This is a genomic window from Streptomyces sp. NPDC056061 (assembly GCF_042266885.1).
In the GTDB taxonomy this organism is placed as follows: Bacteria; Actinomycetota; Actinomycetes; order Streptomycetales; family Streptomycetaceae; genus Streptomyces.
Genome location: NZ_JBHJWQ010000006.1, coordinates 171,186 through 228,856 on the forward strand (window position 1 = coordinate 171,186; position 57,671 = coordinate 228,856).

Annotated in this window: 47 protein-coding genes, 1 tRNA gene and 1 pseudogene (2 of these 49 cut by a window edge); 22 read left to right on the forward strand and 27 right to left on the reverse strand. The window is 70.6% G+C overall.

The window, feature by feature from the left end:
- The 6 genes from ACFC79_RS12380 to ACFC79_RS12405 all read left to right on the forward strand — a co-directional run.
- On the forward strand, positions 1-1,694 hold the 3' portion of the coding sequence (locus ACFC79_RS12380) for a non-ribosomal peptide synthetase (protein ID WP_376238644.1). Its footprint begins 157 nt before the window's first position; 1,694 of the gene's 1,851 nt are visible here — the last part of the coding sequence; its start codon lies beyond the left edge, outside the window; the stop codon is at positions 1,692-1,694.
- 20 nt (positions 1,695-1,714) lie between these two features.
- Complete coding sequence (locus ACFC79_RS12385; protein WP_376238647.1) at positions 1,715-7,843, forward strand: amino acid adenylation domain-containing protein; 6,129 nt, start codon at positions 1,715-1,717, stop codon at positions 7,841-7,843.
- A 57-nt stretch (positions 7,844-7,900) separates the two neighbouring features.
- Positions 7,901-8,758, forward strand: a complete 858-nt coding sequence (locus ACFC79_RS12390; protein ID WP_376238649.1) for an alpha/beta fold hydrolase — start codon at positions 7,901-7,903, stop codon at positions 8,756-8,758.
- A 105-nt stretch (positions 8,759-8,863) separates the two neighbouring features.
- Positions 8,864-10,033, forward strand: coding sequence for an MFS transporter (locus ACFC79_RS12395; RefSeq protein WP_376238651.1), 1,170 nt, complete (start codon positions 8,864-8,866; stop codon positions 10,031-10,033).
- Between the two features lie 4 nt (positions 10,034-10,037).
- Positions 10,038-10,460 carry a RidA family protein gene (locus ACFC79_RS12400; protein ID WP_376238654.1) on the forward strand — a complete coding sequence of 141 codons (423 nt, stop codon included), beginning with the start codon at positions 10,038-10,040 and terminating at the stop codon, positions 10,458-10,460.
- A gap of 1,076 nt (positions 10,461-11,536) precedes the next feature.
- Positions 11,537-11,609: transfer RNA gene (locus ACFC79_RS12405), tRNA-Arg, on the forward strand.
- A gap of 162 nt (positions 11,610-11,771) precedes the next feature.
- On the opposite strand, the gene ACFC79_RS12410 is transcribed toward ACFC79_RS12405, so the two are convergent.
- On the reverse strand, positions 11,772-12,005 hold the full coding sequence (locus ACFC79_RS12410) for a hypothetical protein (RefSeq protein ID WP_376238657.1): 234 nt from the start codon (positions 12,003-12,005) through the stop codon (positions 11,772-11,774).
- Positions 12,006-12,078: 73 nt separating this feature from the next.
- Here ACFC79_RS12410 and ACFC79_RS12415 point away from each other — a divergent pair, with 73 nt between their 5' ends.
- Together ACFC79_RS12415 and ACFC79_RS12420 are read left to right on the forward strand one after the other, a co-directional pair.
- Positions 12,079-12,348 (forward strand): hypothetical protein, encoded by a 270-nt coding sequence (locus tag ACFC79_RS12415; protein ID WP_376238660.1) that lies wholly within the window; start codon positions 12,079-12,081, stop codon positions 12,346-12,348.
- Complete coding sequence (locus ACFC79_RS12420; protein ID WP_376238663.1) at positions 12,341-12,952, forward strand: DUF6879 family protein; 612 nt, start codon at positions 12,341-12,343, stop codon at positions 12,950-12,952. Before ACFC79_RS12415 ends, ACFC79_RS12420 begins: the two co-directional genes overlap by 8 nt.
- A 22-nt stretch (positions 12,953-12,974) precedes the next feature.
- On the opposite strand, the gene ACFC79_RS12425 is transcribed toward ACFC79_RS12420, so the two are convergent.
- Positions 12,975-13,166, reverse strand: coding sequence for a hypothetical protein (locus ACFC79_RS12425; RefSeq protein WP_376238665.1), 192 nt, complete (start codon positions 13,164-13,166; stop codon positions 12,975-12,977).
- A gap of 6 nt (positions 13,167-13,172) precedes the next feature.
- On the opposite strand from ACFC79_RS12425, the gene ACFC79_RS12430 reads away from it, so the two are divergent.
- Complete coding sequence (locus ACFC79_RS12430; protein ID WP_376238668.1) at positions 13,173-15,311, forward strand: hypothetical protein; 2,139 nt, start codon at positions 13,173-13,175, stop codon at positions 15,309-15,311.
- Between the two features lie 2 nt (positions 15,312-15,313).
- Here ACFC79_RS12430 and ACFC79_RS12435 read toward each other — a convergent pair whose 3' ends face one another.
- A complete protein-coding gene (locus tag ACFC79_RS12435) occupies positions 15,314-16,153 on the reverse strand; it encodes a methionyl-tRNA formyltransferase (RefSeq protein WP_376238670.1) in 840 nt (279 codons plus the stop codon).
- Positions 16,154-16,495: 342 nt separating this feature from the next.
- Between ACFC79_RS12435 and ACFC79_RS12440 the strand changes: the two genes are divergently transcribed.
- On the forward strand, positions 16,496-16,933 hold the full coding sequence (locus ACFC79_RS12440; RefSeq protein ID WP_376238672.1) for a hypothetical protein: 438 nt from the start codon (positions 16,496-16,498) through the stop codon (positions 16,931-16,933).
- A 265-nt stretch (positions 16,934-17,198) separates the two neighbouring features.
- Here the strand turns inward: ACFC79_RS12440 and ACFC79_RS12445 are convergent, their stop codons facing one another.
- The 4 genes from ACFC79_RS12445 to ACFC79_RS12460 all read right to left on the reverse strand — a co-directional run bounded on the left by ACFC79_RS12445 (position 17,199) and on the right by ACFC79_RS12460 (position 21,907).
- Positions 17,199-19,124 (reverse strand): sacsin N-terminal ATP-binding-like domain-containing protein, encoded by a 1,926-nt coding sequence (locus ACFC79_RS12445; protein ID WP_376238674.1) that lies wholly within the window; start codon positions 19,122-19,124, stop codon positions 17,199-17,201.
- On the reverse strand, positions 19,121-20,062 hold the full coding sequence (locus tag ACFC79_RS12450) for a hypothetical protein (RefSeq protein ID WP_376238677.1): 942 nt from the start codon (positions 20,060-20,062) through the stop codon (positions 19,121-19,123). The genes ACFC79_RS12445 and ACFC79_RS12450 overlap by 4 nt, the downstream gene beginning before the upstream one ends.
- A 163-nt stretch (positions 20,063-20,225) precedes the next feature.
- Entirely contained in the window at positions 20,226-21,266 is a 1,041-nt protein-coding gene (locus tag ACFC79_RS12455; protein WP_376238679.1) for a PaaX family transcriptional regulator C-terminal domain-containing protein, read from the reverse strand.
- Positions 21,263-21,907 (reverse strand): GNAT family N-acetyltransferase, encoded by a 645-nt coding sequence (locus tag ACFC79_RS12460; protein ID WP_376238682.1) that lies wholly within the window; start codon positions 21,905-21,907, stop codon positions 21,263-21,265. Before ACFC79_RS12460 ends, ACFC79_RS12455 begins: the two co-directional genes overlap by 4 nt.
- Before the next feature lie 183 nt (positions 21,908-22,090).
- Between ACFC79_RS12460 and ACFC79_RS12465 the strand changes: the two genes are divergently transcribed.
- Complete coding sequence (locus ACFC79_RS12465; protein ID WP_376238684.1) at positions 22,091-22,588, forward strand: alpha/beta hydrolase family protein; 498 nt, start codon at positions 22,091-22,093, stop codon at positions 22,586-22,588.
- A gap of 247 nt (positions 22,589-22,835) precedes the next feature.
- Positions 22,836-23,198, forward strand: a complete 363-nt coding sequence (locus ACFC79_RS12470; protein ID WP_376238687.1) for a hypothetical protein — start codon at positions 22,836-22,838, stop codon at positions 23,196-23,198.
- Positions 23,199-23,388: 190 nt separating this feature from the next.
- On the opposite strand, the gene ACFC79_RS12475 is transcribed toward ACFC79_RS12470, so the two are convergent.
- Together ACFC79_RS12475 and ACFC79_RS12480 are read right to left on the reverse strand one after the other, a co-directional pair.
- The gene (locus tag ACFC79_RS12475; protein ID WP_376238690.1) at positions 23,389-25,230 is read right to left on the reverse strand and encodes an MFS transporter; all 1,842 of its coding nucleotides are present in this window, start codon (positions 25,228-25,230) and stop codon (positions 23,389-23,391) included.
- A gap of 179 nt (positions 25,231-25,409) precedes the next feature.
- Positions 25,410-27,995 carry a D-alanyl-D-alanine carboxypeptidase gene (locus ACFC79_RS12480; protein ID WP_376238692.1) on the reverse strand — a complete coding sequence of 862 codons (2,586 nt, stop codon included), beginning with the start codon at positions 27,993-27,995 and terminating at the stop codon, positions 25,410-25,412.
- Between the two features lie 145 nt (positions 27,996-28,140).
- Here ACFC79_RS12480 and ACFC79_RS12485 point away from each other — a divergent pair, with 145 nt between their 5' ends.
- The 3 genes from ACFC79_RS12485 to ACFC79_RS12495 all read left to right on the forward strand — a co-directional run bounded on the left by ACFC79_RS12485 (position 28,141) and on the right by ACFC79_RS12495 (position 30,499).
- Positions 28,141-28,860 (forward strand): GPP34 family phosphoprotein, encoded by a 720-nt coding sequence (locus tag ACFC79_RS12485; protein ID WP_376238694.1) that lies wholly within the window; start codon positions 28,141-28,143, stop codon positions 28,858-28,860.
- Between the two features lie 296 nt (positions 28,861-29,156).
- Complete coding sequence (locus ACFC79_RS12490) at positions 29,157-30,026, forward strand: helix-turn-helix domain-containing protein (protein WP_376238696.1); 870 nt, start codon at positions 29,157-29,159, stop codon at positions 30,024-30,026.
- A gap of 266 nt (positions 30,027-30,292) precedes the next feature.
- Positions 30,293-30,499 (forward strand): DUF397 domain-containing protein, encoded by a 207-nt coding sequence (locus ACFC79_RS12495; protein ID WP_376238698.1) that lies wholly within the window; start codon positions 30,293-30,295, stop codon positions 30,497-30,499.
- Positions 30,500-30,747: 248 nt separating this feature from the next.
- Here the strand turns inward: ACFC79_RS12495 and ACFC79_RS12500 are convergent, their stop codons facing one another.
- Positions 30,748-31,587: a hypothetical protein gene (locus ACFC79_RS12500; RefSeq protein WP_376238701.1), complete on the reverse strand. Its 840-nt coding sequence runs from the start codon at positions 31,585-31,587 to the stop codon at positions 30,748-30,750.
- A gap of 79 nt (positions 31,588-31,666) precedes the next feature.
- On the opposite strand from ACFC79_RS12500, the gene ACFC79_RS12505 reads away from it, so the two are divergent.
- Complete coding sequence (locus tag ACFC79_RS12505) at positions 31,667-32,449, forward strand: SDR family oxidoreductase (RefSeq protein ID WP_376238704.1); 783 nt, start codon at positions 31,667-31,669, stop codon at positions 32,447-32,449.
- Positions 32,450-32,580: 131 nt separating this feature from the next.
- Here ACFC79_RS12505 and ACFC79_RS12510 read toward each other — a convergent pair whose 3' ends face one another.
- Together ACFC79_RS12510 and ACFC79_RS12515 are read right to left on the reverse strand one after the other, a co-directional pair.
- Positions 32,581-33,696 (reverse strand): ADP-ribosylglycohydrolase family protein, encoded by a 1,116-nt coding sequence (locus ACFC79_RS12510; RefSeq protein WP_376238706.1) that lies wholly within the window; start codon positions 33,694-33,696, stop codon positions 32,581-32,583.
- 231 nt (positions 33,697-33,927) lie between these two features.
- On the reverse strand, positions 33,928-36,510 hold the full coding sequence (locus tag ACFC79_RS12515; RefSeq protein WP_376238708.1) for a bifunctional FO biosynthesis protein CofGH: 2,583 nt from the start codon (positions 36,508-36,510) through the stop codon (positions 33,928-33,930).
- Positions 36,511-37,520: 1,010 nt separating this feature from the next.
- Here ACFC79_RS12515 and ACFC79_RS12520 point away from each other — a divergent pair.
- Complete coding sequence (locus ACFC79_RS12520) at positions 37,521-37,859, forward strand: RNHCP domain-containing protein (RefSeq protein WP_376238944.1); 339 nt, start codon at positions 37,521-37,523, stop codon at positions 37,857-37,859.
- Positions 37,860-37,898: 39 nt separating this feature from the next.
- Positions 37,899-38,315: an RNHCP domain-containing protein gene (locus ACFC79_RS12525; RefSeq protein WP_376238710.1), complete on the forward strand. Its 417-nt coding sequence runs from the start codon at positions 37,899-37,901 to the stop codon at positions 38,313-38,315.
- Positions 38,316-38,579: 264 nt separating this feature from the next.
- Here the strand turns inward: ACFC79_RS12525 and ACFC79_RS12530 are convergent, their stop codons facing one another.
- The 3 genes and pseudogenes from ACFC79_RS12530 to speB all read right to left on the reverse strand — a co-directional run bounded on the left by ACFC79_RS12530 (position 38,580) and on the right by speB (position 40,929).
- Positions 38,580-39,434 (reverse strand): NmrA/HSCARG family protein, encoded by an 855-nt coding sequence (locus ACFC79_RS12530; protein ID WP_376238945.1) that lies wholly within the window; start codon positions 39,432-39,434, stop codon positions 38,580-38,582.
- Positions 39,435-39,608: 174 nt separating this feature from the next.
- A pseudogene (locus ACFC79_RS12535) lies at positions 39,609-39,866 on the reverse strand (zinc-binding dehydrogenase); the annotation flags it as partial.
- Between the two features lie 85 nt (positions 39,867-39,951).
- Positions 39,952-40,929, reverse strand: a complete 978-nt coding sequence (gene speB, locus ACFC79_RS12540) for an agmatinase (protein WP_376238712.1) — start codon at positions 40,927-40,929, stop codon at positions 39,952-39,954.
- 433 nt (positions 40,930-41,362) lie between these two features.
- On the opposite strand from speB, the gene ACFC79_RS12545 reads away from it, so the two are divergent.
- A complete protein-coding gene (locus ACFC79_RS12545; protein ID WP_376238715.1) occupies positions 41,363-42,997 on the forward strand; it encodes a PucR family transcriptional regulator in 1,635 nt (544 codons plus the stop codon).
- 114 nt (positions 42,998-43,111) lie between these two features.
- On the opposite strand, the gene ACFC79_RS12550 is transcribed toward ACFC79_RS12545, so the two are convergent.
- Entirely contained in the window at positions 43,112-43,957 is an 846-nt protein-coding gene (locus ACFC79_RS12550; RefSeq protein WP_376238718.1) for an LLM class F420-dependent oxidoreductase, read from the reverse strand.
- Positions 43,958-44,407: 450 nt separating this feature from the next.
- Between ACFC79_RS12550 and ACFC79_RS12555 the strand changes: the two genes are divergently transcribed.
- The gene (locus ACFC79_RS12555) at positions 44,408-45,097 is read left to right on the forward strand and encodes a DNA polymerase ligase N-terminal domain-containing protein (protein WP_376238720.1); all 690 of its coding nucleotides are present in this window, start codon (positions 44,408-44,410) and stop codon (positions 45,095-45,097) included.
- Complete coding sequence (locus ACFC79_RS12560; RefSeq protein WP_376238723.1) at positions 45,094-45,837, forward strand: endonuclease; 744 nt, start codon at positions 45,094-45,096, stop codon at positions 45,835-45,837. The genes ACFC79_RS12555 and ACFC79_RS12560 overlap by 4 nt, the downstream gene beginning before the upstream one ends.
- 29 nt (positions 45,838-45,866) lie before the next feature.
- Here ACFC79_RS12560 and ACFC79_RS12565 read toward each other — a convergent pair whose 3' ends face one another.
- The 11 genes from ACFC79_RS12565 to ACFC79_RS12615 form a co-directional block, all read right to left on the reverse strand.
- On the reverse strand, positions 45,867-47,432 hold the full coding sequence (locus ACFC79_RS12565) for an APC family permease (protein ID WP_376238726.1): 1,566 nt from the start codon (positions 47,430-47,432) through the stop codon (positions 45,867-45,869).
- A 270-nt stretch (positions 47,433-47,702) separates the two neighbouring features.
- Positions 47,703-49,256: an aldehyde dehydrogenase family protein gene (locus tag ACFC79_RS12570; protein ID WP_376238729.1), complete on the reverse strand. Its 1,554-nt coding sequence runs from the start codon at positions 49,254-49,256 to the stop codon at positions 47,703-47,705.
- Positions 49,253-50,992, reverse strand: coding sequence for an amidohydrolase family protein (locus ACFC79_RS12575; protein ID WP_376238731.1), 1,740 nt, complete (start codon positions 50,990-50,992; stop codon positions 49,253-49,255). The genes ACFC79_RS12570 and ACFC79_RS12575 overlap by 4 nt, the downstream gene beginning before the upstream one ends.
- A 479-nt stretch (positions 50,993-51,471) precedes the next feature.
- Positions 51,472-52,602 (reverse strand): LLM class flavin-dependent oxidoreductase, encoded by a 1,131-nt coding sequence (locus tag ACFC79_RS12580; protein WP_376238734.1) that lies wholly within the window; start codon positions 52,600-52,602, stop codon positions 51,472-51,474.
- 125 nt (positions 52,603-52,727) lie between these two features.
- Positions 52,728-53,525 carry an SDR family NAD(P)-dependent oxidoreductase gene (locus tag ACFC79_RS12585; protein WP_376238737.1) on the reverse strand — a complete coding sequence of 266 codons (798 nt, stop codon included), beginning with the start codon at positions 53,523-53,525 and terminating at the stop codon, positions 52,728-52,730.
- A 12-nt stretch (positions 53,526-53,537) separates the two neighbouring features.
- Complete coding sequence (locus tag ACFC79_RS12590; protein WP_376238739.1) at positions 53,538-54,482, reverse strand: LLM class F420-dependent oxidoreductase; 945 nt, start codon at positions 54,480-54,482, stop codon at positions 53,538-53,540.
- Positions 54,483-54,780: 298 nt separating this feature from the next.
- Positions 54,781-55,284, reverse strand: coding sequence for a hypothetical protein (locus ACFC79_RS12595; protein ID WP_376238742.1), 504 nt, complete (start codon positions 55,282-55,284; stop codon positions 54,781-54,783).
- A gap of 58 nt (positions 55,285-55,342) precedes the next feature.
- Positions 55,343-55,681, reverse strand: a complete 339-nt coding sequence (locus tag ACFC79_RS12600) for a hypothetical protein (RefSeq protein ID WP_376238745.1) — start codon at positions 55,679-55,681, stop codon at positions 55,343-55,345.
- Between the two features lie 272 nt (positions 55,682-55,953).
- Positions 55,954-56,139 (reverse strand): hypothetical protein, encoded by a 186-nt coding sequence (locus ACFC79_RS12605; protein ID WP_376238747.1) that lies wholly within the window; start codon positions 56,137-56,139, stop codon positions 55,954-55,956.
- A gap of 106 nt (positions 56,140-56,245) precedes the next feature.
- Positions 56,246-56,464, reverse strand: coding sequence for a DUF397 domain-containing protein (locus tag ACFC79_RS12610; protein WP_376238750.1), 219 nt, complete (start codon positions 56,462-56,464; stop codon positions 56,246-56,248).
- Entirely contained in the window at positions 56,461-57,315 is an 855-nt protein-coding gene (locus tag ACFC79_RS12615) for a helix-turn-helix domain-containing protein (RefSeq protein ID WP_376238753.1), read from the reverse strand. The genes ACFC79_RS12610 and ACFC79_RS12615 overlap by 4 nt, the downstream gene beginning before the upstream one ends.
- Before the next feature lie 193 nt (positions 57,316-57,508).
- On the opposite strand from ACFC79_RS12615, the gene ACFC79_RS12620 reads away from it, so the two are divergent.
- Positions 57,509-57,671, forward strand: partial view of an ATP-binding protein gene (locus tag ACFC79_RS12620; protein WP_376238755.1) — the start only. It continues 254 nt past the right edge of the window; only the first 163 of its 417 coding nucleotides appear in the window; it begins with the start codon at positions 57,509-57,511; the stop codon falls past the right edge of the window.

The window sequence follows — 57,671 nt, forward strand, 5'->3', positions numbered from 1 at the left end:
AGCGTTCCGGGCGGCTGGCGCATGCTCTGCGTTCTGCCGGTGTGCGCATTGGTGACACGGTGGCTGTCGACCTTCCGCGTTCTGCGGACCTGATCGTCGCATTCCTTGGAGTTGTGCGATCGGGTGCGGCGTACCTGCCTTTCGACATTCATGCTCCGATCCGTCGACTGGACGGAATCCTCGAGGAATCCGGGACCAAGCTTGTCGTCGGACGACCGGGGGCACGCACATGGGCATCGTCCGGGATCCGGACCCTCTCGGTCACGGCCGACCTCGCGGCACAAGCCGAGACTCGGTCACTCGCGGATGCGGTGGTCGGGCCGGAAGATCCGGTCTACGTCACCTACACATCTGGGTCGACCGGGCGGCCCAAGGGCGTCGTCATCCCGCATCGTGCCGTCAAGCGGCTGGTGACCACGCCGAACTACTGTGTTGTGGAACCCGGAGACCGCGTAGCCAACACCTGCAATCCGGCGTTCGACGTCACCGCTTCCGAGGTCTGGGGAACGTTGGCCTCCGGCGCTGCGGTCGTGCCGTTCCCCGCACTGACCGAATACGGAATGGCCGAGTGGACGCGACTGGTGCGCAGCGAGCGCATCGCGACCATGTTCCTGCCGACATCGGTCTTCCACACCATCGCCCGCGAGCACCCGGATGCTTTCGCCGACCTTCGCGACCTCGTCGTCGGTGGCGAGCAGCTGGATCTCGACACGGTGCGGCGTGTCTTGAACGCCGGACCGCCGCGCCGGCTGGTGAACGGATACGGCCCCACCGAGGGGACCTCCTTCGCGACCTATTTCGAGTGCACTCAGGAGGGCCTGGCCCATGCGGAGCGAGTGCCCATCGGTTTCCCGCTGCAGGGCACGGACCTGTACGTACTCGATGACGAGCTGGGGCGCGTCGCGCCGGGCGAGGTGGGGGAGCTGTGCCTGGGAGGCCCGGGAGTGGCGAACGGGTACCTGCACCGGCCGGATCTGACGGCAGAGCGATTCGTCCGCGACCCTGCCACTGGGGAACGCGTGTACCGGACCGGCGACATGGTCCGAGAGCTTCCGTCGGGCGCCCTGGAAATGTTGGGCAGGCGTGACCGCCAGATCAAGCTGCGCGGCTTCCGTATCGAACTGGAAGAAGTGGAACGCAGCACGATCGCCACCGGTATCCCGGAGGCCGCCTTCGTGGAGAAGGTCGGGGAAGGAGCATCGGCGGCGCTCGTCGGTTTCGTTCTTCCGGGAAAACCCCACTTGGACCCCGATGCGCGGAAGCAGTGGGTGAGTGAACTGAATGCGACACTCCTGGAGCGCGTACCGGATTACATGGTGCCCAGCCGGTGGGTCGTACTCGAAACAGTTCCGCTGGGGCCGACCGGAAAGGCCGACCGGAAAGCGATGATCGCTTCACTGCCCACCCGCGAGGCAGAAGGAGACGGTCACACCAAATCGGCACTCGACAGCGAATCGGAGTGCAAAACCCTTCCCATGGTGCGGACGGCAATATCACAAGTGATCGATGGCGTGGCCGTACCCGGAATCAGCTTTGTCGAATCTGGGGGAAACTCCATCCTGGCCGTGCGCGTAGTGGACCGGCTGAATCGAATCATCGGTACTCCGGTATCCGCAGCGGATCTGCTGATCGCGGAGACACTCGAGGATTTCTCGGCGCAAGTCTGCACGGAATCCTGCCACCGAGCCGCGTGACGAGCGAAAGGAATATCCACATGCACAACGTCCCGCACACGTACGCGCAGGAAAGCCTTTGGCTGGCGGACCGGATCACCCGCAAGGACGGTCCCGCATACAACGAGCCGCTCGCATTCCGCCTCACTGGCGCCCTGGTCCCGGAAGCACTCGACACCGCACTGCGCGGGATCGTCGAACGGCACGAGGCGCTGCGCACCGCCTGGCACGAATCCCCGTCCGGGCTGGTAGCACGCCCTGTCGGGACCCCGCACCGGATACTCTCCATCAGCGATCTCCGCAGTCTGGACCCGGCGGAAGCGGCCGACAAGGCCGACGAGTTAGTGCGCGCCGACTACCGGCGGCCCTTCGATCTCACGGCCGACATCCTGCTTCGCGTGCTTCTGGTCCAGCTGCCGGGCGAGGTGAATATCCTGGCCATGACGCTGCATCACCTGGCCTACGACGGATGGAGCCGAAACGTCCTCACCGAGGAACTCGGCCGCGGATACGCGCAGGCCCTCCGCGGCGGCGACCACACCCAGCCGCCCGTTCCTTTCGCGGACCACGCCAGGACGGAGCGGACCCGTTTCGAAGGCGGCGAGCACACCGACCGCATCGCGCGCTGGAAGCAGGCGCTGGAGGATGGCCCCGAACTGCTGCGGCTCCCCACCGACCGGCCGCGTCCCGCCGCCGAGACCTTCAACGGCACCAGCGTGACCGTCACCCTGCCGCGCACCCAGGTGGCCGGCCTCCTCGACTCGTGCCGGGCGACGCTGCGCAGCACGGACTTCGCCGTCTACCTCGCCGCCTACGCGGTGTTCCTCAACCGCTACACCGGCCAGGACACCGTGACGGTCGGCACGACCGTACTCAACCGGGGCGAGGACCATCTGGACTCAATCGGCTACTACGCGAACACCGCCGCGCTTCCGATCGACGTGAATCGTGAGGAGAGCTTCGAGGCGCTGGTTCGGCGCACTTCCCGGGATTCCGCGAGGCGGTTGCTGGACGATGCGCAGGTTCCCTACGCGAAGATCGTGGAAGGGCTCGACATCCCGCGGTCGCCGAGTCACAACCCCGTCTTCCAGACGATGCTGACGTACCTCGGGCCGCAGAGCTCTCCCGACCTGGGCGAGGAAATCGGCGTCCGGTCCTACCCCGTCACGCGGGCGGCGGCCAAGTTCGAGTTCCTGCTCTACGTGTCCGAGGACAGCGAACATATCGATCTGACCGCTGAGTTCAACACGGACCTCTTCGACGAGGCGACCGTGGTGCGCATGCTCACCCACTACGGGGAACTGCTGCGGAACTTGGCGGACGACCTCAAGGCCCCGGTGGGCGGCGTCTCCATGCTTCCGGAGGCCGAACGCACCCTGATCCTCGACCAGTGGAACGACACGAGCGAGCCGTACCCGCACAGCACGGTCGTCGATGCCATTGAGGAGCAGGTGCGGCGTACCCCGGACGCGGTCGCCGTCGAGTTCGAGGGACGCTCACTCACCTACGCCGAGCTGAATGTGGCGGCCAATCGGGCCGCGCGCCTGATCCAACAGGAACTCGGCGACCACGGCGGGCCCTTCGTCGGTGTCTACATGGAACGGTCGCTGGACATGGTCGTCGCGCTGCTCGCGGTGACCAAGGCCGGGTGCGCCTACGTGCCGATCGACCCGGACTACCCCGCCGACCGCGTGGCGTTCATGATCGAGGACGCCGAGCTGCCGCTGGTGCTCACCCAGGCCCACCACGCCTCCGAGCTGTCCACGGCGGCAAGGCCGTTCGTGCTCTCCACCGAGGCCCTCGGCACCGGCGACGGCGGCGACCTGCCCCGGGACCTGGAGTCCTCGTCACCGGTATACATGATCTACACCTCCGGCTCGACGGGACGCCCCAAGGGGGTCGTCAACCGCCACGATGCACTGTTCAACAGGCTGTACTGGATGCAGAGCGCCTTTGGCCTGACCGCCGATGACCGGGTGTTGCAGAAGACCCCCTTCAGTTTCGACGTCTCGGTCTGGGAGTTCTTCTGGCCGTTGATGACAGGTGCGCGCATCGTGGTGGCACGACCCGGTGGGCACCGTGACCCGGATTACCTGACGGAGGTCATCGCCGGACGTGGCGTGACCACCCTCCACTTCGTGCCGTCCATGCTGAACGTCTTCCTGGAGCACGAGAATCTGCGGGAGCGCTGCTCCTCCCTGCGCCGCGTCATCTGCAGCGGGGAGGCACTGCCCCACACATCGGTGCGCAAGTTCAGTGCGGCACTGGGGTGCGAGCTGCACAACCTCTACGGGCCCACCGAGGCCGCGATCGACGTCTCGCACTGGCCCTGCACCGCGGACTACCCCGGATCCGTCGTGCCGATCGGCCGGCCCATCGCGAACCTCAGGCTGTACGTCGTGGACGAACACCTGCGGCTGCTTCCCGTGGGTGTGCCAGGTGAACTCTGCATCGGCGGAGTCGGGGTGGCCACGGGCTACCACCGTCGCGAGGAGCTGAACCGCCATTCCTTCGTCCAGGACCCGTACGCCGGCGTCCCGGACGGAAGGCTCTACCGGACCGGTGACCTGGCCCGTTTCCTGCCGGACGGCCAGCTCCAGTACCTGGGGCGGATCGACGGCCAGGTCAAGCTGCGCGGTCTGCGCATCGAAACCGACGAAGTCGCCGCCGCACTGCGCAAGCTGGCAGGGGTGAAGGACGCCGCGGTGATCGTCCACGAGGTCGGCGACTCCGCGATGCTGGCCGGGTACGTCGCCGCGGACGAGCCGCTGGACGAGGCTGCTTGCCGCGAAGAGCTGGGGCAGTGGCTGCCCGCGTTCATGGTTCCCCAGTTGCTGGTACGGCTGGACGAGATCCCCACGACCCCCAACGGCAAGCTGGACCGCCGCCGGCTTCCCGCACCCACAACCGCACCTGCCCCGGCCACCGAGGACGAGCAGGCGGCGACCGTCGAGGAGAAGGTGGTCGCGGAGGTCTGGGCGGCTGTGCTCGGCATCGAACGGGTCGTCGTGACCGACCACTTCTTCCGGCGCGGCGGGGACTCCCTCCTCGCGGTCCGGGTGGCGGCGAAGCTGCGCGGGCTGGGCTACGGGATCGAGGTGCAGGACATCTTCACGCACCCCACGCCCCGCGACCTCGCCGCGGTGCTCAGCGCCACGGCCGAGGGGCAGAAGATCACGGCGGTGCCGCCGTTCGCCCTGCTGGAGCCCGAGGACCGGGTGCTCCTGCCGGCGGACGCAGTGGATGCCTGGCCACTCACCCGTCTGCAGTCCGGAATGATCTACCACGCCATGCTGCACCCCCGGTCGGCGGTGTATCACGACATCTTCACCTACGAGTTCTCTGGTGAGATACGGCAGGAAGTGGCCCGGGAGGCGCTGCGCGCACTGGTCGCCCGCCATCCTCAGCTGCGTTCCACCATCGACCTGGAGAGCTGCGACACCGCCGTCCAGATCGTCCTCCGGGACCTCGACATACCGGTGGAGGTCGCCGACCTCACCGGGCTCGACCGGCGACAGCAGGACGAAACGGTACGCCGGTGGGAGGAGAAGGAGAAACAACAGCCGTTCGACCTCGAAGGCCCACTGTTCCGCGCCCAGGTACACCTGCGCGGCCCGGACTCCATGGCCCTGACGATCTCCTTCCACCACGTGGTCATGGACGGCTGGAGCGTCGCGCTGCTGCTCGAGGAGTTCCGCGGGTTGTATCTCGGCTTGTTGGAGGGACGGGTTCCCGGGGAAGCAGCGGAACAGATCCCGTACAGCACCTATGTCGCGCTGGAGGACGAAGCGGCACGGGACGAGGCCGCCGCGGAGTTCTGGTCCGGCCTGGTCGCGGGAGCGGCCCCGACGCGGCTCGCCGTGGCGGAGTCCGCCGAACCGGACCCCGCCGTGCTCGACCGCATGGTGCCCGGCCAGCTGGAGGAAGAGATCCGTAAACTGGCGGCCGACCTCGGCATGTCGGCCAAGAGCCTCTTCCTCACCGCGCATCTACGTGCACTCGGCACGCTGACCCAGCAGAGGTCCGTGGTGACCGGGCTGGTCTCGCACGGGCGCCCGGAAGTGCCCGGGGGCGACGAACTCGTCGGTCTGTTCCTGAACACCCTGCCGTTCCCGGCGGACCTGAGCGGCTTCGCCCCGAGCACACCGACCGCGCTGGTGGAGCAGGTCTTCGACCTGGAACGGCGCCTGATGGCCCACCGACGATACCCGTACACGGCCCTCCAGACAGGCGGCGAGAATGGGACACCGTTCGACACGGCGTTCAACTACACGGACTTCTACGTGTACGCCGCCAACCGCGACAAGCGTCTGGACATCACCGGTGCGCGGTACTTCGAACTGACCAACTTCCCGGTGGTGGTGCACGCCCACCGTGACCACTTCGCCGACCGGTTCCGGCTCATGGTCCATTTCGATCGCGGGCGAGTGAGCGAGGACACCGTGACGCGGTATCTCGACGCTCATCTCACGGCTCTGCGCGAGCTGTTGGGCGATGCTGCGGCCACGGAGAACGGCGCCGGGGAAACGGCTGAGCTCGAGCGGCGGATCACCGCCATCGTGAACAAGGTCACGAACACGACAGGGCTCGGTCCGCAGGACAACTACCTCGACCACGGCGTGGACTCGATCACCGCGATACGCATCGCGGCGAAAATCCGCCGGATCAACCCGGAGCTGGGTCTCGCCGATGTCATCAACTCGCGAACGGTCCGGGAACTGGCCCGCAGGGCCGCGGCGCACACCCCCGCTGCCGCCCAGCCCGACGAGCCACGTCCCGTGCATGCCTCCGCACAGCTCGGCCCGGACGTACCCCTGCCCGACGGGGTGGTCGACGCCTACCCGGCCACCGCACTCCAGCTGGCCATGATCCGTGCCACGGACGCCGACCCCGCCCAAGCCGCGTATCACGACATCTTCCGCTACCGCATCGCACGCCCGCTGGACCTGCCGCTGCTCCGAGACATCCTCACCCGGTTCACCGACGCACACGACACATTGCGCACGTCGTTCCAGTTGGACGGACCCATCCCGATGCAGTTCGTGCACCGTACGGCGCGGCCACGCCTGGAACTGCTGCGATTCGACAGCGAGGACGGGAACGCGCTCGCCCAGTGGGCGGTCCAAGAGCGCGGCAGGACCTTCGACTGGGGCGGAGCCGGACTCGTCCGCTACTACGCCCACCGCGACGCCGACGACGCCTTCACTCTCGTCCTCAGCTTCCACCACTCGATCATCGACGGCTGGAGCCTGTCGCTTCTCATGCGTGACGTACTCGCCTCGTACGAGGAGGGACTGGCAGGCCGGCCACTGCCGGAACCCATGCTGCCGCGACTCCGGTACCGCGACTACGTACAGGCCGAGCTCGCATCCCGCGACTCCCGGGCGGACTCCGACTTCTGGGCGGAGCGGCTTCGCGGGCACTCCGGCAACCCGCTGCCGTGGACGACACCGGCCGACGATGTTGTCTCGCGTTGGAGCGAGACCCGCACTGTCCTCGCGCCCGGTCTGCAACACCGGCTGGAGACAGTCGCCCGAGACGCAGGCGTGACACTCAAGCACTCGCTGCTCGCCGCTCACCTGCGTATCCTGGGTCTGCTCTCGGACCGGACGGACATTGTCTCCGGGGTCTTCACTCATGGACGCCTGGAGGAAGAGGGCGGCGACCAGGTCCTCGGCCTGTTCCTCAACTTCCTTCCCCATCGCCAGGAACTGAGGGACAAGACCTGGCTCGGACTCGTCCAGGCGGTACGGGACGCCGACGGCGCAGGGCTCGCCCACCGCCGCCACCCCCTGATCGGCACCGGCCCCGACGCCCGGCCGGGCAGCGCCTACGCCGCGCTGTTCAATTACACGGAGTTCAGCGCCTACGGCGAACTGTCCGGCACACCGGACCGCCCGGGGCCGCTGCTCGGCATCGACTGGTTCGAGCACGTCGACACTCCCCTGCTCGTCAACGCCGGACGCGACGTCGAGCAGGAGCGAGTGGTGCTCACTCTCAACGCCGACGGTCGGCTGATCGCCCAGCCAGAACTCGAATCCCTGGCGCACCTGTGGACGTCCGTCCTCGAAGACATCGTCGCCGCGCCGGAAGCCTCGTCGACCGATGCCAGCCCCGGCACTCTCCGTCTCACCCACGAACTGCGTTCCGCGGCCACGCGACGCACCTGACTTTCCAGACGTCCTTGACGCCCAGCCGCAGACCGGCCACTACCACCGAGGAGCAACATGCCCGCACCTGCCGCATCAGCCGTGGAGACTTTCACCCAGTCCGACGGCTATGTATCGCACTACCGCATCTGGGGACCGTCCACCGGGCGTGACGTCATCGTCGTCCTGCACGGCGGGATGAGCCACTCGAGCTGGCAGCAGCCGCTCGGGGAGGCACTCGTCCCGGACTCCGGTATCACCTTCGTCGCACTCGACCGCCGCGGTTCCGGGCTCAACGCCCAACCCGGGCACCTGGAGAAGGGTGCGCAAGCCATCGAGGACGCCGCCGAGTTCCTGCGTCATCTGAAGACGTCGTTCGAGCGGGTGCACCTCGCCGGATGGTGCTTCGGCGGGCAGGTGGCCACGTCGGTGGCGGCCGGGGTCGCCGATGAGAACGTCATCTCGTCGCTGCTGCTGCTGGCTCCGGGGTTCCACTTCAACGAGCGCTACAGCGACGTTCTCAGGCTGTCGCTGGAGGCCGTGTTCGCCGCGGTGACCGACCTGGGCCTGGAGCCGTCCGCCGACACTCCGTTCATCAAGGTGCCGCTGGAGCCGGGCGACTTCACCACCGACCCCGACTGGCACCGTTTCATCGAAAGCGACGAACTCCGGCTCACGCGCGTCGCGCCCAGCATGACCGATGCCTGGTCGGAGCTGGCCGAACTCGCCGCGAAGGATTTTGCCGACATCCCCGACGTTCCGGTGCTCGCCGTCCTGGCCAAGGCGGACCGGCTGGTCGACAACGCCCGGGTGCGTGCCTTCCTGGAGACTCGTGACGGCATCCGCTTCGAGGAACTGAACACCGGCCACGCCCTGCACTTCGAAGAGCCCGCGAAGCTCGCGGGGATCGTGAAGTCCTTCATACAGACTGTGTGACGATCACCGGTGTACCCGCCCTCTCCTCGGGTGGGTACACCGGTCGTTCCGCTGGCACCGCTCCACCGAATCCGGCCGTCCTGAAGAGGAAGCCCACCGCATCGCATGCTCACGCGCCTCATACCGCTCGTCATCGCCACCTTTGCGGTCGGCACTGACAACTTCGTCATCGCCGGCCTCCTGCCGGGTATCGCCAAGGACCTCGACGTCTCCATATCGGCGGCTGGGCAGCTCGTCACGGTCTTCGCCCTGACGTTCGCGATCTCCGCTTCCGTCCTGGGCGCCCTTACCAGCGGACTCGACCGCCGTCGTGCCCTGATGATCGCGCTGGGTATCTTCGTCGTCGGCAACCTCGCCACCGCCGTGGCGCCGGACTACGCGACCGTGATGGCAGCACGGGTCGTTTCCGCTCTCGGCGCAGGCATGATCACCTCCTCGGCCTCGGCCACCGCGACCGCGCTCGCCCCGCCCGAACGCCGCGGCTGGGTCATGTCCATCGTCCTGGGCGGACTCAGCGTCGCCACCGCGCTCGGACTTCCCCTCGGCACCCTGCTGGGGGGAATCGGCTGGCGTTGGACGCTACTCGCCGTGTCCGCTCTCGGACTGGTCGCGCTCATCGGCGTATTCCTGCTGCTGGGCCCCGTCTACCTGCCGGCGGCCGACCTGAGCGCCCGACTGCGTCCGCTGCGCGACCCGGGAATCCTCATGATCCTCGCGACCACGGTTGTCGCGCTGGCCGGGACCTACCTCTTCTACACCTACATCGCAGCCGCCTTCCGGCCCCTCACCCACGGATCGGTCCAGCAACTGACGGTCCTTCTGTTCGCCTACGGCGTCGGGGACGTGATCGGCACGCTGGCCTCCGGAAAGCTCGGCGACCGCTGGGGCCCGCGGCCGGTGGCCCTGGGCTCGCTGGTCGCCTCGGCGCTCGTCCTGGCCGTACAGCCGCTCCTGGTCCGCGACTTCTCCGCCGGCCTCATCTGGGCGCTGACGTGGGGAGTGTGCAGCGCGGCATGTATCGTCCCGCAGCAGCACCGACTGATCGAGAAGGCGCCGGCATCCGCACCGATCCTGCTGGGACTCAGCTCCACAGCGATCTATCTGGGAATCTCCCTGGGCAGTGGCCTCGGAGGTCTCACTTCAGAGTGGATCTCCCCGGACCAGTTCGGCTACCCCGCCGCCGTGCTGACCGCAGCGGCTACCGTGCTGGTTCTCGTCACGAAAGACCGGCAGCGTGTCCCCGTCTTCTCCAGCGCCGACAAGGAAATGACATAACGACATGAAGCATCACATGCGCCCTTCAGGCATGCCCCCGGTCAACGGCTACAGCCACACCGTGGCCACCACCGGGCCACTGATCTTCGTCTCCGGCCAGCTCCCCCTGGACTCCGACGGAAATCTCGTCGGCCAGAACAACGCCCGCAAACAGATCGACCAGGTGTTCTCCAACCTCGCCGCGGCCCTTGAGGCCGCCGGCTCGCACATGGACAGAGTCGTCAAGCTGACGGTGTTCCTGACCGACCTGTCAGACCTGGCGGCATTCCGCGAAGTACGCGACACCTATCTGCGCCTCGACGCTCCGCCGTCCTCCTCCCTGGTCCAGGTGTCCGCCCTGGTCCACCCCGAGGCCCGCGTCGAGATCGAGGCCATCGCGGAAGCCTCGCCCGAACCGCAGGTACTCGATCCGCATCAACTGCGCTGACAACGCCCACCGGAAGCTGCCCGGCGATGCCGTAAGTGAAGGTCGTCAGTTCGAATCCGGCATGGGCTCTGAGTAGCACCGGGTCAGGGGCCCCTCCCGTTCACCGACCGGGAGGGGCCCTGCACGTGGCACACATATGGCACTCACGCGTCCCTGCCCCCGTCGCTACTCACGCCGCTATCGGGCGGCCCTCGACATCAAAGACCGGGCGGAAGGTGGCTCCTCCGCCTTACGAGTTGGTGTCTGGACCTACGGTGGTTCCTGCCCCGGGTTCAGCAGGGGAGGGATGGAGCCACGGCCGTACGGTGTTCACGAGAGGTGTCGTACGGCTGCGGATTCGGCGCCGGAGCCTGTTGATCCTGAATGCCGTCCTGCCCGGCAGCGAGCGTCGCAAGGGCCTGATCGACGTGGTCGAGCGTGAGCCGCGTCGCTGGTGGAGTAGGCGCAGTCGGCGACCACAGCCCGGCAGACGAAACCCGCCTCCTTGTCCTGAACCATAAGAGCAGCGGCGAGCTGGGGTTACCCCCACCTCTTCGCCACGCTCGCCATCGTCTCCGCAGCATCGTGCCTGATCTCACTCCGCGCGACGCCTCCCGCGCCCGAAGCCACGCCACTCCCGCGCATCTGACCAAATAGCCCAGCGCAGACCCGCTGCTGGATACAAATCAGAAGCACCGGTCGATCAACCGCCAGCCCTGGCTCCCGCCCTGCAAGGGCGCCCGCAGACACGTCAGCGCCTCTCAAGATCACACCCATATCGCCTCAAGAGCTCACACACGGTACGGAACGGGAAATTCGCCTTCCCCATCGAATTCCGCCGCCCCTCGACCATCACCCCTGGTACACGGAATCAGCAGGTCAGAGGCATGCCGCATCCACTTTCGCTGAGCTACCCCGACACGGAGGCCCCTCACCGGCACGGATCCGCTACGCTGTCCCTGGTCGGTCGTCGGTACGTCCCACTGTCTGCCCGAGCAAGATCGCAGAGAGCATCGCACCCCGTCCGACCAGTGGGCTTGTACGCCTCGCCGGAGATCCACTCGCTGGGTTTTCCCCGAGGTTTTCTACAAGCCCCCGCCTTCGTAGCTCAGGGGATAGAGCACCGCTCTCCTAAAGCGGGTGTCGCAGGTTCGAATCCTGCCGGGGGCACAGCCAAATACCAGGTCCGAACCTGTTTAGCCATGGGGTGGGCCTTTCGTGGAGATCACGGGGGGCCTTCCTCACGACTGCCGGGAACATGCCCTCAGGTGGCCGGCTCCCCAGGAACATCGCTGGGCACCTCGGGCTCGTCGTCAGCAGTGTCGGGCCTCGTCAGCCGTCTGCGGCTTCCCGGCGCGCGGCACGCGGCACCCGGCACCCGGCACGCGGGTGGACGGGGGCCTCCGCCTCGGCCTTCTCGGACCGCGGCAGGACCGAGGTGGGCGTGGGGTTGCCGTACACCTCGGCGCCGTCCGCGTACGCGGCGAACGCGGCCCATGAACGGTGGGTGGCCGAGGTCCCGCAGCCCTCTCGGCAGCGCCTGCGGCAGATGGCTGATTCCCGCAAGCGCCCGTGGACGGTCCGTCGCCGTATTCGTACGCTGGGTGGACAGTCCGGGCAGAGCACACAGGGGCGGCGCATGGACGGCACGTGGGACGCGGACCCGCAGGCGCGACTCGCCCGGCGCATCGGCCTCTCGCCGGCCGAGTTGGGTACGACTGGGGGCAGGGACGGCTGTCCGGACATCTGGGAACTCGACAACGGCGACTTCGCGGTCATCGGCCGTGACCTCACAGCGGTCCATTCCGGCGGGCTGCCCGATGACGCGGTGATCGGCGGTGGCGAACGCCTCGTGGTCATCCCCCGCATCACCCTGCTGGCCGCCAAGGCACACATTCCGGATGCGTGACCTACTTGGCGTCCCGCCCGGCGAGCGGCTGGGACTGGACGCCTATCGCGAGGACTTCCGCGGCAGGGATTTCGCTGTCGCCGGGTGCGATTCATGGAAGCTGGAACGCCGCCAGCACTTCCGAGAGCCGGGCGACGCGAGCTGGAACGCCTTCGCCCGGGGGGACTGGGAGGGGGCGCTGAGGCTGATCGAGGCCCAGCGCGCAGAGTTGCGTGCCCTGTCTCGTCTGGCTGCACGTCATCGTTGCCGACTGCTGCGTATCCGTGTGGTGGAGCAGCGGCTCACGCCGTATCTGCAGTGGGAGCTGCACCTGCTGCGTGTGCGGGCCCAGTGCGGTGAGCTGATCCGTGTCATCAGCCCGCAGCACATCGCGGCATACGAACGGGATGGAGCCGTACCGGAATTGGTCACGCTGAACGACGACACGGTGTACGAGATTCTTTACGACGAAGAGGGTGTCCTGGAAGGTGCCGTGCGGTATCTCGGTGCGAGAACGAGGGATCGCATCGTGGCGCGAGTCGAGGAACTGTACGTGCTGGGTGAGGACATCGGCACGTTCTTCGACCGTGAAGTGGCCCATCTGATGCCTCCGACGGGTGTATGAGCCGCGCGAGGAAGTCAACTCCTCACTCTCCGGCACCTCCCGTGATGTCGTGCAGGCCCGCGACGTGCAGGGCGGGATACATTTCCACGCTCCGGCGACCGATCGCGTGCGGCCACCGGTTCCGCACCAACTCCCCTTTGCCTGCCAGGGCTTCGTCAACCGACGCGCTGAGCGCGCGGCGCTCGACCGCCTGCTCGACGACGGTCTCGCCCATGCGCGGGTGCTGCTGGTAACCGGCACTGCCGGGGTCGGCAAGACGTCCTTGGTGCTGCACTGGTCGCACGCGGTCCGTGATCGGTTCCCGGACGGCCAGTTGTATGCCGAGCTGCACGGCTACGGCCCGCACGCGCCGGTCAGGTACGAACGGGTCCTGGAGGGCTTCCTGCGGGTGCTCGGCGCTCCTGCGGACGCGGTTCATGCCGAGGGCGAGCACATGGCCGCGGCCTTCCGCTCCTGGCTCGCCGACCGCAGGCTGCTGATCGTGCTCGACAACGCCGCCGGCGCGTCCCAGGTCAGGCCCTTGCTTCCGGCGACTCCGGGATGCCTGGCCATCGTGACCAGCAGGCACCGGCTGCCCGGCCTGACGATCCGGGAGGCAGCGCGGCGCCTCACGCTGGATGTGCTCGACCAGGACGGCTCGGTCGCCCTGCTGCACAGCGTCACCCAGGGCTACCGGTGCGAGGACGATCCCGCTCAGGTGGCGGAGCTCGCCTCGCTGTGCGCGCGCCTGCCGTTGGCGCTCAGGATCGCTGCCGAGCGCGCGGCGGGGCGGCCGTTGATGCACCTGGCGGATTTGATCGGCGAGCTGCGTGACGAGTCCGGTCGGTGGGAAGTTCTGTCGGCAGACGGCGACGAGGAGTCCGAAGCGGTGCGTCCCGTGTTCACGTGGTCCTACCGGGCGTTGCCCCCAGATGCCTCCCGGCTGTTCCGGTTGCTCGGACTGCACCCCGGGCCGGACTTCAGCGACACGGCTGCGGCGGCCCTCGCAGGAGTCGACGTCCGTACCACGCGACGCCTGCTCGATGTCGTCGCTGCCGCACATATGGTCGATCAGACCGCGCCCGATCGCTTCCGCCTACACGACCTGCTGCATGCCTATGCCGCCGATCGGGCACGGCTGGAACAGACCCCGCAGGAGTGCCACAACGCGCTGCGCACGTTGCTGACCTGGTACCTGCACACTGCGGACGCGGTCCGGGCCCGCCTCGCACCGCGGGAGCCCCGCGTGGAGCTGGTACCCGCCGAGGCAGGACTGCCTGAGATGTGGTTCGCCGACGAGGCAAGGGCGATGCAGTGGTACGAGGCGGAACGCGACAACCTCGTGGCTGCCGTACGCACAGCCGCGAGTGGTGGGCTGGACCGGATCGCCTGGCAGCTGGCGGTGGTCCTGCGGGCCATCTACATGACCAACAACCCGTTCCAGGACTGGCTCGCCACCTCGCGGATCGGTCTGGAGGCCGCCCGGCGCGACGGCGATCGAGGCGCCGAAGCCGAACTGGAGGAGAGCCTCGGCATGGCGTACGCCCAATCCCAGTGCCTGGCCGCCGCCGCCGAGCACTACGGGGCGGCGCTGGCCCTGCGCCGGGACCTGCGCGACGCCTTCGGTGAGGCACTGACGCTCAACGGCCTTGGCCTCCTCGAACTACGCCGCCGCAACCTCGCACAGGCGCAAGCGGCGTTCGAGGACAGCAGGGCTCTGTTCGCGGCGCTCGACGATGCCTTCTGGGAACCTCGCGTGGCGGTCAACCTCGCGCAGGTGGAACTGGAGCTCGGGCACCCGGCCCGCGCCCTCGGTCCGCTGTTCCGGGGAATCGAGGTATTCCGGACCCACGGCGACCGCCACGCCGAGGGCAATGCCCTCCGACTGCTCGCCGCGGCGGAGTTGGACAGCGGAGACACGGATGCCGCGTTGACACATGCCGAGCAGGCTGTAGCCATCGCCACGGAGATCCGCAGCGCGGCCGCGGAAGGCTACTGGCTGCTTGCCCTGGGCGATGCTCAACGCACCATCGGGCGTCCCGCCCGGGCGCTGGCCTCCTACCGTCGCGCCCCCGTACTCCAGGAACAGCTGGGCGACCGCGCCCGCCGAGCCGCTGCCTGGGACGGCCTCGGGCAAACACATCTGCGGCTCGGCAGCGTCCGGGAAGCCGTGGAATGCCACCGCCGGGCAGTGGCCGCCTACCGCGACCTCGATCAGACATGGGAGACAGCACGAACGCTGGTGCACCTGGCGGATGCCCTGGACCGTGCCGACACACCGCAGGAGGCCACCGACGCACGAGCTGAGGCATGCGACCTGCTCAGGGCGTTCACCGATCCGCGCGCCGTACGGCTACGGGAGAGCATCGTCCAGCAGTGACCTCACGACGAGGCCAGCCAACGATCACGAGCCGGAACCGGCACCGATTCGGTGACCCACAGCGGCCCGTCCCCGCACCGCTTCCTCACTCCGCTCGCCTCGACCGCGCTGGTCCGCAGCACGCTGACCCACTTGCCCCGAACGACCGCCAGCGGCCCCGGCACGGCGAACAGGCCGAAACGGTAGGCCCGCACCAGGTTGTGGATCTCCCGGGCCGGTCGGCTCCAGTCGATGAACGCGCTCCCGGGACCCATGAAACCTTCGTACGACGCCAGCGACTCGTCCTGTGGCGTGCCCGCGAATCCGCCTTCCGCCAGGGCCAGTGCCTCCGGTACCAGAGTCCGGATCGTGGCCCGGACCTGCGTGAAGACCGCGTCGCCCGACAGATCGTCCGGCAGGGGAATGCCGCCGCGCCGAGCCACGACCGGGCCACTGTCGAACGCCTCGTCCATCCAGTGAACCGTCACCCCGGTCTCCTCGTCGCCGTGCCGCACGGCCCAGTGCACCGGCATCGGCCCCCGGTGCCGCGGAAGCAGCGACGGGTGGACGTTCAACACCCCAAGCCTCGGTACGCGCAGCACGGACGTGGGCAGTCGCCACGGAATCCCGTAGCACACGACAATGTCGGGTTCGTATCCGGCGAGGCCGAGCGCGAGGCCCTGCGGGCTGCGAGGGACCAGCAGATCGGGACCCGGCGGCATCGCCGCCAGAACCTCATCCGCAACTGCCCCGCCCTTCGGGGCAGCGCACACGTACGCGACGGGGACGTGGCCGGCTGTCTCGCACGCCGCTTGCAAGTCCTCGAAGCCCTCAGCCGCGTACGACATCAGCACTACGCGCATCCGTCAGCCACCTTCCACACGAGGGGCGAAGCCCAACCACGAAGGTGCGTGATCGTCTCATGGATCCGGTGATGACATCCGTGCTCCTGCTCAGCTCCCAGCCCCTCGTCACGGCGATCCTCACCGACGGCCGGACAGCGGTACCTCCGCCGCTTCCCCCACCACGACGCGTCGCCGGCCACCTGCGCCGGTCTTCCACGAGCGGCCGGGCCCGCCGTCCACGGCCTCGCGCGGCCTCACGCGGCCCTCGCGGTGCGGAGGGTGCGGAGGGTGCGGTCCATGGCCGTGCAGGCGGCGTGATCCGATCTTGTGAGCGAGGTTTCCGCCCGCGATCATGAACACATGGCGGACGAACGGTGTGTGCACGATCTCGTGGTGGGGCAGTGCACCGAGTGCGCTCCCGTGCCCAGAGGGCTGACGGCCCGGGTGTTCACCACCCGGGGCGGATCGGTCTTCCACCGCACGACGGACTGCGAAGCCCTGCACGACGGGCAGCGGAAGGCCCGACGGTTCGGGCGGGACACGCACGAGCCGCAGAATGTCGCACTTTCCGTGGCGCAGGCGGAGGGACGCGGGGCCTGCATCCCGTGTTTTCCCGAATTCCGGCCCTCGGCCGACGCGAAACCGTGCCATGTGCGCATCGGGGGCACCTGGGTGCCGGGACTGCTCACCCAGTGGCGCCAGGGCGCCGATCGCCGGTGGTCGGGCGTGGTGACGTACGTCGTCGACGGCGAGCAGATGACCGGCGTCAAGGACCAGGCGGAACTCCGGTCGGCGTAGGCCGTGTTCGACGGGTGAGGGGTTTCGAAGGAACTCCGCCCGATACAGGCTCCGTTCGATGGGATTGCCCTGAACTCCGGCCGCCCCGGGGTGCATTCGACAGGTTCGGGGAGATACGCCGGACCCGTGCCGTGTCCCGGAGCGGGCCGACCGGTGAGCGGTGCCGGGAGGAGCCCGGTGTCGTTCGTGTGAGCGGTGTCTGCAGCGCCGGGGCGGGGGCCGCGGGACCAGGTTGTCCCGTTCGGCCTCCGCCCGGCGAGCGATGTCACCCGTCGGCGACAGTCTCGGCGAACCGCGACCAGTCGGTGAACTCCCAGTCCCAGCGCCGGCAGACCCGCTCCCTGGGAAGGTCGTCCCGGGAGGGATCGAGCAGCATGAGCCGGGCGTGACGGCCGTCGCCGACCACGATGGCGAGAAGGTAGCCGCCCGGTTCCGTCAGCATGAGGGACATCTCGTTGTTGGTCATGGCGAACCGCGCGTCGGGCCGGTCCACCTTCTTGACCTCGATCCGGACGGACTTGCCCCGCGGGTCCGTTCCTTCGAGGTCGTAGCCGACGTTCTGCGCGCTGACGTCGCGAAGCGTCCAGCCGAGTTGGTTGAGGTACTCCTTCGCGGCGAGCTCCGCAGCCCTCCACCGCTTGAGCACGGACGCCAGGGAGCCGTCGGGGCGGGGTGCCGCCTTCGTCATCCGGATTTCCCCGGCCGGGTCCGGGGCCGCGCGGGTCCGCTCCGGCGGGGCGGCCTCCTGCACGAGCCTGCGCTCCGCCTCGGTGAGCTTCCGGCCGTGGGTACGGGCGAGTTCCCCGAAGTACGCGCCGAGCCGCGAGCGCAGCGCCTCGGAGAGCGCGGCGGGGTCCACCTCGGCCAGGGCGGTCCCGAAGTCGATGCTGCGCAGGCCCAGGACCGCCTTGAGCGCCCGGGCGGCGGCCTGGTGGCGCGGCTCGTAGAGCGCCGCAGGGGCACCGCCGGGAAAGATGACGGCCACGTCCTGCGGCTCCAGCGGGAGCGGCGAATGGGCGAACGTCGGCCGCCGCCCGGTCATCTCGTCCCTCAGGGACGTCACCAGCAGCTTGCCTGCGGATGCGGTGGCCGAGACCATCACGCTGCGCAGGTCCTCGCCGTCCAGGGCCAACTGCCACAGCCGCTCGGACACCGGGTCGCCGGGCGAGCGCAGCCGTTCCGCGATCGCCCGGGCCGCGTCGGCGAGGACCCGGCGGGTCGACTCGTCCGCCGTCACCGCGTGGGTGCGGGACGGGTCGGTGAGGATGTCGCCCGAGACGACGACCGGAAGTCCCACCTCGTCCTGGAGCGGCAGGAAGCAGGCGAGGCGGCCGCGTACGCCGGTCATGGCGAGTGCGCGTGCGTCGAGCGGCACCGCGACCGTCGCCGAACCGTGCCGCAACAGGGCGAACGCCGCTTCGTCCGCGCCGAGGCGCAGCACCACCCGCGACGCGTCCCGTTCGACGCGGATGTCCTGATGCGCGGACATGGACGGGGTCACGGGCGCCATCCCGGGCAGGGAAGCGGACGCGGAAGCGGAAGCGGACGGCGACGGCGACGAGGCCGTGTACGAAGACGAGGCCGTGGTCGGCGTCCCGATCCGTATCCGCGTCACGTTCCGCAGGAAGAGGGCGCTGAGCGGGTCGATCGCGCCCCGCGCTCCTGCGGCGTCGGGCCGGCATGTGACGGTGAAGGCCACGCCGTCGGCCGGAGCGTCCGGGTGTACCTCGGCGGGTATCCGGATCAGCGGCACCGCGTTCTCGTCCGGCTCACCGAGCAGCGCCGCCGCGGCCGACCTGTCGAAGGCGAAGCGCACGCCCGACGAGCGGACGTCGATCCGGGAGGCGATCGCCGCGAGCGACTTGAATCCGATGCCCCGGTATCCGATCGAGTCCCCGCCGCGCGACTTGGTGGAGTTGGCGCTGCGGCACAGTGCCTCCACGTCCGCCGCGTCCAGGGACCGGCCGTCGTTGCTCCAACGGAACCGCCCCTCCCCCAGGTCCTCGACGACCACGGACGTGGATCCGGCGTCGTCGGAGTTCTGGAGCAGTTCGTACGGGACGCGGTCGCGGTAGGTGTCGGCGAGCAACTCCTCCATCCGCGCGATCTCGCGGAAGAGTCCGGGTGCCTGCGCGTGCTCGCGCACGAGGGTGTCCCGCAGGGCGACGACGGCCGCCACCGGGGCGGTCACAGGTCCTCCGCGTCCATCACGCGGGCCACGATGCGGGAGGGCTCGCCGGACAGGTCGTCCAGGTCGAGCGAGCACTGGGCGACCCAGCGCGGCTGACGCGACGGCAGCGCGACCCCTTCCTCCACGCGGACCCTCCCGTAGAGCGACACCTCCCGCTTGTCGAGCAGGAAGTCGGTTCCGTCCAGCACCTCGACGCAGATTCCGGGCATCGGGACCTCGAAGGGGCACTCGGCCTCGATGTCGTCGTCCCGCAGGTCGTCGGTCCGCAGGCCGTCGCCGCGCCAGGGTTCCATGGCGATGCAGTCGGCCAGCAGTTCGCCGGCCGATCCGAACTCCGCGAAGCCGCCGAGACGTATCTGCAACGAGCCGTCGCGCCGCTTTCCGACGAGCGTCGCGTCGCAGACGGTGGGCTTCAGCCGCACGGCCTCGTGAACCGTCTCGTCGACAAGCTCGACGGGCAGCGGCTTCGTCCGTGACCCGGGCCAGACCAGGCCGATGTCGGTCTCGCTCAGGTCGAAGGAGGTCACCTGGAGGCGGATCTCCTCGGGCCCCACGCGCCTGGAGCACTCCCAGGTGCTGCTGGACTCGGAGAACCGTACCGGCCGCTTGCCCGCCTTCTTGATCGTCTCCAGCACGGCATGCGTGTAGCTGACCAACTCCGGCCGGTCCACCGGGCTCAGCCCCAGCAGGAGGGTGGGCGGGTAGTCGTCGTCCTCGCCGCTCGTGAACCGGTCGGTCCAGTCCTCGCGCAGGAACCGCGCAGTGCCCGATACGACGATCTCCTGGAAATGGGTGTCGTCGAAGCTCTCCGTGACGAGCCTCGCCCGCACGTTCTCGACCTGCCATCCGACGAGCGACAGCGACAACTCGTCGATCTCCACATCGAGTTCCTCGATCTTCTTGCCCACCGACGACTCGCCCTCCCACGTGGTCCTCATGAATCGCCCCGGATACGCGGGCGACGTGCAGACGATAGCCCCTTTTCTTCACATATTCGTCACGGTGCTTTCCGTCCTTCGTCCTTCGCTCCCGTGCCTCGCCTCCATCCTCCGCTCCCGCACCTCGCCTCCGTCCACCGCTCTTCGCTCGCCGCCTTCGTGCTCATTGATCCACCTGGATCCGACCGGCTGCGTCGCGTCCCCCGATCCCGACGCCTTCGGGATCCGGCCCGTCCTGCTCCAGCACGTCCCCGTACAGGCGGAACAGGCGCGGCAGTTGCGCGGAGTCGCCGCGCCCGGTCCGGGGCTCCAGCAGGCGGCCCCAGCAGGCGGCGGTGAGTTCCCTGGCCCGTCGGCCGGGCCAGGGGTGGGGCAGCAGTTCGGGCGGCAGCAGCGGATCGGGCTCCATGGCCCTGGTGAACTCGGCGGCGAGCTCGACGGCCATGGTCAGCCGCTCGGCGTCCGGGAGCGGCTCTCCACCGCCCCGGACCGACGCCCCGCCACCGCCCCGGGCCACCATCCCCTCGCCGCCCCAGGCCGCGCCGATCGGCTCCTCGCCCTGCCGTTCCGCGCCGCGGTCGATCTCGGTGAGGCAGGACTCGGCGAGATCGGCGAGGCGGTCGTAGCGTTCCGTGATCTCGGCGAGCGGCCACAGGGACGCCGCCAGATCGGCCGGTCGGCCCACGGTGCCGATGCGCAGATCGGTGCTGGTGAGAAAGGTGACGGCGGGCAGGACGTCGAGCGTCCGGGCCTCGGCCTCGACGTACGGCTCGATGGGGTTGGCGCTCGCGTAGAAACCGCCCTGGACGGGGGCCGCGCCCAGGCGCAGGAGGCTGTCGCGGAGCGCGTCGCGGGCGGCCCGCCTGGCCTCGGGCACGGCAAAGGCGAACAGGTGCCAGACGCCGTCCCACGGGGCGCGGCCCCGGTCCTGACGGTAGGCATGGCGCACGAAGTCGGCGTCCGGGGCGAGGGAGCCGGTGGCGTCCGCGGTGGCCCGGAGCACGGCCTTGCGCCCGCGGCCCTCGTGGTCGAACCGGCCCTCGGCGACGAGGCGTTTGACGCACAGCCGCACCTGCTGGTCGGTCATACCGAGGATGCCTGCGACGGCATAGAGCTCTCCGGCGTCCACCGTGCCGTCCTCGCGCACCAGGGAGTGCACCAGCAGACGGGTCGGAACCTCCACCCTGCTTCTTCCGCCGTTCATCGCGCCTCCTCGTGGTCCGCCGCCGCGACCGGACGGTACATGGTGGTGACCGCCGAGAATCCCATCAGGTGGCGCAGGTAGGGCGTGCGCTCGGTGCGCGCCGCGGTGAATCCGTGCCGTTCGTACAGGGCGCGGGCCCGCGGATTGACGTCGATGACGTCCAGCCTGATGCGCCGGCAGTCGTGGTCGGCGGCCAGCGCCACGATCTCCTTCAGCAGCAGGCTGCCGATCCCGTGACCTCGGCAAACCGGGCTCACGGCGATGCCATCCATCACGAGCTCGCGGGCCGCCGGGGTGCGCGAGAGCACGGAGAGGAGCACCAGGCGCGGCAGCCCGCGCAGCGTCCCGTACGTCGCGAGCACGTCCCGCGCCCCGCCGCCGGTCAGCGCGCGCCCACCGAGCTGGTATCCGGCCACACCGACCACTTCGCCGTCCAGGAGGGCGGCGATCCCGCGGTCGTGGTGGAGGTGGTGGGCGATGAACGCCCGTGCGGTGTCGGGCGGATCGAGGGCCGGGCCGAGCTTGCGGCCGAACGCCTCCCAGTAGAGCTCCGCGACACGCGCCTCGGCGCCTCGTGGAATCGACCGGCGCACCTCCACCGGCCCGCCGCGCCGCCCGCGTCCGGCCTCCGGACCCGTCATCGCTGCTCCAATCCGTCTTCTCCCACTGCCTCTGCGCGCCGGCCGCTACCCGTTTCCGGGCATCCGCTCCCGGCGGGCCGGACCGGCGACAGCCGCCACCCCTCACTCGTTTGAACATAATATGTACGCTCACTTCGAAAACGAGCGTTTTATCAGCGATAGAAATGAACGGAGTGGGGAACGGTGACCGATGGGGAGGCTGAGGCCGACGGCGGAACCGCATCGTCCGAGGGACGCGCCGGAACGAGGAGGCGACGCAGGTGGCGGGTGGTGCTGGGGACGCTGATCGCGCTCGTGCTGCTCGCCGCGTCGGCGGTCGTGGTGGTGCTCCGGCAGAACGATTACGACCTGCGCGAGGAGCGCGTCACCCGGCGCCACGCCGGAGCGACGCTCGACGGGGTGCCGGCCCTGCCCCGGACCGGCGACGGACCGTACGGGCTCGCCTTCTTCGTGCACGGGGACGGGCGCCGGTGGACGCCACGCACGAGACGTTCTACCGCCCGATCTGGGAGTCCTTCGCCCGCGTCGGCTACCTCGCTGTCCTTCAGCAAGCCCGGTGTGGCGGGCTCGGAGGGCAATTGGCTCGATCAGAGCATGGCGGACCGGGCCGACGAGAGCCTGGCCGCCGTGGCCTGGGCCCGCGCGCGGCCGGACATCGACGGTCGGCGCATCGGCCTGTGAGGGGCCGGCCAGGTAGCACCGGCCATCGACTGGCAGTGGCAGGGGCGGTACAACCTCCTCGCGGAACTCCGCCGGGACGGTGCGTCCGACGCGGAACGGGAGGCCGCCCCGCGCCGCCGGGAGACCGCACTCCGCCTGCTGCGCGAGAACGCCTCCTTCGACACGTACCGCGAGACGGTCACGGCCGACGTGGGCGCGGACGGTGGCGGCACGGACGGCGGGGCACGGACGGCGGGGCACGGAGGACATGACGGCCGATCGCCGGCGGTTCATCGCCAGGAACTACACCGCGAACGCCACCGCGGACCTGCGGGCGATGCGCGGCACCCCGATCGTGCTGGTCCTGGGCGGTCACGACATCAACGTGGACGTCGCCGACACGGAGAAGACGTGTCGCGCACTCCTCCCCCACAACACCCTTCAGGTGCGGCGCGTCCCCGACGCCACGCACTCCCTGCTGAAGCACGACACCAAGGACTCCGAGATCCGGCTCACCCCGACCGCGCTGTTCGCGCCCCGGGCCCTGTTCGCCGACGGCGCCCTCGACGGTCAGCGCCATTTCCTGGAACGCCTGGGCTCGGGGACGGGCCGGGGGCCGGAATCGTCATGACGCCGGGCGCGATCCGGGGGCCGGGATCGTCATGACTCCGGGCGCGGGCCGACAGCCCCCGTGTTCTGCCACGACACCCGGAACCCGCGGCCCGGAACCCGCGGCCCGTTCGGCCGACTCAGTCGGCTCGGCCCGTTCAGTGGGCTCGGCCCGTTCAGTCGGCTCGGCCCGTTCGGTGGGCTCGGCCCGTTCAGCGCAGTTCCTCCGGGCACGGCGTACCCGGTGACAGCTGGTAGGGCGCGGTCAGGCGGTACAGGCCCGGACGCGGCGCGAGCAATTCCGTCCACTCGTCGCCGTCCAGGTCCTCCTCGGCCTTGATCAGGCAGCCGTTGGTGTTGACGAAGGTCCGCGGGGTGTTCTCGTCCGTACGCCGCTTGGACTCCTCGGTCTCCTGCGGGCGTTCGACGCTCTTGCCCTTGTCGTCGACGAGCGCGAGCCAGCGCGAGTACGGAATGCGGATCAGGATCCGTCCGGGGGTCTTCACGTGGATGGTCAGCTCACCCGCGTCGGCCCGCTCGACCGAGGCCGGCGGATCGGCCAACGGCACCGGGTCCTCGACCGCGAAGAGCTGCCAGTTGGCGTTCGACCACACCCGCTTCAGGTACGGCTGACCGGACGCGACGAGCTCCGCCTCCTGCACCGCGCCGTTGGCGTCCGGTTCGCCCTTGGGCAGCACCACGTAGTGCACGGCCCAGCGGTCGAGCCACTGCCGGTAGTTGTCGCTGTTCAGGGTGTCGTCGTAGAAGAGCGGGTTGCGCTCCATGTCCGCCTGCCGGTTCCAGCCGCGGGCGAGATTGACGTACGGGGAGAGCGCGGACGCCTCACGGTGGCTGCGCGCGGGCACGACCTCCACCCTGCCGCGCTCGGCGCCGACCTTCTGGAGCTGGTGGACCAGCGGGGCCACCTCGCGTGCCCAGGACGCGGCGGGCGCGGTCCGGACAATGTCGTCGACGCTCTTGAATCCGATCCAGAAGTTCATGCCGACGAACGCGAGCACCAGGGCGTACCAGCGACGGGAGCGCGGCTGCGTGTACGGCAGCGCGGCGAGCAGCACCACACCGCCGTACAGCATCGCCATGCGGGTGACGTTCGACCCGATCTGCGAGTCGATCACGTAGGTCAGCACCGTTCCGACGCCGTACACGGCGGCCGCGGTCCGGACCGTCTTCCACTCACGGGGTACGAGGAGGAAGACGAACAGGGCGAGGAGGAAGGGCAGTGACATGGACCCCAGCGACATCGGCTGCGTGCCGGAGAACGGGAACAGCAGCGCGGACAGTGCCACGACCACGACCGGGGCCAGACCCAGCGCATAGGCACCCGGGCGCCGCTTGTTCAGGAAGAGCGCGGCGGCGACCACGCCCAGGAAGAGGCCGGCCACGGGGCTGCTCGCCGTCGCGAGCCCGGCGAGCGGCGCGGCCACGGCGGCCTTCGCCCAGCGCTTGTAACGCCAGCGGTGCGGCCAGCAGAACACCGCGGCGACTGCGGCGACCGCGAACATCATGCCGAGCCCGAACGTCACACGCCCGGATATCGCGTTGCACAGATACGCGAACAGTCCGGCGAACGAGCAGGCCAGCGGGTTGCGGACGGCCCGCACCCGGACCAGGATCAACGCGGTCAGCGCCGCCGACACCGTCCCGGCGATCATCATCGTCGTGCGGACGCCGAGCAGCGACATCAGGTATGGCGAGACGACGCTGTACGAGACGGGGTGCATGCCCCCGTACCAGGCGAGGTTGTACGCGGTACCGGGGTGTCTGCCGACGAATTCGGCCCAGGCGTCCTGCGCCGCGAGGTCGCCGCCGCTGTTCGCGAAAAGGAAGAACCAGAGCACATGGGTTGCCGCGGCGGCGACCGTCACGGCCGTCACCGGGTGACTCCGCACCCACCGCCGCGCGGCGGCACGCCGGGACGGATCGGTGCCCGCGCCCTCGGCATCCGGGCGCATCGTCGCCGTCCCCGCGCCCGGGTCGATACCGCTCACGCTGTCGGCCGACTCCCGGCCGGGCTGCTGCTCCGCAGTGGTCACTACGGCTCTCCCCGTCTCCGCCGGCCCCGTGTCCCGTGTCCGTGTCCCGTAACTCCCGCGGGCGAGCGCGTACCAGCGCCCTCCCCGCCGCTCCGGGACGCTAACACGTGTACAGACGGGAAGAGGGTGCCGGGATCGGCACCCTCTTCCCGTGACCGGACGATCCAGCCATGGACCGGTCAGCCGATGCGGGTCAGTTTGTCCCCGAACGTCGGCTCCGTCAGCTCGCTCCCCAGCGCGACGGGCACCCTCACCTGGCTGGCTCCCTCGCCGACGGTGAGCGTGCCGACGGGGGTGCCGGCCTTCGCCGAGTGCGGGATGGTCTTCCCGTCGTCGGTCAGTTCGATCTTGACCGTGAGACCGGACCAGCCGACCACCGTCACGTCCTTGGTCACGATCACCGGGGTACTTCCGCCCAGTCCGTCGGAGACGGAGCCGACGACGTCGCCCTTCTTCATGACCTTCGCGTCCTTCAGCAGGTCCTGCGTCGCGATCATGACGTCCTTGCTCACCGCGTTGGCCGTGTCGATGATCGGGTTCTTGTGCTGGCCCAGCACGGCACCGACGATCAGCTGGTCGGTCTTGCCGACCATCTTGTGCGCGGCGAAGAGCAGGTTGCCGCCGGCCTTCGTGGTGGAGCCGGTCTTGATGCCGAGCGAGCCGTTGAACGGAACGAGGTTGTTCCAGTTCCGCCACTCGTGGCCGGAGGGGTCGGTCCACGACGGCAGCACGGTGATCGCCATGAGCGCCGGGATCTCCACCAGCTTCTCGCCGAGCTTCACCTGGTCCTCGGCCGAACTGACCGTGGTCGCGTTGAGGCCGGACGGGTCGGTGTAGGTGGTGTTCTTCATGCCGAGCGACTTGGCGGTGTCGTTCATCTTCTTGACGAACGCCTCCTCGGACCCGGCGTCCCAACGCGCCAGCAGCCGCGCGATGTTGTTGGCGGACGGGATCATGATCGCCGACAGCGCCTGCTTCAGGGTGAGCTTGTCGCCCTTCTTCACGGTGTTGAGCGTCGACTCGTTCACCGCGTCGTACCCGCCCTCCTTCTCCGCCGTGGCGTCGACCTCTATGGACGGGCCCTCCTCACCCTTCTTCAGCGGGTGGCCCTTGAGCACGATGTAGGCGGTCATCGCCTTGGCCACGCTGCCGATCGGCACGGCCTTCTGCTCGCCGAACGAACCCACCGTGCCCAGGCCGGTCGCCGCCATGTAGCCCTGGCCCTCGTCGGGCCACGGCAGGGACGGCTTGCTGCCCTCGAAGGTGTACGTCGACTTCGCCGACATCTGGAGCTCGGGGGCCGGAAGCGGGCGCACCATCTGCACGATCGCAAAGATGATCAGCAGAAGCAGAACCAGCGGGGTCCAGATCTTGACCCGGCGGACGGCGGTGCGGACCGGCGTCTCCGGCGGCGGGGGCGTGTTCGTCAGCTCGGCCAGCAGATCGAGCGGCGGCTTGGGCGGCATCGGCTGCTGCGTGGTCCGCTCGGCGGGCGCGAATACGGGCGTGGGCGCCGGAGCGGAGGCGGAGGCAGCGGAGGCCGGCTTGCCGCCGGGCTTGGACGCCGGTTCCTGCGCCGGGCGCACGTCGTCCCGGCGCAGCGGCACGAAGGTGCTGGTCCGCTCGGCGTCGGATTCGGGCTTCGCGTCCGCGCCCTGGTTCGGCGTCGCCTTCGCGTCCGGCTTGGCGTCCGGGTTCTTCGACGCGGGCGGGATGACCTTCAGCGCGGTCGTCGGCTGGTCGACGGGGGCCGGGGCAGGAGCCCTGAAGATGGCGGTCGGCTGATCGACTCCGGTCTTGCCCTCGCCGCCCTTCTCCTCGCCGCCCGTCCCCGTGTCGGCCGTCTTCTTGTCGGCCGTCTTCTTGTCGGCGTTCCGGCCTTCGCCGTCCGCGCCGTCCGCGCCGTCTGCGGCGTCCTTGGTGGGCTCGCCGTCCTTGGTGGCTGCGGCGTCGTTCTTGCCGCCGGCCGCCTCGGCCGCACCGCCCTTGGTGTCCTCGGCCTTGTTCTTGTCCTCGGCCTCGGTCCGGTCCGCGTCCGTGTCGGCCTCGGTCTCCGTGGTCGCCGCGCTCCGGGACTCGGACTTCGGCCCCGGCTCCTCCACCGGCTCCTCGGCGCCCTCGGCCCCTTCCGTGGCGGCCTCGCTCTTCGTGCCTTCGCCCGCGTCGTCGTCCTTGGCCACCCACGCGGCGACCGCCTCACGCAGCCGTGCGTCGCCCGCCTCCGCAGACGCGGCATCACGGGACGCGGGAGAACTCGCGTCGCCCGTACGGCCGGACCCCTCGGACCCCTCGCCGGAAGACTCCTCGCGAGCGGAGTCCTCGCCGGACGCTGCGGGCCCGGAGCCCTCGGAGTCGGTCGCGGACGCCGCGGGACCCTCGGACGGCGCCGGGGACGCCTCCTCCGGGCTGTCAGAGGCGCTGCCCGCCCCCTCGGGGCCCTCGGGGCCCTCGGAGGCCGCGTCCTTCGGCGCGGGGGCGCGGAAGACGGCCGTCGCGGTGTCCGCCCCGCCGTCCACGGCGTCGCCGCTCTCGCCGCCGCTCTCGCCCGCAACGGACGAACCGGTACGGAAGACGGCCGTCGCGGTGTCCGTGCCGCCGCCCTCCCCGCCCTCGGCGGACCCTTCACGGAAGACGGCGAGCCTCGGATCACTCTCGCTCCGAGCCGTCCCCGACGACTTCTGCTGCTCCGACCTGTCGGGGGACTCGCCCGCCACCGATGCCTCCTCCATGCGGCGCGGGTGGATTCCCCGCGCTGTCCGAACCATCTACCAGTGTCCTGTGTGAACCACCGGCCTCGGCTGCTAGACGAGAACGACATACCTACTGGTTCCCGTACAAAGCCCCCAGGCACTCTCGACAGACCAATGTGAGAGGGGTCACCCTGTCATTCATCCACGCGGGGAGGCATGGATGGGCAGGAGCCGCAGAACAATTCCGGAGGAGCTTCTGCTGCTCGCTCTGGACCCGGCCACGGGTACCACAGCGCAGCCGCAGTCGCTCGACCTCGGCCTCGCCGGAGCTCAGCTAGTGGAGCTGGCTCTGGCAGGACGGATAGCCCCTGACGGGGATCGTATCGCCGTGGTGATGCCACGGCCGACAGGAGATCCGACTCTGGACTCCGCACTGGAACTGCTGCGCCGACGCGGCAGCCCGGTTCGGGCCGTCCATTGGATCGGCGGACCCCGGCTGGGGCTCCGTCAGGTCTACCTCGCTCACCTGGAGCGGTGCGGCATGGTGCATGCCGTGGCCGGCCAGATGTGCGGGGTGCTGCCGACGACTCGCTACCAGGCGACGGACACGGCGATCAGCCGGGACATCAGAGCCAGGCTGGACAGTGCGATCCGCACCGGCGTACCGCCGGACCCGCGGACCGCGGCGCTCGCCGCACTGGCCCACGCGGTCGGACTGGGCAAGCATCTGTATCCCGGGAACGAGGGGCGTTCATCGCGCTCAAGGCTCCGGGACCTCATCAGGCACGACCCGATGGGCGGACTCGTGGCGCACGCCGTGATGGACGTCCAGAACGGCGCGGTCGCACAACCACGCCGCAACCAGGCGGGTGGAATGCCGTTGCAATCGCAAGTCCAATCGCAGTCGCGCCGCGGCAGCATGGCACACACCACGGCCTAGGCCGCCCGAAACCCGGGCAGTCGTCGCACGCGCACCACCACCGCAAGACGCACATCGCACATCGCACGACGCGCATCACCGCATTGACACGCATCACCACATCGATGACAACCGAATACCGCCGCGCCGTCGTCTTGGAAGACCCGGTCCGGGAGCCGCACCGAGCGCGGGGCAGCCGTCAACCACGGCTGCCCCGTGCACTCGTGTGTGTCCATTTCCCAGCGCGACCCGAGTCGGGAGTGGCAATCTGCTCAGCAGTAGATACGCACAGCCACACAGCCGGAGGTGCTGTTTCCGTGCCGTCCAATGTCAATCCCACCGTCAGGCGACGCCGGTTGGGTCAGGAATTGCGCCGACTGCGCGAACTCAAGGGTATGACGGCGGAGGAAGTGGCCGAACGGCTACTGGTCTCCCAGTCGAAGATCAGCCGTCTGGAGAACGGCCGCCGTTCCATCAGCCAGCGGGACGTGCGTGACCTCTGCGGAGTGTACGAGGTCGAGGACCACAGGATCGTCGAATCGCTCATGCAGATGGCCAAGGACTCGCGCCAGCAGGGCTGGTGGCACGCCTTCGGCGACATCCCGTACAGCGTCTACATCGGTCTGGAGACCGACGCCGAGTCGCTGCGCGTGTACGAGCCCCAGGTGGTCCCGGGCCTGCTGCAGACCCGGAGCTACGCCGAAGCGCTGATCAACGGCGCGCTGCCGGAGGCCCCGCCGAACGACATCGAGAAGCGCGTCACCGTCCGGGCCCGCCGTCAGGACCGGATCACCGCGCACGAACAGCCGCTGCGCCTGTGGGCAGTGATCGACGAATCCGCGCTGCGCCGGGTGGTCGGGGGCCGGCAGGTCATGCTCGACCAGTTGGAACAACTCGTCGAACTGTCGCACCTGCCGCATGTGACCGTGCAGGTGCTGCCGTTCGGGATGGGCGCCCACCCCGGCATCAACGGGCAGTACGCCATTCTGGAATTCCCGGACGCAGCGGACTCCAGCGTCGTCTATATCGAAGGCGTTACCAGCGATCTCTATCTGGAGAAACCACACGACGTCCAGAAGTACAGCGTCATGTACGAACACCTTCGCGCACAGGCACTGAATGTGGAACACAGCAGGAATTTCATCGGCGAAATCATGAAGACATACACCGGGCACAACGACGCATGAGCCGCACCGAACCGAGAAGTCCGGTATGCAGGAAATGAGGCGATGTCACGAGGAGAGCGGGGCAAGTTACACCGCTGCCTCCTCGGAGGGGAAGACCTGACTGGTACATACCACTAGGTCGAGTGAACGGCCGCTTCGCTCTCGGAATTTGACGAGTAGCGTCGATCACGCCAGCCGGAACGTTGTTTGAGTTCCTTCGTCAACAGCGTTCTCCGTCGGCGTTCTTCGCACGTCCCCTCACACAACTCTTTTGAACCGGAGTGAACATGGCCATTCGTCAGGGTGCTACGGACAAGTGGACGAAGTCCTCGTATTCCGGGGGCAACGGCGCCTGCGTCGAAGTCAAGTCCCCGCGCACCGCGGCTGTCGACGTACGCGACTCGAAGGCTCCCGAGGGCCCCTCGATCACGTTCGTGCCCGCCGCGTGGAACACCTTCGTGCGCGACCTCGGCAAGGTTGTTCTCGACGTCTGACCGATGGTGCATGACGTTCGCATGACGGTGCCGGCTTCCGGTGCCGCTGGTAGCCCTCTCGACTGGTCCGCCGTCCTGGCCGAGAGGGCTCACCGTTTCGACCGGGGCGACCCCACCCCGCCCGGTCCGACGGCCACCGCGCCGCCCGGCGCAGCCGCACCGCCCGGCGCAGCCGTACCGCCCGGCGCAGCCGTACCGCCCGGCGCAGCCGTACCGAGCAGCACAGCCGCGCCGGGCGGCGCACCGGCTCAGCGCAGCCGGTCGACGTGGAGATCGGTCCCGGGCACGGTCGGTACGAACGGCGCCACCAGCTCGACCCGCCCCAGCCCGGATTCCGCCACCACGCCGTCGAGCCCGGTGAAGTGCGCGTCCCAGCAGTCCCGCGGGTCCGCCTGGAGGAACCACAGCAGGGTAAGACGGGTGTCGACGCCCTCGACCTGCTTCACATAGCTCATCCGGTCGCCCGGCAGGGGCGTCGGCCGGAACACGGTCACCATGGCCGCCGGGGAGTCCTCCAGCCGTCCCGGCAGATGCCGCACGCGCAGCCATTTCAGCAACTCGGCCCGTTTCCCGGCCTCTTCGGCGTCGACGACCTGGAGAACCAGGCCCCGGTAGGGGTGGTCGAGCGCGTGGAAGTCGCGGGGGCCCGCGGCGCCGTCGCGGTAGACCGTCGCCTCATGGTCCTGGAACGACGTGAAGACGTGGGTGCGGTCCCGGTAGACCCGGCCGTCCCGGTTCAGCCGCTTGTTGATCCCGACCGTCCACCGCATGTGGTCGTCGTAGCGCCCGGCCGTCACCCAGTACGTGGACAGATAGCAGCCCGCGCCCACCGGACCGGCGACGGCGGACTTCTCCGGATAGCGCAGTTCCCGCAGGTCACGAGTGGCGACCCAGCGGCGTCCCGCGAATATCCAGGGCATCGCCATCGCACCGGCGTAGTAGTGGTCGTCCTCGTACCAGCGGTTGTACGCGTACTCATGACCCGGGTGCGGTTCGACCAGGGTGATCAGCGCGTGGCCGGGATGGACCCCGTACGGCCCCAGCGCGGCCAGCTCGCTGTAGGTGTCGCTCCGCGTCTCGTCGCTCATGCCGTTTCCCTTCCGTACTCCGCAGCGACGACCTATTCTGACGCTCCGTCAGATCAAGTGCCAGGGCCGGAGGACAACCATGCTGCTCGCGGGGAGGACCGTCGTCGTGTCCGGTGTGGGAGCCGGGCTCGGGCACCGGGTCGCGGCGGCGGTCGTACGGGACGGCGGCAACGCGGTGCTGGGCGCGCGCACCGCCGCGCATCTCGCCGCATCGGCCGCCGAGATCGATCCGTCGGGGCGGCACACCGCGCATCTGACCACCGACATCACGGACGAGGCCCGGTGCCGGGCGCTCGCCGGGCTGGCCCTGGAACGGTTCGGACGGATCGACGCGGTGATCCATGTGGCCGCCCGGGACGACCACTTCGGCGGTGTCGAGGACGCCGACTTCGCCGCCTGGCAGGCGGTCGTCGACGTCAATCTGCTCGGCACGCTGCGGATGACCCGTGCCTGCCTGCCCGGGCTGAAGGAACGGGGTGGCTCGGTGGTCCTCATCGGCACGCAGTCGTCGGTGGCCGCCCCGTCCCAGGTGCGGCAGGCCGCGTACGCCGCGTCCAAGGGGGCGCTCACCTCCGCGATGTACTCCATGGCGCGCGAGTTCGGCCCCTACCGGATCCGGGTGAACACAGTGCTGCCCGGCTGGATGTGGGGCCCTCCGGTCCAGGCGTACGTGCGGCTCACGGCGCGTTCCGAGGGGGTGCCCGAGGCCGAGGTGCGCGGCAGACTCGCCGAACGCATGGCGCTCCCGGATCTCGCCACGGACGGCGATGTGGCCGAGGCCGCCGTGTTCCTGGCCTCGGACCGGGCGCGGGCGATCACCGGGCAGTCGCTGCTGGTCAACGCGGGCGAGCTGATGCGGTAGACGGGGCCGTCGGCCACACACCGGACGCGGCGGCCCCGGAATCACCGGCTCGGCGGCCCGGATACCGGCTCGGCCGCACGCCGAACCGCGCGGCCCGGAATCACCGGCTCGGCGGCCCCGAGAGCACCGGCTCAGCCGCGCGGGTACCGGGTCAGCCAGCCCCGGGCGACGGCCGACGGGCTGTGCAGGGCGGGCCCCTGGGTCATCTCCATGGCAAAGTCGTCGGCGAGCTCCAGCATGGTGGCACGCCCCTCCAGCTCGGCCAGCCAGGCGGGCGGCAGCGCCGTCTCCCCGTGCAACGCGCCCAGCAGCGCCCCGCACAGCGAGCCGGTGGCCGAGGAGGGGCCGCCGTGGTTGACGGCCAGCCGCAGCCCGTGCCGGATGTCCTCACCGACCAGGGCGCAGTACACGGCGACGGCCAGCACCTCCTCGGCGGCGTCCGTCGTGCCCAGCGACTCGATCAGCGCCGGGCCCGGAATGCCCTGGCGCACGGTGCCGAGGGCCTGCTTGAGCGCCTCGGTGACGGGCTCGTGCCCCGCACGTTCCGCGAGCAGGTCCCGTGCGTGCTGGACGGAACCGTCGAGGGTCTCGCCGCGGGCCAGCCCGTGCACGATGACGGCGAGGGCTCCCGAGGAGAGCAGCGCCGCGGTGTGGCCGTGGGTCTGGGCGGCGCATTCGACGGCGAGCTGGAGGACGAGCTGCGGCTCCCAGCCGACGAGCAGCCCGATCGGCGCCGACCGGGTCAGGGCGCCCGCATCGCGCGCGGTGGGGTTCTTGGGCTGGTCCAGGGTGCCCATGGTGATGTCGCCGAGCCCGGTGAGGCAGGCCCGCGCCGGTGCGCGTCGGGCGTACAGCCATTCCTCCTGGGCCAGCCAGCCGTTGTCCTTGCGCCGCTCGTCGGGCCCCCAGTCGCGCTGGGTGGCCGCCCATCGCAGATGGGCCCGGTGCACATCGGTGGGCGGATGCCAGGCGCCCGTGTCGCGCCGCACCTGGGCACGGATCAGGCCGTCGACGGTGAACAGGCTGAGCTGGGTGACGGCGGTGACCAGCCCGCGCCCGCCGTGCGCGGGCACGAAGTCGGTGACGGCCTCGGCGCCGTGCGCGGCCCGGATCTCTTCGAGCGTGAGCCCGTCGACCCCGGCCCCCAGCGCATCGCCGATGGCCGCTCCCAGCAGCGCGCCACGCACCCGGCTGCGGAAGTCCTGCTGCTCGGCACGGCCCCAGACAGCTGTGGTCCCTGTGCTCACCGTGCCCCTCCCCGTCGGGCCGCCCGCCTGCACTGCGCAGCACTGTAATCGAACAGGAACCGTCCGTTGAGGGGGCGGAACCGGGTAAGCGCGGGTATGTGGACGGACGTCCCGCAGGTCGTATTTGACCGGCGGGAGCCGTCCGGGGCGGTCCGTCCGGACGACCCGGAAGGACGCGCCCCGGCCGTCGTCCTGCCGCCCCCGGAGGCGTCGGCCGGTCGCCTGCCCCAGTCAGTCCGGGAGCAGGGGCAGCAGTTCCGGAAGGTGCCCGTCGGACGCCTCCGCCGCCCGCTGCCGCTCCTGGGGCACCTCTCCGTACAGCGTCGTACGCGGCTTCGCCGGCCGCCCGGCGAGTTCGGCGATGGCGATCAGGTCCTGGATCGACCGGTACGAGCCGTAACTCGACCCGGCCATACGGGAGATGGTCTCCTCCATCAACGTGCCGCCGAGGTCGTTGGCGCCGGAGCGGAGCATCTCGGCCGCACCCTCCGCGCCGAGCTTGACCCAGCTGGTCTGGATGTTGGTGATGTGCGGGTGGAGCAGCAGCCGGGCCATGGCGGTGACGGCCCGGTTGTCCCGGTCGGTCGGGCCGGGGCGGGCGATGCCCGCCAGGTAGACCGGGGCGTTGGTGTGGATGAAGGGAAGGGTGACGAACTCGGTGAAGCCACCGGTCTCCTGCTGGAGCCGGGCCAGGGTCCGCAGGTGGCCGAGCCAGTGCCGGGGCTGGTCGACGTGCCCGTACATCATCGTGGAGGAGGAGCGCAGCCCGACCTCGTGGGCGGTGCGGATGACCTCCAGCCAGGTGGCGGTGGGCAGTTTGCCCTTGGTGAGGACCCAGCGGACCTCGTCGTCCAGGATCTCGGCCGCGGTGCCGGGGATCGAGCCGAGTCCGGCCTCCTTCGCGGCGACCAGCCAGTCCCGTACGGACATGCCGGTGCGCGTCGCCCCGTTGACGACCTCCATCGGGGAGAAGGCGTGCACATGGATGCCGGGGACGCGCTCCCGCACCGCCCGCGCGATGTCGAAATACGCGGTGCCGGGCAGATCCGGGTGGATGCCGCCCTGCATGCAGACCTCGACGGCGCCGACGTCCCATGCCTGGGCGGCCCGGTCGGCGACCTGGTCCAGGGAGAGGGTGTAGGCGTCGGCGTCGGTGCGCCGCTGGGCGAAGGCGCAGAACCGGCAGCCGGTGTAACAGACGTTGGTGAAGTTGATGTTCCTGGTGACGATGTACGTGACGTCGTCGCCGACCGTGTCGCGGCGCAGGGTGTCCGCGATCCGGCAGAGTTCGTCGAGGGCCGGGCCGTCCGCGTGGAGCAGGGCGAGCGCCTGCTCGTCGGTGAGCTTCGTCGGGTCGTCGGCGGCCCGGCTCAGAGCCTGGCGCACGTCGGTGTCGATACGGGACGGGACCATGCCGGGGGCGGCGGCCTCGCGCAGTGCCTCCCAGTCCCCGTACACCTCGTCGAAGTCCTGGCGGCGGTCGCCGGTGCGGCCCTCGGTGTCGATGGTGCGGTGCAGGTCGGTGCGGCCGGTGGCCCCGAACTCCTCGTCGGGTTCCTGCCAGGGCAGCCCGGACGGGATCGCCCCTTCGCGGGCCAGGCCGGTCTCCGGGTCGGCCAGCGCACGGACGTGCGGGAGGATCCGGGGGTCCATCCACGGTTCGCCGCGCTGGATGAACTCCGGGTAGATGGTGAGACGTTCGCGAAGCGTGAAACCCGACTCGGCGGTCCTCGCGGCGAGTTCGTCGATGTGCGGCCAGGGGCGCTCGGGGTTCACATGGTCGGGGGTGAGCGGGGAGACGCCACCCCAGTCGTCGATTCCCGCGCCGATGAGCAGGGCGTACTCGGCGTCGACGAGGTTCGGCGGGGCCTGGATGCGGGCCGACGGGCCGAGGATGTGCCGGGCGACGGCGATGGCCGCGGCCAACTCCTCCAGTTCGGCGTCCGGCATGCCGCGCATCGCCGTGTCCGGCTTGGCGCGGAAGTTCTGGACAATGACTTCCTGGATGCCGTGGTAGGCGCGGGCGGTCCGCCGGAGTTCGAAGAGGGAGTCGGCGCGCTCCTCGTACGTCTCGCCGATGCCGATCAGGATGCCGGTGGTGAAGGGGACGTTGGAGCGGCCCGCGTCCTCCAGGACGCGCAGACGCACAGCGGGCTCCTTGTCCGGGGAGCCGTGGTGCGGGCCGCCCGGCTCGGACCACAGGCGGGTCGCCGTCGTCTCCAGCATCATGCCCATGGACGGGGCGACGGGCTTGAGGCGCTGGAGGTCGGTCCAGGTCAGCACGCCCGGGTTGAGGTGCGGGAGGAGTCCGGTCTCCTCCAGGACCCGGATCGCCATGGCGCGCACATAGGCGAGCGTGTCGTCGTAGCCCTCGGCCTCCAGCCACTCCCGGGCCTCCGGCCAGCGGTCCTCGGGCCGGTCGCCGAGCGTGAACAGCGCTTCCTTGCACCCCATGGCCGCGCCCTCGCGGGCGATCGCCAGGACCTCGTCGGGCGACAGGAACATGCCGTGCCCGGCACGCCGGAGCTTCCCGGGGACGGTGACGAAGGTGCAGTAGTGGCACTTGTCGCGGCAGAGCCGGGTCAGCGGGATGAAGACCTTGCGGGAGTACGTGATGACGCCGGGCCGGCCGGCGGCTTCGAGCCCGGCGTCCCGCACCCGGGCCGCCGAGGCCGCGAGATCCCTCAGGTCGTCGCCGCGCGCCTGGAGCAGCACCGCGGCCTCGGTCGTGTCGAGGGCGACGCCGTCACGGGCGCGTTTGAGGGCCCGCCGCATGGCATTGGTGGTCGGGCGTCCGGGCTGGGGATCGGTCATGGACCGAGCATACGAGCGGGGCGCACGCAGCGGACCAGGGCCTCTGCGGGTGTCCGCCCCGGGACGGGGCCCGAAGCCCGAGGGAAGCACGGACGTACGAAGGCGCGGAGGCGCGGAGGCGCGGGGCGTGGGTGGCGCGGGGCGTGGGTGGCGCGGGGCGTGGGCGACGCGGGGCGTGGGTGGCGCGGGGCGAAGGTGGCGCGGGGCGAAGGTGGCGCGGGGCGTAGGTGGCGCGGGGCGTAGGTGGCGCGGGGCGTAGGTGGCGCGGGGCGTAGGTGGCGCGGGGCGTAGGTGGCGCGGGGCGTAGGTGGCGCGGGGTGCGCGTGCGGGCAGGTCGGTGCGGGCCGGACGGGAGGGTGGTCGGGGCAGGCGGACGGGCAGGAGCCGGGAACGGGAGCCCCGGGAACCGGAACGGGGTTCCTGCGGAACGGCAGGGATCGACGTCTGTAAATCCGGTGGCCCGCGCGCCGGACGCGTTGTTACGGTGCTCCGACCCGACCGCGGCGCCGACCGCGGGTGACCTGTGGGCGCGTGCCCCGGAAAGTAGTTGATGTATGCCCCGGCCCGTGGTCCCGAGCTTCCCTCGTCGCGCTCCTCGGGGCGTCGGGGCGACCGGACCCGCGTGCACGCGCACGCCCATGGCATCCCGCTGACACACGGTTCCGCCGACACGCGGACCCGCTGACACGCGTTCACGAACGCGACGCGCACGCGCACCCGGACCGGGCCACCGACGCCCGGTCCCACCGCGCGACAACGGCCGGTGCGCCGACGCGTGTCGAGTCACGCCGTGGTTTCCCGGCACATGCCCCACGAGGGCCGCTCGGTACTTCCCTGCTGCGTTGATCGTCCTCGATCGCCCTCTTCGGCAAGGAGAACACCGGGTGTCCACCGACCGACCCCAGCACCACCCGTCCGCATCCCCCAAGTCCCCCGAGCACCCCAAGTCCGGCAAGTCCCCCGCCGCCCACGGCTCCGGGCCCGGCCCCGGCAGCACCGCCGACGCCGTTCTGCGAACCGGCATCTTCACCTGCCTGCGGTGCGGGCTTACCGTCGCCGCGCTCGCCCCGGACGGCAGCCGTCGCAACCACTGCCCGAGCTGCCTGCACTCGATGCACTGCCTCGACCACGTCGAGGGCGGCCCGTCCGACTGCGGCGGCCGTATGACACCGATCTCCATCGCGGTGCTGCGCACCGGCGACTGGATGGTGATCCACCGCTGCGTCCGCTGCGACGAGTTGACCTCGAACCCGGTCCGCGGGGACGACAACCAACTGATCCTGATGCGGATGGCGGTGCGCCCACTGGCCCAACCGCCCTTCCCGCTCGAAGCGTTCGGTGACCTGTGACCGGCCGCCCGATACCGACGACCGGACGGGGGTAACGCCGTGCCACGCCGTAACCCAGGCCGTACGGCCCATCGCCGTCAGCGCCGGAAGGACGTCCTGCACGGCCCGGACGGCGTCCGGGGCGACGCGTTCCGTTGCGTCGGCTGCCGGCTCGACGTTCCGGTGACCGCACCGGGCACCGCCCACCGCAACCACTGCCCGCACTGCCTGACCAGCCTGCACGTCGACCGGCGCATACCGGGCGACCGGGCAGCGGGCTGCCGGGGCCGCATGACGGCGCTCAGCCTGTCCGCACGCGAGGACGGGGAGTGGACGCTCATCCACGAGTGCCTGACCTGCGGTGAACTCAGCGCCAATCGCATCGCGGGGGACGACAACGCCCTCGCCCTGATGCGCCTGGCCGTACGTCCATTGGCAGACGGGGCCGTCCCGGTACGCGCCCTGCTGATGCTGTGAGTCCCGGGCCACCTGTACGGACACCGGATCGCGCACGGCGTCGTCCCCCGCATCGGCCGGGGAACGGTCGACCCGACCGTCCGGTGGCAGACCGTCTGCCACCCGACCTCTGTTGACCCACTCGTGGTTCCCACTGCGCGGTTCGGCCCGCTCCCCGACGGAGCGGGCCGAACCGCTTCGCGCTCCGTGCGCCGCGTTCGCGGCCCCGCGCGGTCGACCCGGCCGTACCTGTACTCGGCCACTCGGCCGTTCGGCGGCGTGATGTCAGCCCCGGGGCGTCGGCCAGTCCTGTGTCTCGGCCCACGCCCCGAAGGAGGTCCAGGGGACGGTGGGGAACTGCGCCCGCAGCGCCGCCAGGTCCACCTGGTAACCGATGTCCGTCAGGAACCGGTACATGGCGAACATGTCGGGGTCGACGGTGCGCAGGTCCTCCAGCGGGGCCCGTCGGAACGTGACCGTGCCGCCGGCGGCCCTGCCGATCTCCTCGGCCATCCGGACCGGAGTGGGGTCGTCTCCCGCGACTTCGACGCGCTGCCCGATCCAGCGGCCCGGTTCGGCCATCATCGCTGCCACGACCCGGCCCAGGTCCTGCCGAGCCACCTGCTGGAGCGGCCGGTCGCCGGGCAGCGGCAGGGTGAGGACGCCCGCGGCCACCTCGTCGAGCGCGCCGAGAGCGTTGTCGTAGAAGTACGTCGGCGCGACCACCGATGCCGGGAGGCCGGATACCGTGAGCAGTTCCTCGGTCCTGGCCTTGGTCTCGAAGTGCGGGACGCCGGTGTCGCGGTCGGCACTGGCGACGGAGGCCAGCACCAGGTACGGCAGGCGGACGTCCTCGGCGGCCCGCACGATCGCCGCGCCCTGCGCCAGTTCGGCGTCCAGTCCCTCCTGGAACGGTGTGGTGACGGCGAACGCCGCCGACACGCCGTTGAACGCCTCGGCGAGCGAGGCCGGGTCGGACAGCTCCCCGGAGACGACCTCCACGCCGACGGCCGCCAGCGCACGGGCCCGCACACTGCCCGGGTCCCGCACCACGGCACGCACCGGGCGTCCCGCCTCCCGCAGTGCGGCGACCACCGCACCGCCCTGTCCACCGGTCGCTCCGAGCACGGCTATGGGCATGGTTCCTCCCGGGTCGAGGGCACGCCTCCCATGCTGACCAGCGACGCCCCGGGCCGCCACCCGGGGAGGAAGAACAGGGGAACAGGGGAACGGGGAGGACGGGAGGGACGCACGGACGGGCGGGCAGGCGAGCAGGCAGGCGGGCAGGCGGGCAGGCGGGCAGCCGGTGATCTCGTGAACCTTGGTCATGAGGTCCGGGGCGTCCCCGCGCAGGGGGTGCGTCGCGCCCAGCGAGCGGGCGAGTTCCAGGCGTTCCTCGGAGAGGTCCACGGCGACGATCGGGTGGGCGCCGACCGTGCGCAGGCCCAGAAGGACGGCCTGCCCGACACCGCCGCAGCCGATGACGACCGCGGAGTCGCCGGGGCGGACGTCGGCGGCGCGTACCGCCGCCTCGACCTCGTCCGGTCCGCACAGGGCACTGGCACCGAACACCTCGCCGGTGGCGGGGTCGGTCAGTTCCTGGGTGCGGCCGTCCGCGGGCAGCGCGCGGACGCCGCCGATCAGGGCGGGAAGGTGGTCATCGCTTCTCTCCCGAGCGCAGGGCCAGCAGGCTGACCAGGTCGTACGCAACGTGCGAGGCGGCGGTGGAGGTGATGTCGGCGTGGTCGTAGGCGGGCGCGACCTCCACCACGTCGCCGCCGATGAGATTGGTGCCGCGCAGACCGCGCAGGATCTCCAGCAGCTCGCGCGAGGTGAGGCCGCCGGCCTCGGGGGTGCCGGTGCCGGGGGCGTGCGCCGGGTCGAGCACGTCGATGTCGACGGAGATGTAGAGCGGCCGGTCGCCGACCCGCTGGCGGAGCTGGTCGACGACCTCGTCGACGCCGCGCCGCATGACGTCGGCGGAGGTGACGATGCCGAAGCCGAGGCGCTCGTCCTCGCTGAGGTCGGCCTTGCCGTACAGGGGGCCGCGGGTGCCGACGTGCGACAGGGCCTCGGTGTCGAGGATGCCCTCCTCGACGGCGCGGCGGAACGGTGTGCCGTGGGTGTAGGGCTCGCCGAAGTAGGTGTCCCAGGTGTCCAGGTGCGCATCGAAGTGCAGCAGCGCGACCGGGCCGTGCTTCCTGGCGGCGGCGCGCAGCAGCGGCAGGGCGAGCGTGTGGTCGCCGCCGATGGTGACGACCGAGGCACCGGTGTCCATCAGCGCGCCGACCTCGTCCTGCACGGTGGCCACGGCCTCACCGATGTTGAACGGGTTGACCGGAATGTCCCCGGCGTCGGCGACCTGCACGGATGCGAACGGGGAGACGTCCAGGGCCGGGTTGTACGGGCGCAGGAGACGGCTGGCCTCGCGCACCGCGGCGGGTGCGAAGCGGGCACCCGGCCGGTAGGAGACGCCGGTGTCGAAGGGGATGCCGACGACCGCGATGTCCGCGGCGGGCACCTCCTCGATGCGCGGCAGTCGCGCGAAGGTCGCGATACCGGCGAAGCGCGGTACGCGGGCGCTGTCCACGGGACCGATGGGGCCGTCCGCGTCGGGGGACTGTGCGAGGGACATGGGTGAGGCTCTTTTCTTCCGGACGGTGATGCTGCCGGGGTTCCGGGCGGTGTTGCTGCCGGGTGGGGCGCGGTGCTGCGGGCTGGGTGCCGCATGCTCCGGCTCCGCGGTTCCGGGGCCCGTTCCTGCGGGGCCGGTTCCGCAGGCCCCGGTTCCGCAGGCCCGGATTGCGAAAGCCGCGGTTCCGTGGACTCGGCGGACGGGGCAGGTCTCCTGGCGCCGACTTTCACCATAAGGTTGCGTACCGCTAAACATCATTGGTCGTTCCATCCCACTTCTCCTTACTCTTGGGGTGATACGACCCACACTCCTGGGGTGACAGGACCCGTCGCTCCGGGATGACGACGACCCGCCCGGCCGTGCGGCGCGGAAAGCCGCCATGCGTTCCCGGGTCCGTCACCGAAAGTCCCGACCGAGTTCCCGGAGGCCGGCCGTGAGTACCGAGGCACGCGACGACGAGCACGACGCGGCAGTCCCCTCCCGCACCACGGCGGTTCCCCCCACCTCGGCCGCCGCCCCTCCCACCGCGGCCGTCCCCTCCCGCACCGCGCCCGAGCCGGAGATCACCGTCCCGCTGCGGGAGATCGCCGAACTGCCCGGCCTCGGTCTGGAGGTCCTGGCCGGTCACGGGCTGCTGGACCGGGAGGTGCGCTGGGCACACGTCAGCGAGCTCGCCGACCCCGCCCCGTACCTGGACGGCGGCGAACTGCTGCTGAGCGCGGGGTTGAACCTGCCGGCCGACCCCGACCGGCTGCGTTCCTACGCGCGCGCCCTTGCGGATTCCGGCGTGGCCGCGCTCGGCTTCGGGCTGGCCCCGGTGCACTCCGAGGCGCCCGCCGCCCTGGTCGAGGCGTGCGAACGGTACGGCCTGCCGCTGCTGACCGTCCCGCGCGGCACCCCGTTCCTCGCGGTGAGCCGGGCCGTGGCGGACGCCCTGGAGGGGCGCCGGGCCGACCAGCAGCGAGGGCTGGCGGAGGCGCAGACCCGGATCACCCGGGCCGCCCTGCACGGCGTGCCGCCGGTCCCCGCGGTGCTCGCGGCAATGGCGGACGCGGCCGACTGCTGGACCGTCCTGCTGGACAGCCGGGGCAACCCGGTCCGGACGGCGGGCGGGGCCCCGGAGCCCGGCCGGGACCTCGTGGATCTCGCCCTGCGCCTGGGACGCGGCTCGGGCCCGCGCAGCGCGACGCACGCCAGCGGCGGCGTCCACGTCGACCTGCATCCGATCGCCTCGCTGCACGGCCGCACGCACGTCCTGCTGCTCGGCAGATCACGCCCCTTCACCGCCCCGGACCGCACCCTCACCGCCGTGTGTGTGGGGCTGCTCGGGCTGCTTGCGGAATCGGAGCGCGTCACGGGCACCCGGCACAGCCTGATGACCCGGCTGCTGCTGGGCGAGCGCCCCGCCCCGAGCAACACCCCCTCCCGGGTGGAACACCTCCTGCGCACCCTGCTGGACACCGACGAGCCGGAGCCCGTACGCGTCCTGCGCGGCACCCGGGCCCCGGCCGGCCGCAGGACACCACCGCCGGACGACGCCACGGCGGTGGTCCGCGCCGTCGGAAGTCCCCTGGTCGATCTCCACGACGGCCGCCTGTGCGCGATCGTCCCGGCCGACACCTCCCTGGACCAACTGACCGCCCTGCACACGGAATCGGGCTGGCTCACCGCGCTGAGCCGCCCCGTTCCGCCGGACCGTCTCCCCTCGGCGGGCCAGGACGCCCGCCTCCTGCTGGAACGCGCCGTCGCGTCCGGCACGCCGCTCGTCTCCCGGGCCGCCGGGCGCGGCATCGGCGAACTCCTCGAACGGTCCCAGGCCACCGCCTGGGCCCGCACCGCCCTGAGCCCGCTCCTCGATGGCGTCGCGGACGGCCCCGAACTGGTCCACCTGCTGCGCATCTGGCTCTCCTGCCACGGCAGTTGGGACCGCACCGCCCAGGCCGCCGACATGCACCGCAACAGCGTCCGCCACCGCGTCACCCGCATCCAACGACTCCTCGACGCCGACCTGTCCGACCCGGACACCCGCGCCCAGCTCTGGCTCGCCCTCACCTGGTACGAGCCGTGAGCCACGAGCCGTGAACCGTGAGCCGTGAGCACGGGGCACGCGCCGCCGGAGCCCCGTCCCCGTCATCGGCCCCGGTCAGCCGCCCCCGCCATCCGCCCCGGCCATCCGTCCCGGTCAGAGGAACTCCGCGTACGCGTCCAGCGCCCGCAGCACCTCCGCCTCGCCCGCGGACGGCAGTTGCAGGACGGTCTCCTCGATGCCCAGGTCCGCGTAGTGTGCCAGCTTTCCCTGGTCCGGGATCACCGCGTACGGGACCACCTGGAGGTGCTTCGGGTCGCGGCCCGCCGACTCCCAGGCGGTGCGCAGTTTCGGCAGGGACTCGGTGAGACCGCTGCCGCCGATCGGGAGCCAGCCGTCCGCCTGCCGGGCGATGCGCTCGAAGAGCTTCGGGCCCGCCGCGCCGCCGAAGAGGGTGCGGGGGCCGCCCACCGGTCCGCGGGCCGCCTGAACCGGCTTGGGGTACACGTCACTTGCCCGGACCGAGGCGAACTCCCCGTCGTAGGCGGTCGGTTCCTCCGTCCACAGGGCCTGCATCAGGGCCAGCCGGTCATGGGCGAGGGCGCGGCGGGTCGACCAGTCCACCCCGTGATCGGCAGCCTCCTCGACGTTCCAGCCGTAGCCCACGCCCAGGGTGAACCGGCCGCCGGAGAGATGGTCGAGGGTGGCGATCTGCTTGGCCAGGTCGATCGGGTCGTGCTGGGCGACGAGGGTGATGCCGGTGCCCAGGGTCAGGCGCTCGGTGACGGCGGCGGCCTGGGCGAGGGCGACGAAGGGGTCCAGGGTCCTGGCGTACTCGGGCGGGAGTTCACCGCCCGCGGGGTACGGGGTGTCCCTGCTCACCGGGATGTGGGTGTGTTCGGGCAGGTAGAGCCCGGCGAACCCGCGCTGTTCCAGCTCGCGGGCGAGCCGCAGCGGCGTGATGGTCTCGTCGGTGAGGAAGATCGTCGTGGCGATCCGCATATGAGGGCACCTCCGTCGTGGTCGGTACGGTGACGGCCCCAACGTATGCCGCGCGGCGCCGGAATCCGAGACCGCGCATCGGCGCATGCGGGTACCCGTACACCTATTCACGCAGGTCCTCGCGCGGGCACCCGGGCGCCTATTCGCGCAGGTCTCCGCGCGGGCACCCGGGCGCACCCCTGTGGCATCCGTGCGGCACCGGCACGAGCGCGGAGACGAGGCTGACGCCCACCGGGTCCGAGGCGTCCACGGGAAGGACCCTGGGGCTCTTTGTCAGGCATGTCTGCCCTTGCAACGTCAGGCATGCCTGCCCTTGCAGCCTGGCGAGTCGAGAGGGAGTGGGCTCCCCGGTTTGCCGTTCGGGCGAAGCTGTGCGGTTCTCGGCCAGGAGGGTCACAGTGGAAGGGAGGCCCAGGACGGGGCGGGGCCGCTGCCGGAGGAGGTGTCCGGATGGATGCGACCGGGACGAGCGAGGGCCGGCCCCGGAACCACCGGGATCACACCGATCGCGGGACCGGAAGCGGCCGTCGGGACCGCCGCGGCGACCGGCGCGTCGAGGCGGACGCGAAGCCGCACGGCGACGGCGGGCACTCGGGCGCGCTGCCCTGTTTCGTGGTGCAGATCCACCAGGCACGGCGCATGCACTTCGATTTCCGGCTGGAGGTCGGCGGCGTGCTGAAATCGTGGGCGGTGCCGCGCGGCCCCTCGGAGAACCCGCGCGAACGGCGGCTGGCCGTCGCCACGCAGGACCATCCGCTGGAGTACCGCACGTTCGAGGGCGTCATCACGAAGGGCGGGTCCGGCGGCGGCACGGTGATCGTCTGGGACCAGGGCACGTACCACCCGCTCAGCCACGACCGCTGGGGCGCGCCGGTGCCGTTCGAGCAGGCGCTGGAGGACGGGCACGCGACCTTCTGGCTGGACGGCACCAGGCTGCACGGCGAGTTCGCCCTCACCCGCTTCAAGAAGGGCGGCGAGCAGGGCACGCCGGGTGAGGACGTGTGGCTGCTGATCAAGGCCAAGGACGGACAGGCCACGCACGACGGACCGGACACACCCGATCCGTACCTGGCGCGCTCGGCCCGCACCGGCCGGACCCTGGCGCAGGTGGCCGCGGAGGAAGGAGGCGGGGTGCCGTGACCGCACGCGACACCGTGGCAACCCTCCTCGATCGTCACGGGACCACGTACGCGGACGAGGCGGGCATCCGGCTGCGGAACACTCCACAGCCGCTGTACCAACTGCTGGTTCTCAGTGACCTGTTGAGCGCCCGGATCCGGGCGTCCGTGGCGGTGGCGGCGGCCCGTGCGCTGTTCGCCCACGGCCTGCGCTCCCCCGACCGGATGCTGGCGGCGAGCTGGCAGGAGCGGGTCGACGCGCTGGGCGAGGGTGGCTACCGGCGATACGACGAACGGACCGCCAGCCAGCTCGGCGACGGCGCCCGGCTCCTGCTGGACGACTACGGGGGCGATCTGCGGCGGCTGCGCGAGGAGGCCGACGGCGATCTGGACGTGCTGCGGGCCGGGCTGCGCCGGACCCCGGGCATCGGCCCGGCGGGGGCGGACATCTTTCTCCGCGAGGTGCAGGACGTGTGGCCGGAGACGGCACCGTTCGTGGACGACAAGGCCCTCCAGGGCGCGGAGCGGCTGGGGCTGCCCGCCTCACCGGCGAGGCTCGTACGACTCGCGGACAGCGCCGAGGCCCCCGCCCGGGAGGAACGGGTGGACCGGGCGGGACAGGCGGAACGCGACGAACGCGGGGAACGGGAGCGGCGGGGCGAACAGGGCGCCGTCCGGGGCCACGCCGCGCTCGCGGCGGCCCTGGTGCGTGCCGCGCTGGACAAGCACGTGGTGGACGACGTCGTCGCACATGCGGCGTGAGCACGGGCCGGGCCCTCAGGCCCCGGCCCTCAGTCCTCCACGACCAGCGCCGGGGTTTCCTTGGTCAGCACCTCGCCGCGGAAGAACGCCGGGCTGCGGCGCTGCATCACCAGCATCAGCACCATCCCGAGCAACAGCAGCCCCACACCGATCACGAACACCGAGCCGACCCCGAGGACGGACGAGCCGGAGCCGTACGCCGGGTTCCACATGTCGTAGAGGGTCTTGCCGAACACGGCACTGAGCAGGGTGCCGCCGACGACCGGGAAGAGGCCCTTGAAGGCGAGGTCGCGGAAGGAGCGGGTCAGGTCGGCGCGGAAGTACCAGGCGCAGGCGAAGGCCGTCAGCGCGTAGTAGAAGCAGATCATGAGGCCGAGCGCGTAGATCGTGTCTACCAGGACGTGCTCGCTGACCAGGGTCATGACCGTGTAGAAGATGCCGGTCGCCACACCCGCCGTGACCGTCGCACGTCCCGGGGTCCGGAAGCGCGGGTGGACGCGGGCGTACGAGGCGGGCAGGGCCTCGTACGCGGACATCGCCAGGACCGTGCGGGCCACCGGGATGAACGTGGTCTGGAGGCTCGCGGCGGCGGAGGCCAGGACGGCGACGAAGAGCAGGATGCCGAGACCGGGGCCCATGACCGGACCGGCGAGTGCGGCGAAGACGTTGTCCGAGGTCTTCCGGTTGCCGAGGCCCAGACCGGAGTCGCCCGAACCGACGGCCATCTGCGCGGCGACGCCGGTCGCCAGGTAGGACCCGACGAGCACGACCATCGCGATGAGCGCGGCGCGCCCGGGGGTCTTCTCGCTGCCGACGGTCTCCTCGTTGGCGGTCAGACAGGCGTCCCAGCCCCAGAACATGAAGATCGACAGCGACAGGCCCGCGGTGAACGCCGCGAACGACTGCACCGCGAACGGGTTCAGCCAGGACCAGGAGAAGTCCAGTGAGGTGGCGAACTCCCCGCTGCGCGCCTTCTGCACCGCCATCACCACGAACACCGCGAGGACGACGAGCTGGAGTCCCACCAGGGTGTACTGGACGCCCTTGGTGGCGGTCATGCCCCGGTAGCTGATCGCCGTCGCGATCGCGATCAGGGCCAGGCAGGTCAGGATGTGGACGGCCTTGTTCCCGTCCAGGGCGGCGATCGCGTCGCTGCCCGTGATCTCGCCCGCCAACAGCCAGAAGTACGAGGTCGCGACGCCCGCCAGGTTCGACAGCACGATGATCGTCGCGATGACCAGGCCCCAGCCGCACATCCAGCCGACGCGCGGACCGAACGCCTTCACCGTCCAGGTGAACGAGGTGCCGCAGTCCGGCACCGCCTTGTTCAGTTCGCGGTAGGCGAAGGCGACCAGCAGCATCGGGAGGAACCCGGCGAGGAAGACGGCGGGCATCTGCACGCCGACCTCGCCCGCGGTGGAGCCGAGGGTGGAGGTGAGGCAGTAGACGGGGGCGACGGTGGAGACGCCGATGACGGCGCTCCCCATCAGGCCGACGGAGTTGCCGCCGAGGCCCTTTCCGCGCACACCGCCGTCGGCCGGGGCGGCGCCCCGTACCGTGTCTCCGGCCCGCGGCCGCACGTCCAGCTGTGTCATGGGAGGGACGTTATGTGCTGCGATATCCACATCCGGACTATGAGACTCCAGCGCCTCATCCTTGAATTTTCGGTTACGAGCGCAGGGATTTGACGTAAATCAAAGGCGCTGGAGTCACAAAGCCTTGATATATGAGGCCACTCCTCATCGTCGCGCCATACTGGAATCGCAGCCGTGCCCGTTTTGTGTGGATTCAAAATTTCCCGTGGGTGTCCGGTGAGCGGACACCCACGGGGTCCCGGACGGGCGCCGGGGCTCGCGACCAGGTCGTCAGCCGGGCCAGACGATCGCCTGGAGTTCGCTGTATGCGTACAGGGCGTACGAGCCGACGTCGCGGCCCACCCCGCTCCTCTTGAACCCGCCGAACGGGGCCTCCATGTTGCGTCCGACGGTGTTCACCCCGACCCCTCCGGCACGCAGCCGGCGGGCGATCCGGAAGGCCCGCGCCACGTCGGACGACCAGACGTAGTCGATCAGCCCGTAGTCGCTGTCGTTGGCGAGGGCGATGCCCTCCTCCTCGTCGTCGAAGGGGACGACCACGACGACCGGACCGAAGATCTCCTCACGGACGACGCGCATGTCGTTGGTGCAGTCGGCGAGGAGCGTGGGCGCGACGTAGAAACCCCGGTCGGGCCCGGCCGGACGCTCGCCGCCCGTCACGACCCGGGCGCCCTCCTTCCGGCCGAGCTCGATGTAGGAATCGACGCGGTCGCGGTGGGCGGCGGAGACGACCGGGCCGACGACCGTCCCCCGTACCGTCGGGTCGCCCACCTTCAGCAGCCTCGCGTAGGCGGTGAGCTTCTCGATCAGGGCGTCGTGGACGCCGCGTTGGACGAGCACGCGGGTCGGGGCGGTGCAGATCTGGCCGCTGTAGAAGGAGAACGTGGTGCCGATGCCCGCCACGGCGGAATCGAGGTCGGCGTCGTCGAGGACCACGGCGGCCCCTTTCCCGCCCAGTTCCATCAGCTGCCGCTTCATGGTGCGCCCGCAGACCTCGCCGATGCGCTGCCCGACGGCGGTGGAGCCGGTGAAGCTGACCATGTCGACGTCCGGGGCGTCGACGGCCGCCTCGCCCGCCTCGGGCCCCGATCCGGTGACGACGTTGACGACGCCCGCCGGGACGCCCGCCGCCTCCAGCGTCTCGGCCATCCGGTAGACGGACAGCGGGTCCTGCGGTGCGGGCTTCACGACCACCGTGTTGCCCATGGCGAGCGCGGGGGCGATCTTTCCGGCCGGATTGGCCCAGGGGTTGTTGTACGAGGTGATGCACGTGACGACACCCACCGGCTGACGCACCGCGAGCGCCCCGAAGACCCCGGCCCGCCCCATCGGCCCCGCCTCGTTGATCTGCGGTGCGATGGGCTCCTCGACCGGTTCCAGGGCACCCCTGGCGTACCGCCGGAAGCGGGCGGCACCGACGGCGACCTGCATGCCCCGGGCGGTGCCCGTGGTGGCGCCGCTCTCCGCCTGGGCGAGCGCGGCGTGGCCCGCCAGGTCGCGCAGCATCAGGTCGGCGGCCCGGTCCAGGATCGCGGCCCGCTCCTCGGGGCGGGTCCGCGACCAGCCGTCCAGCGCCTCGCGGGCTGCCGCGGCGGCCGCGTGCACCTGCCCGCGGCTCGCCTCCGGGGCGAGGCCGACGACCTCCTCGGTGGCCGGGTTGATCACCTCGTAGTGGCCGAGTTCGGGTTCGGTCCACCGTCCGCCGATGAAGAGGCGCCGCCGTCCGTCACCCGCCCGATGCCCGCCGCTGAGCCGCCGTCCGTCGCCCGGCCGCTGCGCGTCGCTCGGCTGCTGTCCGTCGCCCGGCCGCCGCACGTCGCTCATACGGTGCTCACCGTCCGGGTGTCGCGGCCGGAGCGGAGCACCGTGCCGGGTACCGCGCCGGTCACCTTGTCGTCGCGCAGGGTCTCCACCCCGTTGACCCGGACCGACACGATGCCGATGGCCCTGGAATCGAGACGGGGACTGTCGCCGGGGAGGTCGTGCACCAGGGTGGCGGGGCCCGCGTCGACGCGTTCGGGGTCGAAGAGGACGAGGTCGGCGTGGAAGCCCTCCTCGATCCTGCCCCGCTCGCGCAGCCCGAACAGCCGGGCGGGGTCGTCGGTGAGCATCTTGACGGCCTGTTCCAGGGGGAGGAGTTTGCGTCGGCGCAGACAGTCGCCGAGGAAGCGGGTGGTGTACGGGGCGCCGCACATGCGGTCCAGGTGGGCGCCCGCGTCGGAGCCGCCGAGCATGACGTCCTCGTGCGCCCAGGTCTGCCGTCGCAGTTCCCAGGACGCGGGGTCGTTGTCGGTGGGCATCGGCCACAGCACGGTCCGCAGTTCGTCCGCGGCGCAGATCTCGACGAGACAGTGGAAGGCGTCCTGGCCCCGTTCGGCGGCGATGTCACCGACGACCCGGCCGGTCAGTCCTTCGTTGGCCTCGCTGTAGGTGTCGCCGATGACGTACCGGCCGAAGTCGGCGAGGCGGCGGAAGACGCCGGCCTCCTTGCTGTCGGCGCGGCGCAGCATCTCGGCCCGGACGGCGGGGTCGCGGAGCCGGGCGATCCGTGCCGGGACGGGGAGGGAGAGGATGTCGCCCCAGCCGGGGATGAGGTTGAGGGCGCAGAAGGTGCCCAGCGACATGTTCATCGGGGTGAGGATCGGCATGGTGAGGGCGACGATCCGGCCCCCGGCCCGACGGGCGCGTTCGCTGGGTATCAGCTGGCGCGGCACGCGTTCCGGGACGGCGGCGTCGATGGTGAGCACGTTCCAGTTCAGCGGCCGTCCGGCGGTGGCGGTCATGTCGACCAGGAGGTCGATCTCCTCGTCGGAGAACTGGTCGAGGCACCCGGCCACGATCGCTTCGAGCTGGGTGCCCTCGTGCTCGCCGACGGCACGGGACAGGGCGAGGAGTTCCTCGGGCGACGCGTACCTGGAGGCGACCGGCCGCCCGTCGCCGTCGGAGTGGGTGGCGGACTGGGTGGTGGACAGTCCCCAGGCCCCGGCGTCCATCGCGTCGTGGAACAGCGCGAGCATGGCGTCGAGCTGTGCGGGGGTGGGCTGTCCGCCGATCGCGTCGGCGCCCATGACGTGCCTGCGCAGGGCGCAGTGGCCGACCATGAACCCGGCGTTGACGGCGATCCGCCCTTCGAGGGCGTCCAGGTACTCGCGGAAGCTGGACCAGCTCCAGTCAACGCCCTCCTCCAGGGCCTTGAGGGCCATCCCCTCCACCCGCGCCATCATGCGGCGGGTGTAATCGGCGTCCTCGGGCCGGTCCGGGTGGAGCGGGGCGAGGGTGAATCCGCAGTTCCCCCCTGCGACGGTGGTGACTCCGTGGTTCATCGACGGGGTGGCGTACGGGTCCCAGAAGAGCTGGGCGTCGTAATGGGTGTGCGGGTCGACGAAGCCGGGGGCGAGGACGAGCCCGGTGGCGTCCTCGCTGGTGACGGCCTCCTCGGCGAGGGTGCCCGGTTCGGCGATGACGGCGATGCGGCCGTCCCGGACACCGACGTCGGCGCGGTACGAGGGGCCGCCGGTGCCGTCCACGACGGTCGCTCCGCGGATGAGGTGGTCGAGCATGACGGGGTTCCCTTCCGTGCGTCGAAATCCATGCGTGGTCGAAGTCCGTGCGTCGTGGACATCCGTGCGTCGTCGACATCCGTGCGTCGTCGACATCCGTGCGTCGTCGACGTCCGGGCATCGTCGACATCCGTGCGTCGCCGACGTCCGGGCATCGGTCCGGTCGGTCCGGGCAGCCGGTCGGTGCAACCGGGTTCTCCCGGTACGCGCGACCGACATGTGTGCGGCCGGGGTGCGTACGGCCGCGGTACGCACCCCGGCCGCACGGAGCGGCGGTCCGGGAAGACGCCGCCGTCGTGACCGGGGCTCCGCACCCCGGACGGGCCCCGAGAGGCGCCGATCCGCCGATCAGCTGCCGGGCCGGGCCCGAGGACGCCGCTCACCGGCCGGGCGAACCCCGGCAGGGGAGGCCGCTCGCCCATCGGACAGGCCCCGGCCGGACAGGCCCCCGAGAGGTGCCGCTCACCTTCCGTACGGGCTCATTTCCGCCCCGCCGACGCCCGGAAGCGCGAGGTGCGGTGCACCGGGTCGGTGTCGATCTTCGGGATCACGTGCTCGCCGATCAGCTCGATCGATTTCAGGGTGTCCTCCCGGCTGATCCCGATCGGCAGCCCGAAACTCAACTGGTCGGCCCCCGCCTGCTCCCAGCGCTTGCACTGGCGCAGCACCTCGTCCGGGTCGCCGCAGATCATCAGTTCCTCGGCGATCAGCAGCTCGATGATCTCCTCGGTGTATTCCGGCAGCAGCTCGGGCCACTCGGGGATGCCCTCGGGCCGGGGGAAGGTGTCGTGGTAGCGGAACAGCAGCGACTGGAGGTAGTTGAGCCCGCCGCCCACCGCGATCCGGACGGCCTCGGCGTGCGTCTCGGCGCAGATGGCGGTGGAGGTGACCATGACGTTGTCGTTGACGAAGTCCCCGACGGGTTCGGCCTCCTTGACCGCGGTCTTGTAGGACTCGACGACCCACTCCATGTCGGAGACCTTCTGCACGCTGAAGCCCAGCACGCCGAGCCCCTTCTTCCCCGCCATCGCGTACGAGGACGGCGAACCGGCCGCGTACCACATCGCCGGGTGCGAACCCCCGTACGGCTTCGGCAGGACCTTGCGCGGCGGCAGCGACCAGTGCTTGCCCCGGAATCCGGCGTACTCGTCCTGGAGCCACATCTTGGGGAACTCGGCGATGGTCTCCTCCCAGAGTTCCTTGGTGTGGTTCATGTCGGTGATGCCCGGCATGAAGCCCAGGATCTCGTGGCTGCCGGCCCCGCGCCCGGACCCGAACTCGAAGCGCCCCTCGGAGAGATGGTCGAGCATGGCGACCTTCTCGGCCACCTTGACCGGGTGGTTGACGGGGGCGAGCGGGTTGAAGATGCCGGATCCGAGGTGGATGCGGTCGGTGGCGTGCGCCAGGTAGCCCAGGTACACGTCGTTGGCCGAGAGGTGCGAGTACTCCTCCAGGAAGTGGTGCTCGGAGGCCCAGGCGTACTTGAAGCCGGACTTGTCCGCCTGGATGACGTACTCGGTCTCCTCGATCAGCGCCTTGTGCTCTGCCTCGGGGTCGACCCCGGCCCGCGCGGCGGGCACGTACCCCTGTACAAAGAGCCCGAATTCCAAGGTGGTTCACCGTCCTCGATCGCCCTGACTATTTCTGACACATCGTCAGATCGTGATGGATCCGACTGTTCCACCGCCGCCCGCGACCGTCAATACCTGACGCCCCGTCAGCCAGGCGTCGCCGCTCAGAAGAGGCTGACACCCGCCAGCCATCCGCCGTCGATGACGAACGGCTGCCCGGTGATGTACGAGGAGTCGTCCGAGGTCAGGAAGAGCGCCAGCGCCGCGACCTCCTCGGGCCTGCCGATCCGCCCCATCGGGACCAGCTTGCGGTACAGCTCGTCCACGGCCGCCGCAGTCTCCTCGGGGTCCGCCGTCGGGTCCAGCGCCGCCGGATTGGTCATCGCGGTGTCCACGGCCCCGGGGCAGAGCGCGTTGACCCGTATCCCCTTGGCGGCCAGCTCCACCGCCGCCACCCTGGTCAGCCCGACCACCGCGTGCTTGGTGGCGGCGTACGCGCCGACGAACGCCATGCCGGTGAGCCCCGTGTACGAGGCGGTGTTGACGACGGTCCCGCCACCCGCGGCCTCGATCTCGGGTGCGACGTACTTGATCCCGAGGAACGCCCCCACCTGATTGACCTGCACCACCTGCTGGAACTCCTCCAGGGGCGTGGAGACCAGTTCGTTGAAGCGGAGGATGCCCGCGTTGTTGACCAGGCCGTCGATCCGGCCGAAGGCGTCCTTCGCCACCGCGACGGCGGCCCGCCACTCGTCCTCCACACCCACGTCCAGGTGGACGAACCGCGCGGCGTCCTCGCCATGCTTCTCGCGGAGCTCCCCGGCCAGCGCCTCGCCCTGCTCGTCGAGAACGTCGCCGATCACCACCCGCGCGCCCTCCGCGACGAAGAGCCGCGCCTCCTGCTCGCCCTGCCCGCGCGCCGCACCGCTGATCAGTACGGTCCGCCCGTCCAGCTTGCCCATGCCGAGTCCCTCCTAATTGCCGAGATGGGGTGCGACCTCGGCGGCGAACGCCGCCATCTGGTCGGTCAGTTCGCCGCGGCTCCGACTCCGGAACCGCACCTGGATCTGGTGGACGCCCATGGCCCGGTACGCCCGCAGCGACTCCGCGACGGCCTCCGGCTTCCCGCTGAGGGTGCGCCGCCCGACCTGCCACCGCGGATCGCCGATGTACAGCGGCTCGGTGATCGCACCCACGACGATCGGGGCCTCGATCCCGGCCGCCTCGCGCAGCCGCCTCAGCCGGGCGATCTGGGCGGGCAGCTTCTCGCGCGGATCACCCTGCGGCAGCCATCCGTCACCTCGCACCGCCGCCCGGCGCACGGCGGCGGGCGAGGAACCGCCCACCCAGATTGGCACCCGCTCCTGGGCCGGGCGCGGCAGCTGCCCCAGCCCGGAGAACGCGAACCTCTCCCCCGCGAACTCCGGGAACTCCTCCGGGCCGAGCGCCGCCCGCAGCGCGTCGACGGTCTCGTCGAGGAGTCCGCCCCGGCCGTCGAAGTCCGCGCCGAGCGCCTCGAACTCCTCGGCCACGTGCCCCGCCCCGACCCCGAGGATCAACCGGCCTCCGCAGAGGTGATCGAGGGTCGCGTACTGCTTGGCCGTGGCCAGCGGATGCCGCAGCCCGACGACGGCGACATGGCTCATCAGCAGCACCCGCTCGGTGATCCCGGCGAGGAAGGACAGGGTGGCGACCGGGTCGTACCAGACGGTACCCATGGCATCGGCGAGCCGGCGCGGGATCGCCACGTGGTCGCAGCTCGCGAGGTAGGCGAACCCGGCCCGGTCGGCGGTACGGGCGATCTCCACAAGATCGGCGGGACCGGCCGCGGCCTCCCACTCCTCCGCGAAGATCGCGCTCTGCGACTGGATCGGGAGCTGCATTCCATACGACAGCGGCCCGGTGGTCGCGATCGGCATCGGGCAGCCCTCCTTCCATGACACCGAAGGAATCTGACGCACCGTCACACGACGAGTGCGGGGCCATCGTCATGCCTGACGGCACATCAGACAAGGGGTGTGGGCGCCTCGGCCCTCGACACCGTCCACCCACCCGCACCAACCCCGGCCCCGGACCCGGCCCTCATTCCACGCGCGACTCCGGACCCGGGCCGCCGCGGCACCCGACCCCCACCCCGGCCGCCGTGCCCTCCGGCCGCCGCGCCCCGTGCCCGGCACCCCGGACCCGGGCCGCATCGGCCGCCGGTCCCGGGCGGCGTCAGGCGCTCGGCCCCCGGAACAGGAAATCGCCCTCGATCTCGACCCGGGTGGGGGCCCTGCTCCCGTCGTAGTGGTTCACGTCCCCCGTCACCGCCGTCCACCGCAGCCGGAACCGGTCGCCGTCGCGGGAGACGACGGAGATCCGGTTGTCGCGCAGCGCCTGGTGCTCGCAGTAATAGAGCAGCGACATGCACGAGTCCTCGTCGTCCGGCACCCCCGGCACCACGAACTCCCGCCCCACCAACGCGTCCGCGTCGACCCCGGGCAGCTCGACACCGACCTCCGCGTTCGGCGCCATCCCCAGATCCGCCGTGTCCTCGCACCGCAGGGCGCCGCCGGAATCGGCCTCCGCCTCGAACCAGAGCGTGACCGGCGCCCCACTTTCCGCCCCCGCGCAGACCCACATCACGGCGGACTTCAGGCGGTACACCTCGTCCCCGTTGAACCGGTGCAGGACGAACCCACCCCCGGCCCGCTCCGCCTCCGTCGAACGCTCGCTCATCGCACCCCTCCTCGCCACCCACGCCCTCCGCGCGGCCCACGCCCGTCGCATCGCCCCATCATTCCGTTGGTGCCGACCCCGTGGCGGAGGACGGCCTTGGCCTTCGTGTCGGGGTTGCGGCAGCGGTAGCGGTGGACGCGGTGACCGCGTGGGGTCGGGCCGAGGTGGACGCGGAGCGGGCGAATGCCCCGCGGGTGACCATCTGCATACCGGTGGCGAGTTCGCGGCGCACGGCGTCGGCGTCGGCGTCGCGCAGATCGTCCTCCAGGCCCCCGGTGAAGGAGAGACGGACGGTGGCGGCCTGCCGCGCGTCGTCCGACGTCGTCGTCTCCACCGTCGGACGTTCGCGCAGCTCGGCCTGCCCACGGTCACCGCCGCCGCTCGGGCCGGAGCCCACTACCTCGACTCCACCGGGGAACCCGCTTCATCCGGCAAGCCTCCGCCCTGGACGCCGTCACCACCGCCCGAGGCACGAGCATCGTCCCGGCGTTCGGCTACGACTACGTCCCGGGCAACCTGGCCGGCGCCCTCGCCCTCACCCAGGCCGGCGAGCAGGCACGTCGCGTCGAGATCGGCTACTTCCTCACCCGCTCCGGCCACGGCGACGAGGTGCACTACCGCAGCACACTGCGCGACGCCTTCACGCTCACCACCGGCGGCACCCGCGCCTCACTCGTCGGCACCGCCGTCGAGGACACCTTCGCCTACCGGCGCCCGCACACCGGCGGCCCCGCCCGCCTCACCGACGAACACACCGGCGCCCGCCTGCTGTCGTTCCGCTACGCGGGCATCACCCGTACGGCGCTGACCGTCGGTGGCTCCGAACACCTCGGCCTGCCCGAGGCATTCCCCCACCTCGACAGCGTCGACGTGGGCCTGGGCTGGTTCGGCAGCCGACCGTGCGCCTCGGAGGCCGGGCCCGCGCCCCCGTACACGCGGACGGCCCCGGCCCGACAGGCTCTCAAACCGCGCCGTTCCGCACGGCGGCCACGAACGTCTGCCACGGGACCGGACCGAAGGTGTGGGCACCCCGGTCACGGTCCTTGCTGTCACGCACGGCCTGGCGGCCGGATATCAGAGCGGCGTGCTCGACGCAGTTGTTGTTCGAGCCACTGTAGGTACTCGTGTGCCAGACAGCGGACTCCAGCTCGCCGGCCAGGACAATCAGTTCTTCGGTCATGATCCGCTTTCCTCGATGAGGTCGCGAATGTACCGCCGGGACGCGGTCGGGGACAGTGCGGCGGCGGTCAATTCGTCCCACGCCTTCGCATACCTCTGAACATCCGCCCGCTGCTCAAGCAACGTACCACCGGTGATGTGCTCCAACCACACCACTTCGACCGGGGGTTCCGGCAGCAGACTGAGCGCGGCGAACGACACGTACTGCTCCATGGGCAGGACGGAATTCAGCGGAAGAACCTGGATGGTGATGTTCGATCGGGAGCCCGCGCTCAGCAGATGCCGCAACTGTTCCTGGACGATGTCGACCCCTCCTCCGATCCGGTGGAGAGCCGGTGCGTCGATCACGGCGCGAAGCCGGAACCCCGTGGTGTTGTCGAGGAGTTCCTTGCGCTTCATGCGTGTCTGGACCAGAGCCTCGATCTGGTCCTCGGGAGACGCGGCTCCGAACAGGCGCCGCATGTACGCCTCGGTCTGCAGAAGACCCGGCACGAGCACCGGCTCGAACGTGCGCACCGCCTGCGAATCCGCCTCCAACGTCAGATAGTCCTTGAGCTCGTCGTGAAGAAGTGGGCCGTGCCCGCTCCACCAGTCGACCTTGTGGATCTCCTTCGCCAGGCGCTTCAGATTCGCCCGCTGCCGCTCGTCCTCGACTCCGTACAGGTTGAGCAGGGTGGTCAGGTCGAGCGGACGGATACCCCGCTTGCCGTTCTCGATCTGACTGATCTTGGGCTGCCCGCACTCCAAGGCGTCGGAAGCATCCTGCACCTTGAGACCGGCTTCCAGACGAAGTCGACGAAGTTCGCCGCCGAGTCGACGGCTACGCATGGTGGGCATGTCGCTCTGAGCCATGGCCACATGATGGTCGCGCCCTTCAATGGCGCACAACTGCCACCGGCAGGTTACCCCCTTACGGATGAATCACTTAAGGAATAGTTGCCTACAGGATGGTTCTCGCGGCACCATCCTCCGCATGACCGAGAGCCGTCGGTCCACCACTGTGCATTGATCGATTGGCACGCCCTCACCTCACGCAGGAGGAGCCATGAACGTCACGACCGAACCAGAACCACCGCACTACCGGCACGAGTTGTACGTCCAGCCGCAGTCACTCGCCCAGATGCGCCGCATCGTCGCCTGCCTGGTGGACCTGTGGGACTTCCGGGAGTTGACGGACACCGCCACGCTCTGCGCCCACGAACTGCTGA

Excerpts from the sequence above, each read along its gene's own strand:
- ACFC79_RS12385 (WP_376238647.1), top strand. The coding sequence starts at position 1,715 with ATGCACAACGTCCCGCACACGTACGCGCAGGAAAGCCTTTGGCTGGCG.
- ACFC79_RS12390 (WP_376238649.1), top strand. The coding sequence starts at position 7,901 with ATGCCCGCACCTGCCGCATCAGCCGTGGAGACTTTCACCCAGTCCGAC.
- ACFC79_RS12395 (WP_376238651.1), top strand. The coding sequence starts at position 8,864 with ATGCTCACGCGCCTCATACCGCTCGTCATCGCCACCTTTGCGGTCGGC.
- ACFC79_RS12400 (WP_376238654.1), top strand. The coding sequence starts at position 10,038 with ATGAAGCATCACATGCGCCCTTCAGGCATGCCCCCGGTCAACGGCTAC.
- ACFC79_RS12415 (WP_376238660.1), top strand. The coding sequence starts at position 12,079 with ATGGACGGCACGTGGGACGCGGACCCGCAGGCGCGACTCGCCCGGCGC.
- ACFC79_RS12420 (WP_376238663.1), top strand. The coding sequence starts at position 12,341 with ATGCGTGACCTACTTGGCGTCCCGCCCGGCGAGCGGCTGGGACTGGAC.
- ACFC79_RS12425 (WP_376238665.1), bottom strand. The coding sequence starts at position 13,166 with ATGGGCGAGACCGTCGTCGAGCAGGCGGTCGAGCGCCGCGCGCTCAGC.
- ACFC79_RS12435 (WP_376238670.1), bottom strand. The coding sequence starts at position 16,153 with ATGCGCGTAGTGCTGATGTCGTACGCGGCTGAGGGCTTCGAGGACTTG.
- ACFC79_RS12440 (WP_376238672.1), top strand. The coding sequence starts at position 16,496 with ATGGCGGACGAACGGTGTGTGCACGATCTCGTGGTGGGGCAGTGCACC.
- ACFC79_RS12450 (WP_376238677.1), bottom strand. The coding sequence starts at position 20,062 with ATGAGGACCACGTGGGAGGGCGAGTCGTCGGTGGGCAAGAAGATCGAG.
- ACFC79_RS12455 (WP_376238679.1), bottom strand. The coding sequence starts at position 21,266 with ATGAACGGCGGAAGAAGCAGGGTGGAGGTTCCGACCCGTCTGCTGGTG.
- ACFC79_RS12460 (WP_376238682.1), bottom strand. The coding sequence starts at position 21,907 with ATGACGGGTCCGGAGGCCGGACGCGGGCGGCGCGGCGGGCCGGTGGAG.
- ACFC79_RS12470 (WP_376238687.1), top strand. The coding sequence starts at position 22,836 with ATGACGGCCGATCGCCGGCGGTTCATCGCCAGGAACTACACCGCGAAC.
- ACFC79_RS12480 (WP_376238692.1), bottom strand. The coding sequence starts at position 27,995 with ATGGTTCGGACAGCGCGGGGAATCCACCCGCGCCGCATGGAGGAGGCA.
- ACFC79_RS12485 (WP_376238694.1), top strand. The coding sequence starts at position 28,141 with ATGGGCAGGAGCCGCAGAACAATTCCGGAGGAGCTTCTGCTGCTCGCT.
- ACFC79_RS12495 (WP_376238698.1), top strand. The coding sequence starts at position 30,293 with ATGGCCATTCGTCAGGGTGCTACGGACAAGTGGACGAAGTCCTCGTAT.
- ACFC79_RS12500 (WP_376238701.1), bottom strand. The coding sequence starts at position 31,587 with ATGAGCGACGAGACGCGGAGCGACACCTACAGCGAGCTGGCCGCGCTG.
- ACFC79_RS12505 (WP_376238704.1), top strand. The coding sequence starts at position 31,667 with ATGCTGCTCGCGGGGAGGACCGTCGTCGTGTCCGGTGTGGGAGCCGGG.
- ACFC79_RS12515 (WP_376238708.1), bottom strand. The coding sequence starts at position 36,510 with ATGACCGATCCCCAGCCCGGACGCCCGACCACCAATGCCATGCGGCGG.
- ACFC79_RS12530 (WP_376238945.1), bottom strand. The coding sequence starts at position 39,434 with ATGCCCATAGCCGTGCTCGGAGCGACCGGTGGACAGGGCGGTGCGGTG.
- speB (WP_376238712.1), bottom strand. The coding sequence starts at position 40,929 with ATGTCCCTCGCACAGTCCCCCGACGCGGACGGCCCCATCGGTCCCGTG.
- ACFC79_RS12550 (WP_376238718.1), bottom strand. The coding sequence starts at position 43,957 with ATGCGGATCGCCACGACGATCTTCCTCACCGACGAGACCATCACGCCG.
- ACFC79_RS12555 (WP_376238720.1), top strand. The coding sequence starts at position 44,408 with ATGGATGCGACCGGGACGAGCGAGGGCCGGCCCCGGAACCACCGGGAT.
- ACFC79_RS12565 (WP_376238726.1), bottom strand. The coding sequence starts at position 47,432 with ATGACACAGCTGGACGTGCGGCCGCGGGCCGGAGACACGGTACGGGGC.
- ACFC79_RS12570 (WP_376238729.1), bottom strand. The coding sequence starts at position 49,256 with ATGAGCGACGTGCGGCGGCCGGGCGACGGACAGCAGCCGAGCGACGCG.
- ACFC79_RS12575 (WP_376238731.1), bottom strand. The coding sequence starts at position 50,992 with ATGCTCGACCACCTCATCCGCGGAGCGACCGTCGTGGACGGCACCGGC.
- ACFC79_RS12585 (WP_376238737.1), bottom strand. The coding sequence starts at position 53,525 with ATGGGCAAGCTGGACGGGCGGACCGTACTGATCAGCGGTGCGGCGCGC.
- ACFC79_RS12590 (WP_376238739.1), bottom strand. The coding sequence starts at position 54,482 with ATGCCGATCGCGACCACCGGGCCGCTGTCGTATGGAATGCAGCTCCCG.
- ACFC79_RS12595 (WP_376238742.1), bottom strand. The coding sequence starts at position 55,284 with ATGAGCGAGCGTTCGACGGAGGCGGAGCGGGCCGGGGGTGGGTTCGTC.
- ACFC79_RS12610 (WP_376238750.1), bottom strand. The coding sequence starts at position 56,464 with ATGACCGAAGAACTGATTGTCCTGGCCGGCGAGCTGGAGTCCGCTGTC.
- ACFC79_RS12615 (WP_376238753.1), bottom strand. The coding sequence starts at position 57,315 with ATGGCTCAGAGCGACATGCCCACCATGCGTAGCCGTCGACTCGGCGGC.